Annotated in this window: 45 protein-coding genes (2 of these 45 cut by a window edge); 26 read left to right on the top strand and 19 right to left on the bottom strand. The window is 68.8% G+C overall.

Annotated elements, in window-relative coordinates; genetic code table 11:
• The 3 genes in view from G1H10_RS24090 to G1H10_RS24080 are tightly spaced (at most 42 nt apart) and all read left to right on the top strand, a layout consistent with a single transcriptional unit that may run on beyond the window.
• Positions 1-1691, top strand: partial view of an alpha-mannosidase gene (locus tag G1H10_RS24090; protein WP_376778656.1) — the 3' portion only. Its footprint begins 1426 nt before the window's first position; the window shows 1691 of its 3117 coding nt (coding positions 1427-3117); the start codon falls outside the window, past its left edge; its stop codon occupies positions 1689-1691.
• The gene (locus G1H10_RS24085) at positions 1688-3373 is read left to right on the top strand and encodes a hypothetical protein (RefSeq protein ID WP_163742741.1); all 1686 of its coding nucleotides are present in this window, start codon (positions 1688-1690) and stop codon (positions 3371-3373) included. The genes G1H10_RS24090 and G1H10_RS24085 overlap by 4 nt, the downstream gene beginning before the upstream one ends.
• Before the next feature lie 42 nt (positions 3374-3415).
• Positions 3416-3691, top strand: coding sequence for a hypothetical protein (locus tag G1H10_RS24080; protein ID WP_163742739.1), 276 nt, complete (start codon positions 3416-3418; stop codon positions 3689-3691).
• Positions 3692-3740: 49 nt separating this feature from the next.
• Here G1H10_RS24080 and G1H10_RS24075 read toward each other — a convergent pair whose 3' ends face one another.
• The 3 genes from G1H10_RS24075 to G1H10_RS24065 all read right to left on the bottom strand — a co-directional run bounded on the left by G1H10_RS24075 (position 3741) and on the right by G1H10_RS24065 (position 6452).
• A complete protein-coding gene (locus G1H10_RS24075) occupies positions 3741-4472 on the bottom strand; it encodes an ABC transporter permease (RefSeq protein WP_163742737.1) in 732 nt (243 codons plus the stop codon).
• Positions 4469-5392, bottom strand: coding sequence for an ABC transporter ATP-binding protein (locus G1H10_RS24070; protein WP_163742736.1), 924 nt, complete (start codon positions 5390-5392; stop codon positions 4469-4471). Before G1H10_RS24070 ends, G1H10_RS24075 begins: the two co-directional genes overlap by 4 nt.
• A gap of 85 nt (positions 5393-5477) precedes the next feature.
• A complete protein-coding gene (locus G1H10_RS24065; protein WP_163742734.1) occupies positions 5478-6452 on the bottom strand; it encodes a GlxA family transcriptional regulator in 975 nt (324 codons plus the stop codon).
• Between the two features lie 116 nt (positions 6453-6568).
• On the opposite strand from G1H10_RS24065, the gene G1H10_RS24060 reads away from it, so the two are divergent.
• Complete coding sequence (locus G1H10_RS24060; protein WP_163742732.1) at positions 6569-7333, top strand: helix-turn-helix transcriptional regulator; 765 nt, start codon at positions 6569-6571, stop codon at positions 7331-7333.
• A gap of 12 nt (positions 7334-7345) precedes the next feature.
• Here the strand turns inward: G1H10_RS24060 and helR are convergent, their stop codons facing one another.
• The 9 genes from helR to G1H10_RS24020 all read right to left on the bottom strand — a co-directional run bounded on the left by helR (position 7346) and on the right by G1H10_RS24020 (position 19819).
• Positions 7346-9505 carry an RNA polymerase recycling motor ATPase HelR gene (gene helR / locus G1H10_RS24055; protein WP_163742731.1) on the bottom strand — a complete coding sequence of 720 codons (2160 nt, stop codon included), beginning with the start codon at positions 9503-9505 and terminating at the stop codon, positions 7346-7348.
• A 1376-nt stretch (positions 9506-10881) separates the two neighbouring features.
• Positions 10882-11010 (bottom strand): hypothetical protein, encoded by a 129-nt coding sequence (locus tag G1H10_RS34115; RefSeq protein WP_281354369.1) that lies wholly within the window; start codon positions 11008-11010, stop codon positions 10882-10884.
• 23 nt (positions 11011-11033) lie between these two features.
• Positions 11034-11459 (bottom strand): dihydrofolate reductase family protein, encoded by a 426-nt coding sequence (locus G1H10_RS24050; RefSeq protein ID WP_216853609.1) that lies wholly within the window; start codon positions 11457-11459, stop codon positions 11034-11036.
• 83 nt (positions 11460-11542) lie between these two features.
• The gene (locus tag G1H10_RS24045) at positions 11543-12463 is read right to left on the bottom strand and encodes a MurR/RpiR family transcriptional regulator (protein ID WP_163742728.1); all 921 of its coding nucleotides are present in this window, start codon (positions 12461-12463) and stop codon (positions 11543-11545) included.
• 45 nt (positions 12464-12508) lie between these two features.
• Positions 12509-14323, bottom strand: a complete 1815-nt coding sequence (locus G1H10_RS24040) for a serine hydrolase domain-containing protein (RefSeq protein WP_163742726.1) — start codon at positions 14321-14323, stop codon at positions 12509-12511.
• Positions 14323-15666 carry an exo-beta-N-acetylmuramidase NamZ family protein gene (locus G1H10_RS24035; protein ID WP_163742724.1) on the bottom strand — a complete coding sequence of 448 codons (1344 nt, stop codon included), beginning with the start codon at positions 15664-15666 and terminating at the stop codon, positions 14323-14325. Before G1H10_RS24035 ends, G1H10_RS24040 begins: the two co-directional genes overlap by 1 nt.
• Positions 15667-15684: 18 nt before the next feature.
• Positions 15685-17553, bottom strand: a complete 1869-nt coding sequence (locus G1H10_RS24030) for a glycoside hydrolase family 3 protein (RefSeq protein ID WP_216853608.1) — start codon at positions 17551-17553, stop codon at positions 15685-15687.
• Positions 17554-17775: 222 nt separating this feature from the next.
• A complete protein-coding gene (locus tag G1H10_RS24025) occupies positions 17776-18657 on the bottom strand; it encodes a hypothetical protein (protein WP_163742722.1) in 882 nt (293 codons plus the stop codon).
• 121 nt (positions 18658-18778) lie between these two features.
• Entirely contained in the window at positions 18779-19819 is a 1041-nt protein-coding gene (locus G1H10_RS24020) for a PHP domain-containing protein (protein ID WP_163742720.1), read from the bottom strand.
• A gap of 86 nt (positions 19820-19905) precedes the next feature.
• On the opposite strand from G1H10_RS24020, the gene G1H10_RS24015 reads away from it, so the two are divergent.
• The 4 genes from G1H10_RS24015 (at position 19906) to G1H10_RS24000 (ending at position 25163) form a co-directional block, all read left to right on the top strand.
• Positions 19906-22293, top strand: coding sequence for a lysylphosphatidylglycerol synthase transmembrane domain-containing protein (locus G1H10_RS24015; RefSeq protein WP_163742719.1), 2388 nt, complete (start codon positions 19906-19908; stop codon positions 22291-22293).
• A 457-nt stretch (positions 22294-22750) separates the two neighbouring features.
• Positions 22751-23173 (top strand): hypothetical protein, encoded by a 423-nt coding sequence (locus tag G1H10_RS24010; protein WP_163742717.1) that lies wholly within the window; start codon positions 22751-22753, stop codon positions 23171-23173.
• A 146-nt stretch (positions 23174-23319) separates the two neighbouring features.
• The gene (locus tag G1H10_RS24005; RefSeq protein WP_174264612.1) at positions 23320-24060 is read left to right on the top strand and encodes a ThuA domain-containing protein; all 741 of its coding nucleotides are present in this window, start codon (positions 23320-23322) and stop codon (positions 24058-24060) included.
• Positions 24057-25163 carry a Gfo/Idh/MocA family protein gene (locus tag G1H10_RS24000; RefSeq protein ID WP_163742715.1) on the top strand — a complete coding sequence of 369 codons (1107 nt, stop codon included), beginning with the start codon at positions 24057-24059 and terminating at the stop codon, positions 25161-25163. Before G1H10_RS24005 ends, G1H10_RS24000 begins: the two co-directional genes overlap by 4 nt.
• 24 nt (positions 25164-25187) lie before the next feature.
• Here G1H10_RS24000 and G1H10_RS23995 read toward each other — a convergent pair whose 3' ends face one another.
• Complete coding sequence (locus tag G1H10_RS23995; RefSeq protein ID WP_163742713.1) at positions 25188-26693, bottom strand: sulfatase family protein; 1506 nt, start codon at positions 26691-26693, stop codon at positions 25188-25190.
• Positions 26694-26893: 200 nt separating this feature from the next.
• Between G1H10_RS23995 and G1H10_RS23990 the strand changes: the two genes are divergently transcribed.
• From G1H10_RS23990 to G1H10_RS23930, 13 genes are all read left to right on the top strand, one after another.
• Positions 26894-27511 carry a TetR/AcrR family transcriptional regulator gene (locus G1H10_RS23990; RefSeq protein ID WP_163742711.1) on the top strand — a complete coding sequence of 206 codons (618 nt, stop codon included), beginning with the start codon at positions 26894-26896 and terminating at the stop codon, positions 27509-27511.
• A complete protein-coding gene (locus tag G1H10_RS23985; RefSeq protein WP_216853607.1) occupies positions 27508-30054 on the top strand; it encodes a beta-glucosidase in 2547 nt (848 codons plus the stop codon). The genes G1H10_RS23990 and G1H10_RS23985 overlap by 4 nt, the downstream gene beginning before the upstream one ends.
• A 16-nt stretch (positions 30055-30070) precedes the next feature.
• Positions 30071-31678 (top strand): ABC transporter substrate-binding protein, encoded by a 1608-nt coding sequence (locus G1H10_RS23980; RefSeq protein ID WP_163742708.1) that lies wholly within the window; start codon positions 30071-30073, stop codon positions 31676-31678.
• Between the two features lie 42 nt (positions 31679-31720).
• Complete coding sequence (locus tag G1H10_RS23975) at positions 31721-32668, top strand: ABC transporter permease (RefSeq protein WP_163742705.1); 948 nt, start codon at positions 31721-31723, stop codon at positions 32666-32668.
• 2 nt (positions 32669-32670) lie between these two features.
• Positions 32671-33591, top strand: a complete 921-nt coding sequence (locus G1H10_RS23970; RefSeq protein WP_216853606.1) for an ABC transporter permease — start codon at positions 32671-32673, stop codon at positions 33589-33591.
• Complete coding sequence (locus tag G1H10_RS23965; protein WP_163742701.1) at positions 33588-35891, top strand: dipeptide ABC transporter ATP-binding protein; 2304 nt, start codon at positions 33588-33590, stop codon at positions 35889-35891. The genes G1H10_RS23970 and G1H10_RS23965 overlap by 4 nt, the downstream gene beginning before the upstream one ends.
• Positions 35892-35981: 90 nt before the next feature.
• Positions 35982-36677, top strand: a complete 696-nt coding sequence (locus tag G1H10_RS23960) for an alpha/beta fold hydrolase (RefSeq protein ID WP_163742698.1) — start codon at positions 35982-35984, stop codon at positions 36675-36677.
• 11 nt (positions 36678-36688) lie between these two features.
• Entirely contained in the window at positions 36689-38248 is a 1560-nt protein-coding gene (locus tag G1H10_RS23955; protein WP_163742695.1) for a sulfatase family protein, read from the top strand.
• Positions 38249-38262: 14 nt separating this feature from the next.
• Complete coding sequence (locus G1H10_RS23950) at positions 38263-39873, top strand: arylsulfatase (RefSeq protein WP_216853605.1); 1611 nt, start codon at positions 38263-38265, stop codon at positions 39871-39873.
• A gap of 103 nt (positions 39874-39976) precedes the next feature.
• Positions 39977-40423 (top strand): YbhB/YbcL family Raf kinase inhibitor-like protein, encoded by a 447-nt coding sequence (locus G1H10_RS23945; RefSeq protein ID WP_163742689.1) that lies wholly within the window; start codon positions 39977-39979, stop codon positions 40421-40423.
• A 49-nt stretch (positions 40424-40472) separates the two neighbouring features.
• The gene (locus G1H10_RS23940) at positions 40473-40889 is read left to right on the top strand and encodes a DoxX family protein (protein ID WP_163742686.1); all 417 of its coding nucleotides are present in this window, start codon (positions 40473-40475) and stop codon (positions 40887-40889) included.
• 62 nt (positions 40890-40951) lie between these two features.
• The gene (locus G1H10_RS34735; RefSeq protein ID WP_163742683.1) at positions 40952-42664 is read left to right on the top strand and encodes a LuxR C-terminal-related transcriptional regulator; all 1713 of its coding nucleotides are present in this window, start codon (positions 40952-40954) and stop codon (positions 42662-42664) included.
• A 147-nt stretch (positions 42665-42811) separates the two neighbouring features.
• On the top strand, positions 42812-43417 hold the full coding sequence (locus G1H10_RS23930) for a GNAT family N-acetyltransferase (protein ID WP_163742680.1): 606 nt from the start codon (positions 42812-42814) through the stop codon (positions 43415-43417).
• On the opposite strand, the gene G1H10_RS23925 is transcribed toward G1H10_RS23930, so the two are convergent.
• The 5 genes from G1H10_RS23925 to G1H10_RS23905 form a co-directional block, all read right to left on the bottom strand.
• Complete coding sequence (locus G1H10_RS23925) at positions 43408-44469, bottom strand: hypothetical protein (protein ID WP_163742677.1); 1062 nt, start codon at positions 44467-44469, stop codon at positions 43408-43410. The genes G1H10_RS23930 and G1H10_RS23925 overlap by 10 nt on opposite strands.
• 255 nt (positions 44470-44724) lie before the next feature.
• On the bottom strand, positions 44725-45519 hold the full coding sequence (locus G1H10_RS23920) for an acyl-ACP desaturase (protein ID WP_163742673.1): 795 nt from the start codon (positions 45517-45519) through the stop codon (positions 44725-44727).
• 12 nt (positions 45520-45531) lie between these two features.
• A complete protein-coding gene (locus tag G1H10_RS23915; RefSeq protein ID WP_163742670.1) occupies positions 45532-47868 on the bottom strand; it encodes an HAD-IB family hydrolase in 2337 nt (778 codons plus the stop codon).
• Positions 47865-48701: a hypothetical protein gene (locus tag G1H10_RS23910; RefSeq protein ID WP_163742668.1), complete on the bottom strand. Its 837-nt coding sequence runs from the start codon at positions 48699-48701 to the stop codon at positions 47865-47867. Before G1H10_RS23910 ends, G1H10_RS23915 begins: the two co-directional genes overlap by 4 nt.
• Before the next feature lie 165 nt (positions 48702-48866).
• Complete coding sequence (locus G1H10_RS23905) at positions 48867-49463, bottom strand: TetR/AcrR family transcriptional regulator (protein ID WP_163742665.1); 597 nt, start codon at positions 49461-49463, stop codon at positions 48867-48869.
• A 117-nt stretch (positions 49464-49580) separates the two neighbouring features.
• On the opposite strand from G1H10_RS23905, the gene G1H10_RS23900 reads away from it, so the two are divergent.
• Positions 49581-50378 carry an SDR family NAD(P)-dependent oxidoreductase gene (locus tag G1H10_RS23900; RefSeq protein WP_163742662.1) on the top strand — a complete coding sequence of 266 codons (798 nt, stop codon included), beginning with the start codon at positions 49581-49583 and terminating at the stop codon, positions 50376-50378.
• Complete coding sequence (locus G1H10_RS23895) at positions 50375-52780, top strand: FAD-linked oxidase C-terminal domain-containing protein (protein WP_163742660.1); 2406 nt, start codon at positions 50375-50377, stop codon at positions 52778-52780. Before G1H10_RS23900 ends, G1H10_RS23895 begins: the two co-directional genes overlap by 4 nt.
• Positions 52781-52882: 102 nt before the next feature.
• On the opposite strand, the gene G1H10_RS23890 is transcribed toward G1H10_RS23895, so the two are convergent.
• Positions 52883-53503 carry an LOG family protein gene (locus G1H10_RS23890; RefSeq protein ID WP_216853604.1) on the bottom strand — a complete coding sequence of 207 codons (621 nt, stop codon included), beginning with the start codon at positions 53501-53503 and terminating at the stop codon, positions 52883-52885.
• A 182-nt stretch (positions 53504-53685) separates the two neighbouring features.
• Here G1H10_RS23890 and G1H10_RS23885 point away from each other — a divergent pair, with 182 nt between their 5' ends.
• The 3 genes from G1H10_RS23885 to thrS all read left to right on the top strand — a co-directional run.
• Complete coding sequence (locus tag G1H10_RS23885; RefSeq protein ID WP_163742657.1) at positions 53686-54579, top strand: ATP-grasp domain-containing protein; 894 nt, start codon at positions 53686-53688, stop codon at positions 54577-54579.
• Positions 54580-54939: 360 nt separating this feature from the next.
• Complete coding sequence (locus tag G1H10_RS23880) at positions 54940-55974, top strand: LPXTG cell wall anchor domain-containing protein (protein ID WP_163742652.1); 1035 nt, start codon at positions 54940-54942, stop codon at positions 55972-55974.
• A 70-nt stretch (positions 55975-56044) separates the two neighbouring features.
• A protein-coding gene (thrS, locus tag G1H10_RS23875) for a threonine--tRNA ligase (RefSeq protein WP_163742649.1) crosses the window boundary here: on the top strand, positions 56045-57671 show its 5' portion. Its footprint extends 512 nt past the window's final position; 1627 of the gene's 2139 nt are visible here — the first part of the coding sequence; its start codon is at positions 56045-56047; its stop codon lies off the right edge, out of view.

Raw genomic sequence — 57671 nt, 5'->3', positions numbered from 1 at the left:
GGTACGGCGACGGCGGCGGGGGACCGACGCGCGAGATGATGTGCGACGCACGCCTGCAGTCCGATCTGGAGGGCTCGCCGCGGGTGCGGTTCGGCACCGCCGCCGACTTCTTCGGCGAGGTCGAGCGCGAGTACACGACGCCGCCGGTGTGGTCGGGGGAGATGTACCTGGAGTTCCATCGCGGCATCTACACCTCGCAGTCGCGCACGAAGCGGGGCAACCGTCGCAACGAGCAGCTGCTTCTCGAGGCCGAGCTCTGGTCGGCGAGCGCCACCGTGCGTGTGGGCGTGCCGTATCCGTACGACGAGCTGGACCAGCTGTGGCAGGAGGTGCTTCTGCTGCAGTTCCACGACATCCTGCCCGGCAGCGCGATCGCGTGGGTACACCGTGAGGCCGAGGCCTCGCATCAGCGCATCACCGAGCGACTGGAACGCCTGATCGACGACGCGCTGCGAGCGCTGGTCGGTGCGGGAACGCGTCGCCTCGCGGTCAATGCGGCACCGTTCCGGGCCGCGGGCGTTCCCGCGTTCGGCGGCGTACCCGCGGACGTCTCGGTCGAGCGGGATGTGACCGATGCGGCGGCCAGCGGTGTCGCCGGCGCAGCGGATATCGCAGCTCGCACGCTGCCGGACGGCAGCATCGAGCTGACCTCGTCCGCGCTGCGGGTCGAGATCACCGCGAACGGGCTCATCGCGCACGTCGTCGACCTCCTCTCTGGGCGCGATCTCATCCCAGCCGGCACGGCCGCGAACCTGCCGCAGCTGCATGTGGACGCACCGGCCAAGTGGGACGCGTGGGACCTCGACCGCTCGTACCGCGCGAACGCCGTGGACCTGGTGGACGGCACCTCGACGTTGCGCGATGACGGTAGCGTGCGGGTCGAGCGCGCGTTCGGCGATAGCCGGCTCACGCAGATCATCACGATCGTCGACGACGCCGTGCACATCCGCACCGAGATCGACTGGCACGAGCGGCGGCGCATGCTCAAGCTCGCCTTCCCCTTCGACATCCACGCGCACGACGCGGCGTACGAGTCGCAATACGGGCACGTGCGCCGCCCGGTACACGCCAACACCGCGTGGGACGCCGCACGGTACGAGGTGTGTGCGCACCGGTGGGTACACGTCGGGGAACCGGGCTTCGGTGTGGCTGTGGTCAACGACGGTGTGTACGGGCACGACGTCACCCGGAACAGCGCCGACGGCCGGGTGGTGACGACCGTGCGGCAGTCGCTGCTGCGCGCGCCGACGTTCCCGGACCCCGGGGCAGACCAAGGGCGGCACACCTTCACGACCGTGCTGGTGCCGGCCCCGACCACGGACGAGGCGCTGCGTGCCGGTGCCAGGCTCGCGACGCCGCTGCGCCGGATCACGGGTGCGGCGGCGCCGGTGCCGCTCGTCGCCGTCTCGGGTGTTCAGGGCGGCTCGACCTCCGCGGTGATGTCGGCGGTCAAGCTCGCCGACGACCGGTCCGGCGACGTGATCGTCCGCGTCTACGAGAGCCGCGGAGCACGTACGCGCGCGACGCTGCACGCCGACTTCGCCGTCGCCGAAGCGCGTGAGTGCGACCTGGTCGAGACGGTGCTCGCCGACGGGACGGGCGCGGTGGCGGCCGGACCCGGCGACGGCATCGCGATCGAGCTGCGTCCGTTCGAGGTGCTGACGGTGCGGCTACGGAGAGAACTCGCATGAGGGACGTGGACGAGGCTTTTCGCCGCGCGGTGATCGCGGCGGTGGATGCAGCGGTCGAGGAGGTGCTCGCCGCGTCACCGGCCGACCTGGATACAGCGCCGCTCGGCCCGTACCGCGCGGCGATGCGGCGGATCAAGCTGCTCGTGAGCGCGTATGTCGCGGACGACGGCGCCTACGCCGGGCGGGAGCGGCTGCTCTCGCACGCCGTAGCCCACGCTGCCGCCCTGGGGCGGATGCAGGCGGCATCCGGCCTCTTCATCGGCGGCGACAACATCGAGTCGCCGCCGGATTCCGCGTTCGCCGTCAACGACGCGTGCGACACCCTCGAGCTGATCCGCCGCGTCGCCGACCCGTCGCTGACGCCACTCGGGCAGATGCTCGACGCCATCGCCGACGCGGCGATGCCCGCCATGATCGCCGGCGGTGTGCACACGCCCAACCACCGGTGGGAGCTCACCGCGGCGCTGGCCCGGCTGTACCGGCGCCGTCCCGACGTCGCCGTGCACGCGCGGGCCGAACAATGGCTGGCCGAGGGCATCGACCAGCAGACCGACGGGATGTACTCCGAGCGCAGCGCGAACTATGCGGCGTACGTGTCGAACCCGTCGCTGGTGGTGATCGGCGATGTGTTCGACCGTCCGGATCTGCACGACGTCGTCGTGCGCAATCTCGACGCCACACTGGGGCTGATCCACCCGGACGGTTCGGTCGAGACGACCCAGTCCCGGCGCCAGGACCAGCGCGGCGAGCCGTTTCCGTTGGCGCCGTACCTGCTGGCGTACCGGCGCTTCGCGATTGAGCGGGGCCGCGGCGATTTCGCGTGGGCGGCGGAACACGCCGCGGCGCAGGGCATCGCCGAACCGCATACGGTCCTCACCGAGCTGCTGCTCGACCCGTGGCTGGCCCGGCCGCTCCCGGAGCCCGAACCGCCGGCGGCGAGGCGCCGGGAGGCGTGGAGTGCGTCCGGGCTCGTCGTCGATGCGAATCCGGCACGGACACTCGTGCTCTACGGCGGCTCCGATTACCCGCGACAGCGGCGGATCCGCTCGGGGCTGGCGAGCAACCCCACGTTTCTCCGCATGTTCGCGGGCGAGGTGGTTCTCGACTCGGTCCGCCTGTCCCGCGACTTCTTCGGACTCGGCCCGTTCCGGGCCGCCGAGATGGCCGTCGACGGCGACGCGATCATCCTCACCGAGCAGCTGGAGGGGCATTATTACCAGCCGCTGGAGCGCGGCGAGCGGCACGCTGACGGAGCGTACGACTTGGCCGACGAGGGGCGGTTCGCCGCGGCGATGGCGTTCTCCGACCGGCAGTCCGACGCCGTCGCGCTCCGCACCCGGGTCGCGGCACGACCGACCGATGACGGCGTCGAGCTGGAGATCATGACCGACGGACCGGCCCTGCCCTGGGCGTTGGAGCTCTCGTTCCGCGAAGGCGGAGCGTTCTCGGGTGCGGCCGAGGCGTCCGACGGCTCGGTGCGGCTGGATTCCGGTACCGCCCGCTACCGTGTGGGCGGCAGCGCCGTCGAGTTCGGACCGGGCACGGGTGAGGCAGGCCCCGCCCGGTATCACCCCGGCGAGGACTACACCTACCTCGGAGCCACCGATGCGGTGGACGGCCGGCGGGCATACATCGTCGGGCGCACTCCGGGTGTGGCGCGAGTCCGTATCCGCGCGATCTGACCGATTCGTTTCCGGCGCATCGATCCGGGTACTGCCGCGTGGATGACAGAGAACAACGCTGACGTCGGCGCTCCGCGCCGCACCACGCAGGAAGAACGCGACCGGGCCGCGGCGGTCAACTCGATCGGTGATGAGACCCGGGTGCATGCCGAGGCGGACGAGACCGAACAGGTGCAAGGTCCGGGCGGCGAGTTGCGCCGGCCGCACGGTGAGGATCTGAGCGACGGCGTGCGGGACCGCGCCGACCGCGTCGATGAGACAGCTGATGAGAGCGATGGGCCTGCTCGAGGGGGAGCGGACGAGTCCGCATCCGGTTGACCCGCGGTCGGGTAGCCGGGTCACGCGTCCGGTCGTCGTCCCTGCGATGTCAGGTTCGTCGCAGCCGGCGTGTGGCGAGGGCGAAGCCGACGGTGGCGATGGCGACGAGCACGGCCATGGCCGGGCCATCCAGTGCGCCGTCGGCCCACGGAGCACGGATCGCGTCGATCAGCAGGCCGATGGGCGTCCAGGCGGCGATGTCGTTGACCACGCCCGGCAGAACTCCGGGTGGAGGCCCGCCACCGACAAGAAGGAACGTCCCGAGAAACAGCAGCAGGCCCAGGCCTTGCGCGGCCCGGGCGCTCGGCATCACCGAACCGAGGAAGGTGCCGATGCCGGCGAAGGCGAGGACGCCGGCGGCGAAGGCGGCGACGACGCCACCGATGGAGGCCGGCGCCGCGAGGTTGAATCCGGCGTAGGCCAGCACGATCATGGCAGCCGCGCCGACGACGGCGAGCACCGCCAGCACCGCCGTCTGCGAGACGACGAGCGCCGGGGCGCCGACACCGGCCGCCCGGAAACGGCGCAGAACTCCACTCTCGCGGTAGCCGGCGAGGTGCGTCGGTGTGCCCATGAACCCCATCACGGCGACAGCGGCACCCAGGTATGCGGTGACGTAGAAGACGTCGCCGTCGAGGTCCGCGAAGACGCTGCCGGTGTGATCCCGGAACGCCGTCACCAGGAGCACCATGAGCAGGATCGGGAACATCAGACTCAAGATCAGCACCAGCGGCTCGCGGACCAGCAGCTTCAACTCGGTCCAGGTGAGATGACCGGTCACGTTCGGTTCCTCCCGCTCGGTGGGCGGCCGGTGAGGCTCAGGAAGACATCCTCGAGCGTGGGGTAGCGGGTTCGATAGTCGTCCGGTCGTATGCCCTGCTCGGCCAGCGCGACGGCGACTCCGGCCGCAGCGACGCTCTGACCGGCCACCGTGACCTGGGCGGCGTCGATGGTGACCGAATCCACGCCCGGGACAGCGAGGAGCGTGGTCCGGTCGAGACGGCCGGTGACGTCGAAGGTGATCGTGACCGGCCCGCCCAGGCGAGCGGTCAGGCCACGCGGTGTGTCGCACGCGACGATCTGACCGCCGTCCATCACCGCGACGCGGTCGCAGAGTGATTCGGCCTCGTCCATGAAATGGGTGACCAGCACCACGGTGGTGCCGCCGGCGCGTACCTGCCGGACCACGTCCCATGTCGCGCGTCGCGCGGTGGGGTCGAGACCCGTGGTCAGCTCGTCGAGCACCACGATATCGGGGTCGCCGAGCAGGGCGAGAGCGACGAACAGCCGCTGCCGCTCGCCGCCGGACAGGACACCGAACGGGCGGTCGCGCAACCGATCCAACCCCCAGGCCTCAAGCGTGGCGCCGACGTCGACCCGTGGCGTGTGTAACCGGCCGAACAGCCGGACGGCCTCGGCCACCCGGAGCCGGTCCGGAAGCGCGGAGGCCTGCAACTGTGCCCCGAGCCGACGGCGCAGCCGGTCGGTCTCCCGGTGCGGGTCGAGTCCCAGCACCTCCAGCCGCCCGCCGGTCGGGGCGCGCAAGCCCTGCAGGATCTCGACGGTGGTCGTCTTGCCCGCCCCGTTGGCTCCGAGGATGCCGAAGATCTCACCGTGGTGAACGTTGAAGGAGACATCATCCACCGCGACGACGTCTGCGTAGGTCTTGCGGAGGTGATCCACACTGATGACGGTGTCCATGTGCCGGTCAGGCCTCCGGCCGGCGTCGCGAGTGCTGCACGCCGTCGACCATAGGCCGGTGCAGGTGCTGCTGGGATCAGGGAAATCACTGGTCTGTATGCCGCACCGACTGGGTGCTGCGGAACTGTGACGGTGTGATCCCGAACCGGTTGACGTACGCCTGCCGCATCGTCTCGGCCGAGGAGAAGCCGGCCCGTTTGGCGACCTGCGACATCGACAGCTCGGTCGACGTCAGCAGCCGGGCGACCATCTCGAGCCGGATCCGCTGCACCGCCTTGGCCGGTGGTTCACCGAGATGCTCGCGGAACAGCCGGGTCAGGTGCCGTACGCTCACCCCCGCCCGGGCGGCCAGCGACGACGTGCTGAGGTCATCGGTGATGTTGGCGACGACGTGGTCCAGCACGCTGCGGACGAGGACATGGTCCGGCCGGGGAGCGGTGGTGAAGAGACTCATCTGCGCCTGGTTGCCCGGCCGCTGCAGGTAGGTGACCACGCCCAGTGCGACGTGCCGCGCCAGTTCCGCACCGTGATCCTCCTCGATGAACGCGAGAGTCAGATCGAGCGAGGCCGTGACGCCGCCCGACGTGGCGAGGTCGCCGTCGCGGATGTAGACCGGTCCGGCGTCGACGTTCACCTTCGGGAAGAGGCGCGCCAGGCGGCGCGCGTACCACCAATGGGTGGTGACGGTGCGTCCGTCGAGCAGGCCGGTCGCGGCCAGTACCGTGGCGCCCGTACACACCGAAGCCGTCCGCCGAGCCTGGCCGGCGAGTCTGCGGACGTGGTGAAGGACCTGCGGGTTCTGAGCGGCGGCCTCATGGCCCAGCCCGCCGGAGACGATGATCGTGTCGACGTCCTCGAAGGTCTCCTCCAGACTGCCCTGCGCCTGCAGCTCGAGGCCGGAATCGCACCGCACGCTGCCGCCGCCCGGGCTCACCAGCCGGACGCGGTACGGCGGGGCGGCACCCAGGCGGTTCGCCATGTCGAAGCACGTGGTCACGCATGCGACGTCCACCAATTCGGTGTGCTCGTACGCCACGACGAGGATCTGGCGGGCCTCCACGGCAGCCAAGCCTACGTGCGCACAGGCGGGGCCGGGCGGTCTGATATCCCAGGATCCCGGACATCTGTGAGGTCAGCCGTTGTCCGGGATCCTGGGGTGCGCGCAGAATCACCCGCATGACGACCACGATCATCGCGGCCGAGGAGCACGTGTCTCTGGCCGACGTGTCGATGCATCGGGTGCTCGGGCATACCGAGCTTGCCGCCGGTCGGCCGGCCCTGGCGGCGCGGCATTTCGCGATCGCCATCGCGGCGGCCGGTACCTCGCCGCGGGGACTGCACGTGGTGCCGGACCTGGTGGAGGCCGCAGTACGGGCCGGCACGCCGGAACTCGTGCGTGGCCACGCCGAGCGCTTCGAGGCGTGGGCGGGGGACTCGGCGTCGCCGCTCCTGCTGGCGTTGAGCGCACGTGTGCGGGCGCTGTTGAGCCTGGGCTGCGCGGCCGAGGCCGCCTATGGACGCGCCATGCACTTTCACGCCCGCGCCGACGAGGTGATCGAGCAGGCGCGCACACAGTTGCTGTACGGCGAGTACCTGCGCAGGATCCGTCGTAGGTCGGACGCGTGTGTGTTCCTGGCTGCGGCACTCGACACGTTCCGCCGCGTGGGCGCGTTGACGTGGGCGGATCGGGCCCGCATCGAGTTGCAGGCCGCCACGGATGCGGACCCTGCCGCCATCGGGTGGCGTGGCCTGACCATGCAGCAACGACGCATCGCCGAGGCGGTCAGCCAGGGCGCCAGCAATCGCGAGGTGGCCGCGCGTCTCTTCCTGAGCCCGCGCACGGTCGAGTACCACTTGAGGAACGTGTACATCAAACTCGGCATCGGCTCGCGGTCGGAACTCATCCGCTATGTGCTTACGAGCTCCGGGACCGCGCCATGAGGCGGCAGTCCATCAGGTGCTGGTGAGGATCGCGAGTCGCTGGGTTGCGCGGGTCATCGCGACGTAGCGGTCGACGGCTCCTTCGATGCCGGTGGTGAAGGTCTGCGGGTCCACCAGGATGACCACGTCGAACTCCAGGCCCTTGGCCGTCTCGGGCGTGAGCGAACGGACCCGGTCCATGTCGGCGAACGTAGCATCGCCGATGACGCACGCGGTGCCGTCGGCGTGTTCGGCGAGCAGGGTGTCGAGGATCGCATCCAGTTCGGACACCGATCCGTGCAGCACGGGCAGACCGGTGCTGCGAATGGAGACCGGCACGTTGGCATCCGGGAGCACGCGGCGGATGACCGGTTCGGCTTCGGCCATGACCTCTTCAGGCGTGCGGTAGTTGATGCTCAGCGAGGTCAGGGTGATCCGGTCGAGCCCGATCCGCTCGAGCCGTTCCTGCCAGGAATCGGCGAATCCGTGCCGGGCCTGAGCCCGGTCTCCGACGATGGTGAAGCTGCGAGACGGGCAGCGGCGCAGCAGCATCTGCCACTCTGCGTCGGTCAGTTCCTGGGCCTCGTCCACGATGATGTGCGCGAACGGGCCGGCGAGCAGGTCCGGGTCGGCGCTCGGAAGGGCGGCGTCGTCGACCAGGGTGTGCTGCAGGTCCTCGCCACGCAACATCGACATCACCTGCATATCGGAGTCGTCGGTGGCGATCAGGTGGTCGACGACCCGGTCCATATGTTCGCGTTCCGCGGCGGCGGCCGATTCCTGCCGGCGCTTGCGTCGCGCCGTCTCCGGGTCGCCCAGGCGCTGCCTGGCCGCGTCCAGTAGCGGCAGGTCGGACACCGTCCAGGCCCGGGCGTCCGCGCGTTGCAGCTTGCGAACCTCGTCTGGACTGAGCCCGGGGGCACACATGCGCAGGTAGGCCGGGACCGACCACAGATCCGCGACCAGGTCGGTCGCGTCCAGCAGCGGCCAGGCCCGGTTGAAGGTGCTGATCAGCTCCCGGTTCTGTAGCAGGGACGTGCGGAGCAGATCAGGCGAGACGTCATCGTCGTCGTGTTTGTCGATCAAGATCGTGAGCAGTTCTTCCCAGACGTGGTCTCGGGCCTCGTTGTGCGGCACGCCCGGCTCGGCCGCCTCGAACGCCTCGGCCCAGTCCGCGGCGCTGAGCCAGACGTCGGACCAGTGCGTCTCGACCGTCATCCCCGTGGCTGGCGGCTCCTCGTACAGCCTGACTGCGGGCTCGATCGCCCGCACCATATCGACGGAGGATTTCAGCCGGGCCACGTCCGGGTCGGTCTCCACCGCGGTCGTGTCTCCCTCGGGTACAAGATCCCGCAGGGTGCATGTCTGTACGCCTTCCTCGCCGAGGCTGGGGAGCACGTCGGCGACGTAGGCCAGGTACGGGCGGTGTGGGCCGACGAACAGTACACCACCCCGGCGGTCGTCGAGGCGAGGATCGGAGTACAGCAGATAGGCGGCGCGGTGCAGAGCGACGACCGTTTTCCCGGTGCCGGGGCCGCCGTCGACGACGAGCGACCCGCGCGAACCCGCGCGGATGATGGCGTCCTGATCGGCCTGAATGGTGCCGAGGACGTCGCGCATCCGTGGCGAGCGGCTGCTGCCGAGGCTGGCGATGAACGCGGACTGGTCATCAAGGCTGACGCGCGCGGCTTCGTCGGCGAGCCTGTCCGGGGTGAAGACTTCGTCCCAGTAGTCGGTGATCCGGCCGCGGGTCCAGCGGTACCGGCGTCGGCTGACCAGGCCCATCGGATGGGCGTGGGTCGCTGCAAAGAACGGCTCGGCCGCCGGTGCGCGCCAGTCGACAAGTAACCGACGCCCGTCGTTGTCGGTGAGGCCGAGCCGTCCGATGTACACCGGATCAGGGTCGTCCGCGCTGACCATGCGCCCGAGGCACAGGTCCAGCCCGAAGCGGCGCAACAGCCGCAGGCGAGCGGTCAATCGGTGGATCTCCAGGTCCCGCTCCAGCGCGGCCTGGCCGCGGCCACCGGGAGCCTTGCGCTGGGCGTCAAGGCGGTCGGACAGGTCGGCGATCTGCTGCTCAAGGCTCGCCCCGAGCGCCGCGAAGTGCTGCTCGTCGGCGGCGATCAGCGCCGGGTCGGCCTTGGCGGCGAGGTGGTCGGGCAGTTTGAACGCTGTCGCAGGCAGGGTGGTCACGTCATCAGCTCCGTGGTCGATCTGGGGTCGCGTCGATGGTCAGGCGCAGGACACAGTCAGCCGGGATGTCTCGGTCCGCGGGCATGGGTGTCCGTGCTCCCGGGCATGTGACCGCCTCGGGAGCTGCTCGGTTCGGTTGCTGGGTTCGCTACGTGGGCGGAATCCTCAGCGGTGCCACCTCGCGGCGCGCGCTCTTCGCTCGGTGACGACCACCGTGGTGGGCTCCAGACGGGTTCCCGTGATCTGCTTTGGCCCGCCTGGCATCCGCATCCGACCCCCACGTTCGGCATCTTTGTGCTGCTGAGGCCCCAATTCTGCCCCGCAGGTAGGGCCTTGCCGCAAGGCCCCCATTGAGCTATACATTAAGAAGGGAGAGGAGCCGAGTAGCTCGGCCACGCGCTCTTCGCAACGTGCGGACTTCCAGGGTCCGGCCTTCCAGACATCTTGGGCACTGCAGCTCCGTACCACGTACCTTCTCCGTGTCGCCGGCGTTCAGATCTCTCATCAGAATCTGGCGCGCTCGTACGCACACCACGTCAGTTGTGCCGTGGCGCGGCCCGGTGCGGACGACACCACGGCGTTCCACCCCTGCACGGCAACCGGAACACCGACAGCGCTAGCCAACGGGAACACCGACAGCGCTCGCCACCCGAACATCGCGGGCTCTCGCCGCCGCACTGACGTCATGGTGCGCTGAGTGGGCGTGCATGGTGCGGTGAGTTCACACTGGAATCCGCGGGAAGGCGCATTCCAACGGTCATCCAACGCACCATGTCCGGCCCGCCCGTGGAAGTCGCCGCTCCACGCCTGCAGTCCACCGGCCCGCGGTCACACGACAGACTGCACGGTCTCTTCTATGCGGCCGTTCTGCACACGACAGACCACACGGTCGGCGTCGGGACCGGCTCCTGTACACACGACCAGATGCACGACCGTGTCGTGTTGGCGGTCGTGCGGACTCTGGCCGCTCCGGGCGTCGTCGTGAGTCTTGTCGTGTGAAGTTGGGCGGCTGCTGCGCCGGATTAGCCAGTAGTGTGCGGCGCCGTGTGCATCTTGACCGCCATATGCAGCTCGAATCCGCACGACGCCACGCACAAGGCCACGGTGCCGCCCGAACTCACACGACGCGTCCCACGAGGACGCTGGGCAGGACCACGCTCACGAGTGACGCCGCTTCAAGCCGCGCCGTATAACCGGTTGTGGGTACGGTCGTGCGGCCAGACGCGGACCGGTGCTGACCCGGATGGGCGCGTGGGCCGGGCAGGATGGGCGTGTGGCCCGGGCAGGATGGGCGCATGGCCGGGCAGGATGGGCGCGTGCCCTGGCCGCATGGCCGTGTGTCTGGCCCGGGCGGGGCGCCGGTGGGGCCTGCGGTGTCAGCGAAGGACCCGATAGCTGAGGTGGGTGACCCGACTGCTGGGCCGGATCGTCGGGTTGTCCAGCCGAACCGGCGCCGACGACAGGTTCGCGAAGTACGGCGTTCCTGAGCCGAGCAGGTACGGCACCAGATCGACGGTGACGACATCGATCAGCCCCCCGCGTCGAGCGCCTGTCGCGTGATGCTCGGACTCGCGATCACCACGTCCTTGTCGCCCGCGACGTCCTTTGCCTGGGCGACCGCGCTCGTCACGCCATCGGTGACGAAGGTGAACGGCGCATCCTGGTGCGGCCATTCCTGCGGGGAGGGAACCCGGTGTGTCACGACGAACACCGGCACCCCGGTGGGATGCGCACCGTTCCAGCCGGCGGCCACGTCGAATAGGCGCCGCCCCGTGATCAGTGCGCCGAGGGTCCTGACCGTGTCTTCGAAATACTCGGCGTCCTCGGCGGTCTGGCTCAACGGGATATCCGCGTTGGCCGTCTCGGTCGCGACCGGCCCAGCGGTGTACCACTCGAACAACTCGTCTACGCGGCCGTCGGCGTCCTCGATGAAACCGTCCAGCGCCATCGACATGTTCGACATGCTCCGGCAGGTGGATCTGGAGCGCCTGGCCACGCCGCAGCGATCGGCTCTCTCCCTCCCGCCCGCCCGGGGAATCACCTTCCCGGCCGCCGATGCGACACATCGAGAGCTCGCCCCGGCTGCACCCGGCGGCTGCTCACCGCGTTGTAGGTGGCGGCGAGCCCGGCCAGCGTCTCGTCGTACGTGCGCTGGGCTACCCCCACGAACACGCAGTCGACGACGGTGAGCTGCGCGAGGCGGCTGGCCGTCGCCCCCGACCGGAACGTGGTCTCGCGCGCCGCCGTCGTGAGCACCAGGTCGGCGACGGCGCAGATCGCGGATCGCGGGAAGTTGGTGAGAGCCACAGTCGTGGCTCCACGGCTGCGCGCTTCGGCCAGGGCGTCGATGGTGTCCTGGGTGGTTCCCGAGTGTGAGACGCCGACGGCCACGTCCCGGTCGGTGAGCAGCGCGGCCGAGGTCAGGGCGGCGTGCGTGTCCGACCAGGCATACGCCACCCGTCCGACGCGGTGCAGCTTCTGCTGGAAGTCCAATGCGACGAAGGCGCTGGCTCCGACACCGTAGATGTCGACCCGGCGCGCGTCGACGACGGCGTCGATGACTCGTCCGAGCACGGCCGTGTCGAGTTGGGACGCGGTGTCCTCGACGGCGCGGGCATCGGCGAAGGCGATCTTCTCGACGACGTCGGTCAAGGCGTCGTCAGGGTTGATATCGCCGCTCACCGGTCGCTCGCGATCGACGCGCTCGGCCCGGCCGGCCTCGGTGGCGAGCCTGAGTCGCAGCTCCGGATATCCGGAGAAGCCGAGGGCGCGGCAGAACCGGGTGACGGTCGTGCGCGACGTGCCGCACGCGTGTGCCAGCTCGGCGATGGTGAAGACGGACACGCCGACCGGATCGTCGATGACGCGCCGGGCCACCCGCTGCTCCGCCGGGGGCAACGACGGCAGCAGCGCGCGGGCCCGCACCACGGTGTTTCCGGCCTCGTCTGCCTTCGGCATAGCGAGAAATCTACTCGGCGCCGGTGTGCTCCGGGTTTCGCGGCGTCAGTCCGATGCCTGGGTCCAGCCGTCGGCGACGAAGCGCTGGGCGTCGGCGGGCCGCTCACCGTTGAACCGCACGCCGCTCCGGTCGACCACCCGTACGCCGTCCACGTAGACGCCCCGCCCCTGGTAGATCGAGTCCGACGCGTAGCTCCACCGCACGTGTGTCGTCCCGTCGGGCAGCGTGGCATGCGCGGTCAGCCACTGTCGCCCGGCGAAGCCGGAGAAGGTGCCGTCGCTGCTCCATCGGTGATCCTGTGTCCGCAGCTCCATCGGCACGGGTTCCCAGCTCGCGCCGTCGTCGGTGGAAGCCAGCAGGCGCCCGACGTCCGTGGCCTCGGTGTCATACCACAGGTGGAAGGTCAGTCGCCCGCCGTGCGCCGCGGACGTCAGGGGAGCGGTCAGGGTGACGGTCGCGGCGTCCTGCTGACCCGAGAACCAGGCATCCCGGCCGACGGCCGGGTCGACCGGAACCGCCCGGGCCAGCTCACGCGCCGGCGCGCGCCGGTAGCTGCTGACGGTTCCCCAGTTGCGCGTCGGGTGCACCCGGTTCGTGTGCAGCACCAGCACCGAGTCGGACAACGGGTCGACGACGAGCGAGGTGCCCGTGTACCCGGTGTGGCCGGTGGTGACCGGCGAGGTCATGGCGTCCATGTACCAGCGCTGGTCGAGCTGCCACCCCAGCCCGCGCGCCGCCGAGCCGCCGAGTCCGGCGTTGAGATTGGTCAGCATCGCCCGGACGGAGTCCTCGCTGAGGATGCGGGCGTCCCCGTAACGGCCGCCGTTCAGGATCATCTGCCCGAAGACGGCAAGGTCGGAGACGGTGGAGAAGATGCCCGCGTGCCCGGCGACGCCGCCGAACGACCACGCGTTCTCATCGTGCACCGTGCCGCGGATCAGCCCGCGGTCGGTCCACGGCTGGTACTCGGTGGCCGCGATCCGGTGAAGCAGCGATTCCGGCGGGTTGAACATGGTGTCGGTCATGCCGAGCGGCTCGGTGATCCGCTCCGCGACCGCCTCATCCAGCGGGTCGTCGGTGATGCGCTCGACGACCTTGCCGAGCGTGATGAGGTTGAGGTCGGAGTACTCGTACCCGCTGCCCGGTGTGCGCCGCAACGGCTCGGAGTAGATGGCCTGCATGCGTGCCTCGTCGTCCGGCAGGCTGTAGAGGTTGAGCCAGGCGGTCATGCCGGAGGTGTGGGTGAGCAGCTGCTGGACGACGATGTCGGCCTTGTCCGGATCGGTATGGGCGAACTCCGGCAGATACTCGGCGACCGGTGCGTCGAGCTGGAGCTCGCCACGTTCGGCCATCTGAACCACGACGACGGAGGTGAACAACTTGGTGATCGACGCCATGTCGAAGATCGTGTCCCGCTGCATCGGCACCCATTGGTCCTGAGGCAGCTCGACGGCGGTGCCGTTCTCGTCGTCCCAGCTCGCGTACCGCACCGCATAACCCTGGGCGTCGTCCGCCACGACCACGCCGTCGCGGGCGGCGAGCAGGGCGAATCCGGGGTAGGACGGGTTCTCCCCGCTGGGCCCGCCGGGCTCCATGTAGGCGGCGGCAGCCGGGACGATGCGGTCGACGAACTCCTCGACCAGGCCGGCCTCGCGGGCGGTGCCCGGGCGCAGCGTCGTGGATGGATCGGTGAACCTCAGATCAGCTCCCGTGACCGTCGGGGGACCGCCCGCGGACGACGGCGCATCGGCGGAGGCCGCCGCGCCTGCCGGCGATAGGCCCGACGCCGCCGCGGGTGTGCCGAGCGCCGTGGCCGTCAGCAGCAACCCGGACAGCGTAACCAAGCCGGCGCGGCGCATCAGTCCCGCTCCTCTCTGCGCCGCATCTGATGGTAGATGAGGTGCTTCTCCCGCACTGAGCGGAACTCGCTCAGCTCGTCGTGCCAGCCGTCGACCACCTCGTCGGCGCCCAAGCCGTCGTTGATCGCCTGCCGTACCCAGGTGGAGCCGGTCAGCTTGTCGATCCAGTTGTCGGTGCGCCAGAACGTGGTCCCATCGGGCTGCAGCTTCCGTGCCTCGATCAGCATGGCGATCGCGGTGTGGATCGGGTCGAAGTCGTCGCGGTCGGTGACGAAGAGTTCGACCCCGCCGCAGACCCGCCCTTGATACTTGGAGAAGGTGGGGTTGAAGTACGCCTCCCGGAATCCCACACCCGGCAGATCCAGGGCGTCGAGCGCTTCTTCCCACGCGTGGTCCAGATGCGGCGCCCCGATGAGCTGGAACGGCTTCGTGGTGCCCCGTCCCTCGGCGAGCCCTTCGCTCGGATGACCGGCTTCGAACAGGCAGGTACCCGGGTAGACCGTCGCGGTATCCACCGTCGGCATGTTCGGCGACGGCGCCACCCAGGGCAGGCCGGTCTCCTCGTACCACATGTCCCGGAACCAGCCGCGCATGGGGACGACGGTGAGATCGACCTGTGTGCCGGCCTCGTCGGGTAGGAACTCGGCGTTGAACAGCTGCGCGAGCTCGCCGACCGTCATGCCGTGCTGCTGGCTGATCGGGCGCTCTCCGACGAAGGTGGCGAACTCCGGATAGTGCAGCACCGGTCCTGCGGCCCGCCGGCCGGTGATCGGGTTCGGCCGGTCGAGAACGACGAAGCGTTTGTCCCGGCGCGCGGCGGCCACCATGGCCCAGTACATCGTCCAGATGTAGGTGTAGAAGCGGGCACCGACGTCCTGGATGTCGAAGACCACGGTGTCGACGCCGGCCTCGTCGTAGAGTTCACCGATCCGTTCCGGGTCCCGGTACGCGTTGTAGACCGGAAGCCCGGTCTTGGCGTCGATGAAGAACTCCTCGCCCTCACCGGCCTGGGAGGTCCCCCGGAAGCCGTGCTCGGGACCGAACACCGCCACCAGGTCGACCTGACCGCTGCGGACGATCTCGTCCACCTCGTGCGTGAGGTCCGGCAGCACGCCGGTCGGATTGGAGATCATGCCGACCCGCTGACCCGCCAGCACGTCGTAGTCGCGAGCCGCCAGCTCCTCGATCCCGCTGCGTACCCGTCGACGACGGCGGCCACGGCCATGCCCGCCGTGGCGCCCGGCACTATCGGCGGCGGAGACACCGGCGGCGGCTGCCGTACCGCTCAGCATCGGCGCCCCCACGAGTCCGGTGAAGCCGGCGATGAAGTTCCTACGTCGCATCGTTCCTCCTGGGGTCGGTCAGTCCGTGCTGGTGTAGGTCAGTCCGTGGCCGTACGGGTACAGGACGGTGCCGGGGTTGTCCGCGACCGGGATGGTGACGGGGAGTCTGCCCTCCGGGGCGGCCTCACCGAAGATCACCTTGGCTACCGCCTCCAACGCGCCCGGCGTGTAAGAGTAGGTCGCCAGGTACGTCTCGGCCTCGGGGTAGTAGGCGATGTCGTACGGGTCTCGCACGGCGACGGCGACCACCGGGGTGCCGGTGGCGAGGAGAGCCTTGACGAGGCGCTGCTGGCCGTCCGAGCCGCGGGCGTTCATCGTGGCCACGACCACCAGATCGGCCGTCTCCGCGCGGGCCACCGCGTCGTCGATCGTGGCCTGCTCGGGATTGCCGCCGGTCCAGAACGTCTCGGTAGCGGGTCCGCGTCGCCCGATCGCTTCCGCCAGGGTCTCGGTGGTGGACACGCCCCAGCCGGTGACGAGGACCTCGCCGGCATCGTCGTCGGCGGCCAGCGGGAGGAGACCGGCGTCGTTGGTGATCAACGTCGTCGTCGCGTCGGTGATCCGCTGTGCCTCGGCGCGGTGCTCGGGCGTGCCGACGACGTCGTCGATGCTGCGGGCGTCGACGAAGGGCTCGCGGAAGATGCCGCGCTGGAACTTCAACCTCAGGATCCGGTAGACGGACTCGTCGATCCGCCGCTCGCTGATCTCCCCGCTGCGGACGGCGTCGAGGACGGCGTTGTAGGCGAGGTCGATGTCGGGCGGCATGAGCAACATGTCCACCCCGGCCTTCAGCGCCAGCACCGGCACCTGGTCGTCACCGTAGGTGTCGCGGACACCTTGCATGGTGAGTGCGTCGGTGATGACCACACCGTCGTAGCCGAGCTCGTCGCGGAGGATGCCGGTCATGATGGGGTGGGAGAGTGTGGCCGGGTCGCCTGCCGGGTCGAGTGCCGGCACGACGATGTGTGCCGTCATGATCGCGTCGATCCCGGCGCCCACGGCAGCCTGAAACGGCGGTGCGTCGAGCTCCCACCACTCGTCGACGCTGTGGTTGATGATCGGGACGCCGATGTGGCTGTCGACGTCCGTGTCGCCGTGTCCGGGGAAGTGCTTGGCGGTGGCGGCGACCCCGTCGCGTTCCTGATACCCGGCCACCTGTGCCGCCGTCAGATCGGCCGTGAGCTGTGGGTTCTCGCCGAATGAGCGGACGCCGATCACCGGGTTCTCCGGGTTGACATTGACGTCCGCGACCGGTGCGAAGTTCTGGTTGATACCGAGCGCGCGCAGCTCCGCTCCGGAGATGCGCGCCGCCGTGCGGGCATCGTCGGTACTGCGGCCGGCTCCGAGCGCCATGTTGCCGGGGAACAGTGTGGCCGGAGCGCCGACCCGGGTGACGATTCCGTGTTCCTGATCGGTAGAGATCAGCAACGGGATATGCATCCGCTGTTCCACCGCCACCTGCTGCAGTCCATTGGAGAGGTTCGCGATCTGCTGCGGATCGTGGAGGTTGTCGGACCAGGCGAAATATATGACTCCGCCGAGCTTGTACCGGTCGATGAGTTCGGCCGCGGTGTCGACCCCGTGGGCGCTCTGATTGCGCGGGTCGACGGTATCGGCCGTCGCGCCGTAGGCGTAGGTCACGAACAGCTGGCCGACCTTCTCCTCCAGGGTCATGCGGTTGATCCTGTTGGTGATCCAGCCATGCGGGATGCGGTCCGCGGCAACGGACGACCCGTTCTTCGGCGTGTCCGTAGCCTGGGTGCCGGACATGGCCGTCGAGCCGGGAGCGGCGGCAGCGGCGACGCTGCCGAGAAGGCCAAGGACCAGAAGAATGGCAAGTCCGAGACCGAGAAGACGAGGCGGACGCTGGGATGGACGGCGGGGCATGCTGTACCTCCCCTGGGTGGGTGGCGAGGTGGAGCGTCCCCCGTGAATTTGTCACGCGACCGTTCGATTGATGGAAACTTAATCACGAACGGGGCCATCGGTCAATGGTCCGGCTTCCGCACCGCACGCGACGGTGGCCGTTCAATGCGGCGCCGTCGATGGGGGCCTTTACCGCGGTCCTGGCCGTTTCGGCGGACGCGCGAGCACGAGAGCGCTGAGGTTCTACCCGAATAGATCCTCGACGCTGGTCGCGGTGGCGGCACGGCGGATCCACGTTCGCAGTAGCTCGTGATCCGTGCAATCGGTGATCCGCGCCCGGGTGTCCTCAGAGACATCGACGCCGCGCGCGTTCAGGATCTCCAGGACCGCTCCAGCCTGACCTTCGGCTCGGCCTTCTTCGCGACCCTCTTCGCGGCCCTGGAGGCGCAGCTGGGAGGGATAGTGGTAAGTCAGCGTCGACATGAGATTCCTCCAGATGTCGCGTGCGGCCGTGTTTCCCAAGCCTATCTCGGTGAACTCCGCCCAGTAGCCGGCAATGCCCGGGTCGTCGACGGTGTTCAGCGCCTCTGCGAGTGCGACCAGGATGTCGTCTGCTTTGTCGCCCAGGCGGTGGGTGAGCGCGGAGAACACGGCCCAGACGATGTCTTCGGCTGCCTGTTCGGTGTCGGTGATGGGTGGAACATTGTCGGGCCCGAGTACCCACGGACGTGTGATCTGTGACGGGTAGCCAGGCAGTCCTATTCGGATCGGCGCACGAGCCCAGGTGGCGGTGGCTGCATCTGGGCAGACGACGAGCAGCGTCACCGGTACCTTGTGCGTCGTGTAGAGGTAGGACACGTAGTGCGGCCAGCTGTACCGCTTGGAGTCGCTCTCCTTGGTCTGCGACTCGATGACAAGAAGGTGGTTCTGCTCGTCGGTCTCGATGAGCAGAACGGTATCCGCGTGGCGAGCGACCGGCTTGATGTCGGTGAGGTCGGGCGTGAAGACCGATACCGCACGTGGGGTGGGGAAGTCGACCCCGAGCGCATTGCGCAGGGCTCGGCTGAACAGCAGGTTGTCATCCTGGAAGATCCTGTGCAGCGCCTCGTGCGCGGTGGTGATCACGCTATGACTCTAGACATCGCATGGAGCGAAAGCAAGGCAAATAAAAGTAAACGCAAGCAAATGATGTCCGGCAGTACGCGTCCTGCCGGCAGGGCCATGCCGGGGCCGCGGTCCGCCCGGCTCACTGCCGGGTGGATGTGCGGCCGGTCCACGCGAGCAGGTCGTCGACCGACCAGGTATTGACGATGCGGTCGATCGGCACGCCGCAGGCGGCCGCGCGCTCGCACCCGTAGGGGTGCCAGTCCAGCTGGCCGGGAGCGTGCGCGTCGGTGTCGATGGCGAACAGGCAGCCCGCCTCCACGGCCAGCCGCAGCAACCGCTTCGGCGGATCGAGACGCTCTGGGCGGGCATTGATCTCAACCGCCACACCGAACCGGGCACACGCCGCGAACACGAGCTCCGGATCGAAATCCGACTCCGGCCTTGTACCCCGCGCTCCCGTGATCAGCCGGCCGGTGCAGTGACCGAGCACATCCGTGTGCGGGTCGGCGATCGCGGTGACCATCCGGCGGGTCATCTCGTCACCCGGCATACGCAACTTCGAGTGGACGCTCGCGACCACGACGTCCAGCCGTTCCAGCAGGTCGTCGGACTGGTCCAGGGTGCCGTCCTCGTTGATGTCCACCTCGATGCCGGTGAGCACCCGAATCCCATCCGTCCGGTCGTTCAGCTCCGCGACCACGCTGAGTTGCTTCTCCAGCCGCTCGGCGGACAATCCGTTCGCCACACTCAACCGGGGTGAGTGATCGGTGAGCGCAACGTACTCGTGTCCGAGGGCCGCGGCCGCCTCGGCCATCTCCGCGATCGGGCTGCCGCCGTCCGACCAATCAGAATGAGTGTGCAGGTCGCCGCGGATCGCCGCGCGCACCTCGGCCCCGCCTTCGGCCACCGGCGTCCCACCCGTCGCTTCCAGTCGCCGCAGGTACACCGGCGTCTCTCCGGCCAGTGCCTCAGCCACGGCCAGCGCGGTGACCTTCCCGATGCCGCGCAGCTCGGTCAACGTACCGGCCTCGACACGCGCGGCCAGCTCATCTTCATCGAGTGCTTCCACCGTGGCCGCCGCGCCTCGGAAGGCACGTACCCGGTACGTCGGTTCGCGCGCGCGTTCCAGCAGGTACGCGATCCGGCGGAGGGCCTGGACGGCCTGGCGTTGCGTGGTCATGTCACCAGTGTCGCGGACATCGCCCGGCACCGCCGCGGTGGACGTCGTCGCATGAGGAGTCCCAGCCGTGGCACTATCAGACACCGATGACCAGACCCATGGACCTGCCTCGTCGCGCCGGCGACTCCGTCGTGATCGACGAGCCGCCACTCCCTGCCCGCACGAGGCGTCCGATCGACGCGTTGTGGCTGTTGCTGGTCACGGCGGCTATGACGACGCTCGTCGTGCTGTCGATCGTCGCCGAACGCACCCTCACCGCGGCCACGGCCGATCTGGCCGATTTCAACGATCGCCTCCCCGACGGTCCGGTCGAGATCGTCGCGTTCGCCGCCAACCTCGCCGGATTCGTCCTGCCGCCGGTGCTCATCGTGGTGCTGATGCTGCGCGGCCGGGCTCGGATCGTCGTCGAACTCGTGATCGCCGGGGCCGCCGCCGCGGTCTGCACCGTCCTGGTCTCGGCCTGGTTGACCGGCCCGGCACCGGCGCGGCTGCACGACAGCCTGGTTCCCATCGTCGACGGGGCCGAAGGCACGCCGGTGCCGACCTACCAGGCACTGCTGGTCACGCTCGTGACGGTGGTATCCCGCCTGGACGTCAGGCGTTTCCGGCAGGTGGCGATCTTCGCCATCGCCGGTGATCTGGCGGTCTCCCTGCTACGGGGGCATGCGACCGTGGGCGGATTGCTGATCGCGATCGGCATCGGGGCCGCCGCCGGGTTGGTCGCCCGGTTGGTCGGCGGGCAACCGTCGGTCGCGCCGAGCGGCCAGAAGATCGCTGCGGTGCTGGCGGCTCACGGCTATGACATCATCGCCCTGCTGCACCGCCCGGAGGACGAACAACGACGCTTCACGGCTCAGACGCCCGACGACACGTTCACGGTCCTCGTGCTCGACCGGGACAATGAAGGTGCTGGGACTGTCGCCCGGGCGTTCGGGCGGCTTCGCACGCATCAGGAGGTCCTTCCGCGGCAGTCGGTGACGATGCGTGATGCGATCAACCGCCTCACGCTTCAGTCCCTGGCGGTCGCCCGGGCTGGCGCGCGCACGCCCGAGATCCGTTCAGTCCTGCGTATCGATCGTGAGTCCGCGGCGATCGTGTACGACTACGTCGCCGGTACCTATCTCGCCGATCTGGCCGCCGACGACGTGAGCGACGCGCTTCTGGAGGACCTCTGGCTCCAGGTGGCACAGCTGCAGCGCAACCACGTAGCGCACCGTCGCCTGTCCGGGCGGACCATCATGATCTCCGACGCCGGCGAGCCCTGGCTGCTCGACCCGTCCGGCGGCGAGGTGGCGGCGACCGACGTGGCGCTGCGCGCGGACATCGTCCAGGTGCTCGTGGCCGTGGCCGACGTCGTCGGTCCCGTGCGAGCCGTCGATTCCGCGATCGACACGCTGGGTGCGGCCATCGTCGGCGAGACCGTGCCGTTCATTCAGCCGGCGGCGCTGCCGAGGGCAACCCGGCACGAACTCAAACAAGACCGCAACATCCTGCGTGACCTGCGGGACCACCTGGTCGAGCGGCTGGGCACCGCGGCGGCGCCGGTACAGCTGCGGCGGTTCCGGCCGTTGTCGATGTTGACCGGAGTGGGCACCGTCGTCGCGGTGTATCTGGTCGGCACCCAGCTCACGGATGTGTCGTTCGGCGATCTGTGGGCGGAGACCGACCTGCGCTGGCTGGTCGTGGCCGTCGCGATGATGCTCGGGAACTACGTGGGCATGGCGCTCGGCATTCTCGGATTCGTGCCGGAACGGATTCCGTTCCGGCACGCGTTCGGCGCCCAGGTGGCGCTGGGGTTCGTCCGGCTGCTCGCACCCGCGGCGGTCAGCAACATGGCGGTCAACATCCGATTGCTCACCAGGGCCGAGCTCGCCGGGCCGATGGCGACGGCCAGCGTGGCGGCGCACCAGGCCGGGCAGTGGGCCGTGGTGTTCCCGCTGTTCGCGATCCTGGCCGTCATCTCCGGCTCGTCCGCCACCGCTCAGCTGGCTTCGGAGACCACATTGATCATCCTCGTCGGTGCGCTGGCCGCGGGGGTGATCGTCGCGCTCATCCCCAGGGTCCGCCGCTGGGCGCGGACGTTGTGGTCGGACTTCACCGGGCAAGGGTTGCCGCGTCTGCTCGACGTACTGAGCGATCCGCGCAAACTCGCCACCGCCGTCGGTGGCATCCTGCTGCAGTCGTTCAGCATGATCGTGTGCTTCTACGCGTGCCTGAAGGCGGTCGGCGGCAGCGCCCCCATCGCCGGGATGGCGGTCGTCCAGCTGGTCGGCAACACGCTCGGCACCGCGGTCCCCACCCCGGGCGGGCTGGGAGCCGTGGAAGCGGCGCTCTCGGCCGGTGTCGGTACGCTCGGCGTGGAAGCGGCCACCGCGGTGACTGCGGTGCTGCTGTTCCGGCTGGTGACGTTCTGGCTGCCGATCCTGCCCGGCTGGGTGGCGTGGACTCAGATGCAACGACGCGGCCTGCTGTGACGGCGAGGGTGTGACCCGTGGCGGATCAGCCTGACTCATGGCGCGGAGCACTGAAAGGCGAATCGTGCCTGGCTCCGCGCTCGACGATGCCGGGCGCCGCCCCGATGGCGAAGGTGCCGGATCCGCGGTCGTCGTCCAGAACCCCCACCGGTGCAGGCCAAGGACCATGAGGGTTCTGTGCGACAGTGAGTCGTGCGAGAAGGAGTTGCGGCAGACACCTTCGCGAGTATGCTGATCGCCATCGTGCGATAGGGCTCGGGCGTGGGGGAAGGGGAGGTCCATCCGTCGCCAAGGCGGCACGAGAACGTCAGTTCGAGAATTCTCGCCGGGGGGCGAGATTCTGCCGTATCGCTTCGACAGGCCATAAGTCTGTGGCAGGCCGGACTAGTGGCGCAGGGCTGGAATGCCTGTCAAGTCTGTGGCGCCGGAGAGCTAGCGCCTCGATCGAGGGGGTTTCATGAAGCGTCGTCTGATGATCACGATGATGACGATCGTTGCGACGGTTGTGCTCTCGCTGATTCCGGCGAGTGGTGCCACGAGCTGGTACGTCAAGGGTTCGGCCAACTCAAAGGGCGCCGGCTACTGGACCACGAGTTCGATCGTGCAAACAGTGGTCCAGAATCCATATGCGATCCGCATCCGTTTTCGCACGTCGAATGACAAGTCGAACAAGGTCACCTACACCTACAGTGTCTTTTGCGAGAACGGAAGCAAGTCGGCATACGACAAGACGCTGTGGACCAACGCGAACAACTCGTGGAAATACGTCACGCTCTACAGCGGCTCGAATTCGTTGGGTCGTTACTGTGACGTCTACGTGTCATCGGATCTCAATTCGACGGCTCGGCTCAGGACGCAGATCCAGGCCAAACATCGCTGAGTGGGAGCAGCACACGTCGGCCGACGGTGGTGGCGCCCCGGCCGACGACGGCCGGAGTGAATACCGTGGCGCCACCGCGTGCAGTTGATGTGGCGCGCAGGCACTAGGCTCGGATCTGTTTGCGCAGCCTCACAAGGAAGTACCTCATGATCACTCCGGAGACGATGTCCACCATTGCGGGCTTCGACCCGAGCATCCGGCGTCGGGCCCTCGTGGTCCGCGGCGGTTGGGACGGTCACCAGCCCGTCGAGGCGACCGACCTGTTCATTCCGTTCCTGGAGTCGAACGGGTTCGCCGTCGACGTGCACGACTCACCCAAGCCGTACGCCGACCCGGGCTACATGGGCGGCGTCGACCTCATCATGCAGTGCAACACGATGAACACGATCGAGGCGGACGAGGTCAACGGTCTGCGCGCGGCGGTCGAGGCCGGTACCGGCTTGGCCGGATGGCACGGCGGTATCGCCGACTCGTACCGGAACAACTCCGACTACCTGCACCTGATCGGGGGGCAGTTCGCGTGCCACCCCGGTAAACATCCGGATGAGCGGACCGGGGAACAGGCGGACAATTACGTGCCGTACACGGTGAACATGCTGCCGGCCGCGGCGGACCATCCGATCACGTCCGGCATCTCCGACTTCGACCTGGTGAGCGAGCAGTACTGGGTGCTCAGCGACGATTACAACGACGTGCTCGCGACGACAACGCAGAAGGTCCGGCCCTGGGACCCGTGGCACCGGGAGGTCACGTCGCCGGCCGTCTGGACGCGTCGCTGGGGACAGGGCCGGATCTTCGTGGCCACGCCCGGGCACCGCGTCGAGGTGCTGACCGACCCGAATGTGAACGTGCTCATCAAGCGGGGGTTGCTGTGGGCCAGCCGATGAATCGAGTCGCCGGCGTGCTGAACGTCGCATTGGTGGGGTGCGGGCACATCTCCGGGCAGTACCTGGCCAGCATGGAACGGCTGACGAACGTGCGCCTGGTGTCCGTGTCCGACGTGAACGACGCCGCGGCCCAGCGGGTGGCCGGGGAGCAGGGCGTACCGGTGCGGTCGTGGACGCATGTGCTCAAAGACGACGACGTCGATGTAGTGCTGAATCTGACCCCGCCGCAGGAACATGCCCGGCTGACCGTCGAGGCGCTCGAGGCCGGCAAGCACGTCTACCTGGAGAAGCCGTTCGCGGTCTCGCTCGCCGAGGCCGACGAGATGCTCGAGGCCGCCGAGCGTACCGGCCGCCGCATCGGCAGCGCACCGGACACGGTGCTGGGCACCGGCATTCAGACCGCACGCTGGATGATCGATCAGGGGAAGATCGGACAGCCCGTCGCGGCGACGGCGTTCATGATGTCTCCCGGGCACGAGGGATGGCACCCCAACCCGGGCTTCTACTACCTCAACGGCGGTGGACCGCTGCTGGACATGGGCGTCTACTACCTGACCGCCCTGGTCACCATGCTCGGGCCGATCACCCAGGTCATGGGGATGGGATCGCGTGCACGGATGCAACGTGTGGTGCCCGACGGTGCGCCCCGCGCCGGAGAGACCCTGCCCGTCGAGGTCGATACCCACATCACCGCCAACCTGCGGCACGCCTCCGGGGCCCTGAGCACGCTGATCGTCAGCTTCGACACCGTCGCGAGCCGGCTGCCGAAGATCGAGGTGTACGGGACCGAGGCGAGCATGTCCGTGCCCGACCCCAACCGGTTCAGCGGCGTGGTGAGCGTCGCCCGCCGCGATGACTCCGAGTTCGTGCATGTGGGGGAGAAGGCGGGATACCTGGACGCCGGCCGCGGGTTCGGGCTCTCCGACCTGGCACGCGCGATTCTCGACGGGACCGGCCACCGGCAGAGCGCCGCACTCGGCTACCACGTCAACGAGGTGATGATCCGCGTGCTGGAGTCAGCTGACCACCGGCGAGCCGTCCACGTGCAGAGCACCTGTGAGCGACCCGTCGCCGTCCCATTGAGCGAAACCGTGGTGGCCTGACGCACCGAAGCCGCCGGAGGGTGCTCAAGCGGAGGCGCCGGCCCGTCCCGGAACGGGCAGGTCGATGTCCGGAAGCCGGGGTTCGGCCCGCTCCGGGAGCACATCCCCGGTCTCCACGAACCACCGCAGCAGGGCGTCGCGCATCCTCGTCTCCACCTCGGACAGCTCCGGTCGGCCGATCAGGTTGTGCGCCTCGTCCGGGTCGTCCGCCCGGTCGTACAGTTCGGGTTCCTCGTAGAGCCGCCAGACGTACGTCCAGCGCCGGTCCCGGACGGCGACGGCCTTGCCGACATCCCTGGGCCGGTCGTGCTGAAGCGCGGCCTTGCGGTCATACGGGAAGCCGCTCCGCTCGATCTGCTCCTCTTCCTCGCTCCGGAAGCCGCCTTCGCTGAACGCGTACTCGCGGTGCGGCGCCGACGGGTCGTGCAGCAACGGGACAAGACTGCGGCCGAAGTGGTGGTAGCTCGCCTCGACGCCGGCGACCTCGAGCACGGTGGGGAAGACGTCGATGAGCTCCACCATCGCCTCGACCTGTCCCGCCCCCGGCAGTCCACCACCGCTGATGATCACCGGGTCCCGGGTGATGCAGTTCTCCAGTCCGGACGGCCACTTCTCGATCAGGCCGAAGTCGCCAAGATACTCGCCGTGGTCGGAGAAGACGACCACCACCGTGTCGTCGGCCGCACCGGCCTTCCGCACGCCCTCGAGCAAGCGTCCGACGTGCGCGTCGAACCGCGACACCATGCCGAAGTACGTGGCGATGACCTCCCGCCATACGTCCGGCGTCGCCCGGTCGGTTCCGTAGTAGTCGCGGATACCCTGCATGAACGCCGGCTCGGGCCCGGTGCGGACAGCGGGATCGGGCATCGCATCCCGGTCGTGCAGGGAGAACCACGGCTCCGGTGCCTGGAACGGGCAGTGCGGTGCCACCAGGGGCGCGAACAGCACCCACGGCTGTTGTGGCGGGTGGCTGAGCCATTCCTCGGCGGTGCGCACGGCCGCCTCGTCGAAGTCGACGTAGTCCGGATCGGTGACCTTGCCGTAGTAGAAGAGCCGATCCCACAGGTCCGGGTCGACGTGCTGCTCGTGCCCGGACGCGTCGTGCAGCTGGGGAATCTCGGTGCCCGCCCGGACGCCGCCGGCCCATCTGCCGCTGGTCGGCTTGGTACTGAATCCGTACTCGTCGACGCTGGTCTCGGTGGCCCCGACGGCGAAGGTGTCGCCGCGTTCCCCGACCCAGGTGACGTGGTAGCCGCTCTCCCGCATCGTCCGTAGGAAGTTTGGTTCGTCCGCGCGTAGCGGAGTGCCGAACGTCCGGTGGCCGGCGGTGTGCGGATACCAGCCGGAGAGGAACGACGCCCGGCTGGGGGAACAGACCGGATGCTGGGCGTAGGCGTTGGTGAACGCCGTCCCCTCGGCGGCGAGCCGGTCGAGGTTCGGTGTCCGGGCGAGAGTGTTGCCGAACGCTCCCAGCGTGTCGGCGCGGAGCTGGTCGGCGACCACGATCAGGAAGTTCGGCCGATACGTCATCGTTATCTGCTCTCCTCGTGCCTGTAGTGACCTGCTCGTTTGCTGTGGTGCGGGTCCGGACCGCGGTGCGCCGCGCGGAATTGACCCTGCGGAAACTCTAGCGTTACCTACCGAGTACTCGGTAAGGTGACCGCAATCACAATATATGGGCGACATGCGAACGTCTATACGCACAGCGAACGTCGTTAAGGGAGTGGGTCGTGGTCGAATCCTCGTCGGTAAGAAACCGCAAGCCTCCGGGCGTCCGCCGGGAACAGATCCTGACCGTCGCCACGGAGGCGTTCGGCAACAGCGGCTTCCGTGGGGTATCGCTCGCGGACATCGCCGCGACGGTCGGGATCTCGCAGCCGGGCCTGCTCCATCACTTCCGGAGCAAAGAGGAGCTGCTGATCGCCGCGTTGGAACGCCGGGACGAGGACAGCTTCAGCCACATGGCGATCGTGTTCAACGGCGCCAGCACGGTCGATGGGCTGCTGGCCCTGTGCCGGCACAACCAAGAGAACCCGGAGTCGATGCGGCTGTACGCGGTGACCGCCGCGGAGAGCATCGAACCGGCCCACCCGGCACACGGGTACTTCCGGCAACGATATGTCCGGGTCCGGTCATCGGTGGCCGGTCACATCAGGCGTGACCAGGACGCGGGCCTGCTGCTGCCGGAGCTCGACCCAGACGAGACGGCGGCCGAGATCATCGCCGTGATGGACGGCCTGCAGGTTCAGTGGCTGCTCGATCCGTCGGTGGACATGTGCGCGGTCATGGAGACGTATCTGCGGCGGCTCACCCGGCGGGAGTCCGCCGACGGTGAGGTGGTCCGGTGAGTGACATCTCCGCCGAGCACCTTGACGCGCTGATCGGCAAGCTCGACCTCGCACAGAAGGTCCGCCTCCTCACCGGTGGGGCATTCTGGTCGACTCATGCGGAGCCGGCGATCGGACTGGGCGAGATGGCTCTGGCCGACGGGCCGTCCGGCGTGCGCGGCGTGGTGTGGGACGACGGCGATCCGTCGGTGTGCCTGCCGTCGCCGACCGCGATCGCGGCGAGCTGGGACGTCGACATGGCGACCCGGATGGGCGGGATACTCGCGGCCGAGGCGCGCCGCAAGGGCGTACACGTCGTGCTGGCCCCCACGGTGAACCTGCACCGCAGCCCGCTCGGCGGCCGCCACTTCGAGTGCTGGTCGGAGGACCCGCTGCTCACCGCACGTATGGCGGCGGGCGTGGTGCGAAGCCTGCAGGACGACGGCGTGGCGGCGACGGTCAAGCACTACGTCGCCAACGACGCCGAGACCGACCGGCGCCACGTGGACGTGCGAGTGGACGAGCGGACTCTGCGCGAGGTCTACCTGGCGCCGTTCGAGTACCTCGTACGCGACGCCGGGGCATGGATGGTCATGGCCGCCTACAACTCCGTCAACGGCGCCACGATGACCGAGCACGACCTGCTGACCGACCCTTTGCGCAGCGCATGGGGCTTCGACGGCGCCGTCGTCTCCGACTGGCGGGCCGCACGCACGACTGTGGCGGCCGGCCGGGCCGGGCTCGACCTGGCCATGCCCGGGCCGGACGGCCCGTGGGGAGCCGCGCTCGAAGACGCTGTGCGCTCCGGCGAGGTCGACGAAGCGCACGTGGACGCGAAGGTCCGCAACCTGCTGTGCCTTGCCGTGCGGGTCGGTGCGCTTGCGCCACTCGGCGGCGACCCGTTCCCGCGGCAGCCGCTGGCCTCCACGGTCAGCGCGGACGGCGCAGAGGTGCGTGCGGCCGCACGCGACGGGATGGTGCTGGTCCGTAACGACGGGCCGCTGCTACCGGTGGATCCGGCCGCGTTGCGCAAGGTGGCCGTCATCGGCGAACTCGCCGCGGACCCCCGTATCCAGGGCGGCGGGAGCGCACAGGTCCGGCCGGTGTACACGGTCTCGATACTGGACGGCCTGCGCGCCGCGTTGGACGGCGTGGCCGAGGTCAGTCACGTCGATGGCTGCCACCTGGACGACGGTCTGCCGGACATTCCGGCATCTCGCATGGACCACTCCGGTGACGCTGATGGCTGCGGTGACGCTGGTGACGCCGGGCCGGTCCGTCTCCGGTGGCTGCGCGCCGACGGCACGCTGATCCACGAGGAACGCCGGACGTCCGCCCGCCTGACGCGGTGGGCGACCGACGTCCCGCCCGGCGCGTCCGCCGTCGAGATGAGCGCCACCTTCGTGCCGGACCGCAGCGGTAGCTGGCATGTGGGTTTCACCGGCGCGGGCACCTTCGTCTTCACCGTCGACGGGGATGTCGTCCTCGACGGTGCGGTGAATCCGGAGCACGACGACGGCGCGTTGCAGATGCTCGGCCCGCCACACTGGTACACGCCGATGGAACTCGTCGCGGACCGGCCGGCCGAACTGTTTCTCCGGCACCGGGTCGGCGGGCTCGGAGTGGCGATCGGCCTGGGGGTACGACCACCGCGCCGGTCGGCTGAGGAAGAACTCGCGGCCGCTGCCGAGGCGGCCCGCACGGCGGACCTGACCGTCGTCGTCGTCGGTACCAGCGAACAGGTGGAGAGCGAGGGTTACGACCGGCGAGACCTCCGTCTGCCGGGCCGTCAGGACGAGTTGGTGCGTCGCGTCGCAGCGGAGAACCCGCGCACCGTCGTGGTGGTCAACTCGGGATCACCGGTGGAGCTGCCCTGGCGGAACGACGTTCCGTCGATCCTGCTGGGATGGTTCGGCGGGCAGGAGATGGGCCACGCCGTGGCGGATATCGTTCTCGGCGCCGCGGAACCGGGCGGCCGGTTGCCGACGACGTGGCCGGACCGGTTGGACGACGTGCCGGTCTCCGAGACGACGCCCGTGGACGGACGCCTCGAGTACGACGAGGGCCTCCACATCGGCTATCGGGCCTGGTTACGTTCGGGTTCGAGCCCTGCTTACCCGTTCGGGCACGGCCTCGGCTATACGAGCTGGGAGCTCACCGAGCTCGGCGTGGCTCCCGACATCGACGCCGACATCGACGCCGACGCCGACGCCGACGCATACGACGCGGCCGCCGTCGTCACCGTGGGTGTGCGCAACACCGGTGAGCGGCACGGCAAGCAGGTGGTCCAGGTCTACCTGGCGCGGCCGTCGTCGACGGTGGACCGCCCGGTGCGGTGGCTCGCCGGCTTCGCAGTGGTGCGGGCGGAGGCAGGGGAGATGTCGACCGTCGAGGTCACGCTGCCCCGCCGAGCGTTCGCGCACTGGGACGTCGAGCACCATCGATGGACCGTCGAGCCGGGACGCTTCGACGTCCTGGTCGGTTTCTCCGCAACAGACATTCACCGCACGACCGCAATATCCCTGTCGACCGCGCGGGCCGACGTCAGGCCCCGCGACAAGTGAGTGAGGTGGTCCACGGATGTACCCAACAGGACAGGTCAGAGTAACCGGCCGAGTGCGGGGCGATTCGCTCTCGCGGCGCGCCTTTCTCGGCGCGGTCTCGGCGATGGGCTTCGTCGCCGTCTCCGGCTGCCGCTCGGCGGTGGACGAGGCCGAGGAGACGGGCGACGACGCGACCGGCAGTGGCGGCGGCGACCCGGTCAGCGGCGGCACCCTGGTGACGTCCGTGGTGGCGGAACCCGTACCAGGCGCCTACAACACCGGGCGCCCGGGCAACATCTTCTGGTGCCGCAGTGTGCTGGAGACACTGACCCTCGTCGATGACAGCTATGACGTGGTCCCGGTCCTGGCGACCGAGTGGGAGTTCCAGGACGGCAACCAGACGCTTGTGCTGACGCTGCGCGAGGGCGTGACATACCACTCCGGGCGCGACTTCACGTCCGAGGACGTCGTGTTCGCCTTCGACCACGCGAAGGAGGGCGGCGGCCTGTCCGAGATGGCCGGTGTGATCACCGACTGGGAGGTGGAGGCGACCGGTGAGTACGAGGTCGTCATCAGCGCACCGACGCCGCTGCAGGAGATCGCCTTCGACATCCTCGATACGCTGCCGATGATCGACCGGGAGACCTATCAGGGTTTGGAAGACGGATCGGAGGTCGTCGGGACCGGGCCGTTCGTCTGGTCGGAATACACTGCGGGCACCGAGCTCAAGCTCACCCGCAACGACTCGTACTGGGACCCCGAGCTGCCGTACCTGGACGCCGTCGAGATCACGGTCATCGCTGACTCCACGGCACAGCTGTCGGCCCTTCGCTCCGGCCGCACCCAGATGAGCGGCGGTATGACCACCCAGGACATGCAGACCGTCGTCGACGACGAGGATTTCCACCTCATCACGAATCACGGCTTGGTGTACGCGTTCGCCTTCGATGTGACGATGCCACCGTTCGACGATGTCCGGGTCCGGCAGGCCGTCGCGTACGCCATCGACCGGGAGCGGATCGCCGAGCAGGTCATGGGCGGGGTTGCGCAGACGACGAGCCTGCCGTGGGTGGACAGTGCCACCGGCTACCCGGCGGATCTGGTCGACACGTACACCTATGACCCGGACCGGGCGCGGCAGATGATCGAGGAGGCCGGCGCGGCCGGGGCGGCGGTGAAGATCGCCATCCATGCCCAGCCGGCGCCGCGCAGCAACTACGAGATCGTAGCCCGCGATCTCGAGGCGGCGGGCCTCAAGGTCTCGGTCGAGGAGCTGTCCATCCCGGATTTCGCGCCACGCCGGGCCGCCAACGATCTCGGACAGATGTTCCACATCTGGAGTGCGACGGCGGGCCAGGCGCCCGCCCTGATGGTCAACTCTCTGCCCGAACTGCGGGCGGAGGGAAACACCGGGCGGTACGAGGACGACGAGTACAAGGAACTGGTCGAGGATCTGATCAACAGCCCCGACGACGAGACCACGACCGCGGCGCTGCGGGCGCTGTCGGAGCATCTGCTGGAGGCGGCGTTCGTGCTCCCGTTCGTCATCACGCCGGCCACGAGCGTGCGCGCCGACGCCCTGAAAGACCAGCTGATCGGCAAGTACGGCCGGTCGTTCCGGGCTGCCTACCTCGAGGACGCCTGATGGACCCGAGATTCGTCAGGCACCCCATAGGCAGGTGAGGTCATGATCCGATTCTTGCTGCGCCGTGTGCCGTCGATCCTGCTGGTGATCGTGGCGACGAGCGTGATCGCGTTCCTGTTGCCGCGGCTGGCGCCCGGCGATGCGGCGGCCGCGGCGGCGGGGCCCGAGGCGACGACGGAGCAGATCGAGGCGATCCGGGTCGAGATGGGGCTGGACCGGCCGCTGGTGGAGCAGTACGTCGGCTGGGTCGGCGGACTGCTGACCGGCGACCTGGGCCAGTCGCTGCAGTTCAACCGGCCGGTATCGGAGCTGATCGGAGACCGGATCGGGAGCACACTGGAGTTGACGATCGCGGCGATGCTGATCCTCACGGTGGTCGGCATCGGCGTGGGGATCTTCGGTGGCTCGGCCCGCTCCCGGCTGTCCCGGCTCACCTCGGACGCGACCAACACGCTGCTGCTGGCCACGCCGCCGTTCCTGGCGGGCTTGCTGCTGATCATCGTGCTCGGCGTCGCCTTCCCGGTGCTGCCGATCAGCGGCGAGGTGGCGGTGCTGGATGATCCGATGATCGGGCTGCAGTATCTGCTGCTGCCGGCGGTGGCGCTGGCGGTTCCGATGTCCGCCGGTGTGGCCCGGTTGGTGCAGTCGTCGATGCACAACGTATGGCAGCAGGATTTCGTGGACCTGGCGGTGGCTAAGGGGGTGCCACGGCGGCGGATCAACATCCGGCACGTGGTGCGCAACAGTCTCGGGCCGGCCGTGGTGGCGCTCGGCATGCGATTCGGTGACATGCTGGCCGGCGCCGTCGTCATCGAGATGATCTTCGCCCGGAACGGCATCGGGCAGCTGGCCGTGACCGGCGTGCAGAACGCGGACTACAACCTGGTGCAGGTGATCATCGTCGGCGCCGTCCTGATCGCGGTGCTGATGCAGCTGATGACCGAGATCGCCCTTGCCGGCCTGGACCCCCGAGTGCGGTTGGGAGCATGACCATGGCAACGAACACCACCACCGTGAGCGGGCCGGGGAACGGCGCGGACACCACGGGCCCCACGGGCACCGTCCCGGGACCGCCTGCCCGCCAGTCCGGCGCCGGCGCGTGGCACCGTTATGCCTCGGCGCTGCGACGTCCGCGCGGTGCTGCCGGGGCCGGCTTGCTCGCGCTGCTCATCCTGGCCGCCGTGCTGGCGCCCATCCTTTTCCCGAACGGCTATGACGACCAGAGCAGCGGTGCCCTGGCCGGACCCTCGGCCGGCCATTGGCTCGGGACCGACGAGCTGGGGCGCGACATCCTGGCGCGGACCGTGTTCGGCCTGCGCACGGATATCAGCCTGCTGCTGACGGCGGTGCCGCTGAGCGCGGCGATCGGTACGCTCATGGGCTTGGCCGGGGTGATCACGCGCTGGCTGGGCACCGGGATGCAGCGGCTGCTCGACATCATCCTCGGCTTTCCAGGGCTCATCCTGGGGATGACGATCGTTCTGGTGGTCGGCACGGGGTGGCTGGCGTTGTTCCTGTCCATCCTCGTGGTCGGGTTGCCGATGTTCGGGCGGCAGGCGCGGGCCGGGCTGCTGGTCGAGCAGGAACGAGAGTACGTGCTGGCCGCTCGGGTGTTGGGCGTGCGCAAGCGGACCGTCATGGTCCGCCACGTGCTGCCGAACATCGTGGACCCGATCGTGGTGAACGCGTCGGTGTTCATGGTGGTCGCGATCTTCATCGAAGCCGGGCTGAGCATCGTGGGTCTCGGCATCGAGCCGCCGGTGCCGTCGTTGGGTGCGATGCTCAACACCGGCGCGCGTTATGTCGAGGTCCATCCGGCCTACATCATCGGGCCCGGCCTCGTACTGCTCCTGCTCGCCCTGGGCTTCACCCTGCTGTCCGACGCGTTGAACAAGGCGGTGCTGAAACGATGAGGCTGACGGGGAAGAGCCCGGCCCTGGCCGCCGCGGCGGCCACGCGGCGGACGGAGCGGGACTGGAGCGCCGACGCGCCGCTGCTTCAGGTACGCGGGCTGCGCACCGAGTTCGCCACCGACGCAGGCACGGTGCGGGCGGTGAACGATGTCGACCTGGCCGTCCAGTCCGGCACGGTGCTGGGCGTCGTCGGCGAGTCCGGTTCCGGTAAGTCGGTGACCGCCCGCTCGATCATGCGCATGGTGCACGCGCCCGGGCGCATCGTCGCGGGGGAGATCCTGTTCGACGGGCGTGATCTGCGGAGGCTCACCGAGGAGCAGATGCGCGAGGTCCGCGGCCGGGAGATCGCGATGGTCTTCCAGGACCCGCAGTCGGCGCTGAACCCGGTGATGACCGTCGGGGACCAGATCGCCGAGGCGCTGATCGTGCACGGCGCGGACAAGCGCACCGCCCGGGCACGGGCGCTGGAGCTGCTGCAGCAGGTCGGCATCCCGGACGCGGAGCGGCGCATCAGCGAGTATCCGCACCAGTTCTCCGGCGGGATGCGCCAGCGCGTGGTGATCGCCATCGCGTTGGCGGGCTCCCCGAAGCTGCTGATCGCCGACGAGCCGACCACAGCCTTGGACGTGACCATCCAGGCGCAGATCCTGCGACTGCTGGCCCGGTTGAAGGACGAGCTGGGGGTCGCGGTGCTGATGATCACGCATGACATGGGTGTGGTCGCCGAGACCTGCGACGACGTCGTGGTGATGTACGGCGGGCGCGTCGTGGAACGCGGCCCCGCCGAGGCGTTGTTCGCCCACCAGGAGCACCCCTACACCGCGGACCTGCTGCGGGCGATGCCGCGTATCGACGAGCACGGAAGCGGGAACGGGAACGGCGGCGGCACGAGCAGGGACAAGGTCAGCCGATCGCAGGGGTTGCCGGCCATCCCCGGCACGCCCCCGGACCCGGCCGACCTCCCGCCTGGGTGCGCGTTCCACCCGCGCTGCCGACTCGCCGAGGACCAGTGCCGCACCGACGTCCCCGAGCTGCTCGCCCGCACCCACAGCACGAATGTCGACGGTGGCGACCGCCGTGGTGGACGCGCCGCGGCGTGCTGGATCACCCAGCGCGGCGATGCCATCCCGCCGCTGCCGCGACTCATCCACGCCGAATCGGCGCCGGCCGGGAACTCGTCGCAACCGGCCGCATCCCGGGTAGCCACCACGGAGGTCGGCGCCGTCGAGCCAGGCACTGTTGAGCCTGGCGCCATTCAGCCGCACGCCGGTGGGGCGGCCCGGCCCGGATCTGGGTCGCCGATGCTGGCGGTCGAGGACCTGCGGGTGAACGTCGCGGCCGACCGGCGCACCCTGTTCGGCCGGCCGGACCCGGTCTACGCCGTGGACGGGGTGAGCCTGTCCGTCGCCGGCGGCGAGACGCTCGGCCTGGTCGGCGAGTCCGGGTGCGGGAAATCGACGCTGGCGCGGACCGTCGTCGGCATCAACCGTCCGTCGTCGGGCACCGTCCGCGTCGGGCCCGGGCAGGTCGACGCCACCACGGCCGGCGGCGTGCAGTCCCTGCGCTCGACCGTGCAGTACGTCTTCCAGGATCCGTACGCCTCGCTCAACCCGCGTCGTAGCGTCCGCCAGTCACTCGACGAGGCGCTCGAGATGCGCGGGGTGCCCCGGTCGCAGCGCGCGGGTGAGGCAACGGAGCTGATCCGCCGGGTGGGGCTGAACGAGAACCATCTGGACCGATACCCGCACGCCTTCTCCGGTGGGCAGCGCCAGCGCATCGGCATCGCCCGTGCGCTGGCCGTGCAGCCGCGGGTGCTCATCTGCGACGAGCCGGTCTCCGCACTCGACGTCTCCATCCAGGCGCAGATCATCAACCTGCTCGAGCAGCTGCGCGACGACCTCGGCCTGGGCTATCTGTTCATCGCGCACGACCTGTCCGTGGTCCGGCATCTCTCCGACCGGGTCGCCGTCATGTACCTGGGCAAGATCGTCGAGACCGGGCCGGTGGACGCTGTCTACTCAGCACCGCAGCACCCGTACACCGTGGCCTTGATGTCCTCCTCGCCGGTGCCGGACACGACCGCCCGCGACCGGGAACGCATCGTCCTGACCGGCGACCTGCCCAGCCCGAAGAACCCACCGAGCGGATGCCGGTTCCGCACGAGATGCCCGATCGGTCCGCTGGCACATCCGGAGCGGCAGATCTGCGTCGAGCAGGAGCCGGCCCTGTCCGTCACCGCGGATGGGCAACGGGCCGCGTGCCATTTCGCCGGCGAGATGCGGCCCGCCCACGGTTCTTGAGCGTGAGTTGCGTTCTCGGGCTCGAAATCCACGCCGGTGCGGAACTGACACTCAACAAGCCAGGCGTACCGCGACGGGATGGGAGATCAGATGCGATTGCACACGCGTACCTGGGGTGAGGGGGACCGGACCGCCGTCCTGATCCACGGCATCATGTCCGATTCGCGCACATGGCAGGTTGTCGGGCCGAGGATCGCCGAACGCGGGTACCGGGTGACCGGCGTCGATCTTCGCGGGCACGGCCATAGCGGGCGTGGTCGCTATTCTCCGCAGGACTGGGCCGACGACCTGGTGGAGACGCTGCCGGGGGAACCGGACATCGCGATCGGCCATTCCCTCGGTGCGGTCGCACTCGCACTGGCGGCCGCCCGGTTGCGGCCACGACGGGCCGTCTACAGCGATCCGGCCTGGTTCGTCTCTCATCGCGACGGTGACGCGGGTCCGAGCCGATTCCGGGAGTTCAAGCACGCCACCCGGGACGAGGTGGTGGCGGCTCATCCGCGATGGAGTCAGGACGACATCGACATCGAGATGGCGACGCTGCGCACGTGGGATCCGGACACGGTGGACGGGGCGTCGATGATCACGGGCACCGATCTGGCGCCGCTGCGGCCGGCCGCGCCGTCGCTCGTGCTGCTCGCCCGGGAGAGTGTCTTCTACTCCGAGGCGGCGGTCACCGAGATGGAACAGCGCGGCCTGGAGGTGCTCGTCGTCCCCGGGGTCGGTCACACGATCCACCGAGACGACCCGACCGTGTTCCTCGCTGCACTCGACGGATGGATCTGACAGGGAGACCGATGCGCATCATCTACGTGGACGTGGACACGCTCCGCGCCGACCACACCCAGCCGTACGGATATCAGCGGCCGACCACGCCGAACCTGCAGGCGCTGGCGGAGCGGAGCGTGGTCTTCGACCGCTACTACTGCTCCGACTCGCCATGTGCTCCATCGCGTACCGCGCTGACCAGCGGCCAGTTCGGCATCACCAACGGCGTGATCGGGCACTTCGGCGAGGCGGGCCGGTTCCGGCTCGATCCGGGGCACGGTCCGGATCCACACCGCCCACTACTGGGCCAGCAGCTTCAGCGGCACGGGATGTACACCGCGGCTGTCTCCATGTTCGCCGAGCGGCATCGGGCGTTCCATTTCTACGGAAACTTCCGGGAGTCCATCCGCGCCACCGGCGAGATCAACGACGAGCAGGCGCACGACGTCAACCGGGTGGCACTGGACTGGATCCGTCGGCACGCGGATGAGGACGACTGGTACCTGCACCTGACCTACTGGGAGCCGCACACCGCGTACCCGACCGGCGCGGAGTGGGCGGCGCGCGCCGCCGCCTCGGGGCCGCCGCCTGCGTGGCCCGATCAGACGGCCATCGACGCGCACGCCGAGGTGTACGGCCCACGCAGCGCGCTTGACCTGCACTATTTCGTGGTGCCTCGGACGTCGGACGTGCCGCACAACATGCCGGATGCGGTCCGCACCCGGGCCGACTACGAGCATCTGATCAACGGCTTCGACGGCACGATCATGTACTGGGATCACTACTTCGGGCAGTTGCTGGCGGCGCTGGAGGAGATGGGCATCGCCGACGAGACCGCGATCATCGTCAGCGCCGACCACGGAGAGTCGTTCGGCGAGAACGGCTCGTACGGTGAACATGGATTGGCCAATGAGCCCACCCACCGGCTGCCGCTGGTGGTCTACTGGCCGGGCGTCACCGACCAGTTGCCCGACGACGCCCGTCGCTGCGACAGCCTGCTGTACAACATCGACCTCGCGCCCACTCTGTGCGAGATGCTCGGCTTCCCGGTGCCGGACGGGTGGCAGGGCGAGTCGTTCGCGGCGGCGATCCGCGGGGAGCAGATCGGTTCGCGGGAGTACCTGGTCTTCGGGCACGGCGCGCACACGTACCAGCGCGCCGTACGCACCCGTGACCATCTGTACATCCGCACCTACCATCCCGGGGCGTTCCGCGCGGAGTGGGAGCAGCTGTTCGACGTGACGTCCGACCCGCACCTGACGGTGGATCTGCTGCAGAAGGAGCCTGCGCTGGCAGACCGGATGCGTGGTCATCTCAGTGAGTGGTGGAACCATTACGCCGGCCGGCCGGGTGCGCTGCCGGACCCGATGCTGACCACGCTCCAGACTGGTCCGACGTACTACAACGATCCGGTCCGCTACGCCGAGCACCTGCGCCGTACCGGCCGCGCGCACCTGGCCGCGGATCTCGAGGAACGGCTGGCTGTGGTCACGCCGACGACGCCGATCTCCTGGCACGTATCCGACGCGGCGTGGCCGCCGGGTAAGTACGAACGCTTAGCCCGCGTATTCGGCCAGAACCCGAGATGAGCAAGGAGAGCTTGATGAGCGACGACAGGCCGAATGTGGTGCTGGTGCTCGCCGACGACCTGGGGTATTCGGACCTCGGGTGCTACGGCAGCGAGATCGAGACTCCGCATCTCGACGCGCTGGCCGAGGGCGGGATCCGGATGCGGCACTTCACGACGACGGCCCGGTGCAGCCCGTCGCGGGCGTCGCTGCTGACCGGGCTGCATCCGCACCAGACCGGGATCGGCGTGCTCACCGCCGACGACGGACCGGGCGGGTACCCGGGCAATCTGAACGACCGCTGTGTGACGATCGCGGAGGTGCTCGCCGCGGCCGGGTACGCCACCTACATGAGTGGCAAATGGCACGTCGCCCACGAGAAGGACGAACCATCGCCGGCGTGGCCGACCCGCCGCGGGTTCCAACGCTTCTTCGGCACGCTGGACGGTGGTGGCAACTACTTCGCCCCGCGTGGCCTCCGCCGGGGAGAGGACGATATCTCCGCGGAGGCGCGCGAGGATCCCGACTTCTACTACACCGACGCCATCACCGACAACGCCGTCGCGTTCATCCGCGAGCATGCGGAAACCGGCGATCGGCGGCCGTTCTTCTGTTATGTGGCGTACACCGCGCCGCATTTTCCGCTGCACGCGCGGGACGCGGACATCGCCCGGTACGCGGGGCGCTACGCCGAGGGATGGGACGTGGTGCGGGAGCGTCGCTTCGCGCGGATGCGGGAGCTCGGCGTCGTCGGTGAGGAGGCGGAGTTGAGCCCGCGCGACCCGCGAGTGCCGGCGTGGGATGACGCCGAGGACCGCGAGTGGGAGCAACGGCGGATGGAGGTCTATGCGGCCATGGTGGAGGTCATGGATCGCGGCATCGGACGCATCGTCGAGCAGCTGCACGCAGCCGACCAGCTGGAGAACACGGTCTTCGTGTTCCTCTCCGACAACGGCGGCTGCGCCGAGGAGATACCTCCCCGGCTCGGCAGCGACGACGGGCCCGGACCGGCCATCATCCCGACCGCGACGACGGACGGCGGCGAGGTGTATGTCGGACGGCACCCGGAGCGCACACCGGGCGGCGAGGACACCTTCATGTTCTGCGGACCGCCGTGGGCGAACGTCTCCAACACGCCGTTCCGGCACCATAAGCGGTGGACACATGAGGGCGGGATCGCCTCGCCGTTCATCGTGCACTGGCCGCGCGGCCTCGAGGACCGGGCCGGGACGATCTGCGACGCCACGCACTACCTGCCGGACGTGATGCCGACGCTGCTGGAGATCACCGGTGTCCGGTATCCCGTCCAGCCGCCGGGGCGGGACCCGCTGCCGCTGGAGGGTGTCGGCATGGTGCGATCATGGCGCGGCGCACCGCGCGACGACGCACGCTGTCAGTTCTACGAACACCTGGGCAACGGCGCGGTGCGCCGCGGGCGATGGAAGCTGGTGCGCGAGTACCCGGCGGATTGGGAGCTCTACGACATGGACGCGGATCCGGTGGAGCTGCACGACGTCGCCGGGGACCACCCGGACCTGGTCCGTGAGCTGGCCTATGAGTGGGCGGCGTGGTCCGCTCGGTGCGGCGTCGTGCCCCGTGAGCGGATCCTGGAGCTCAGCCGCTGGGGCCTGACCACGGGAAGCTGAGGGAGAGCCGGAGCGGCTGCGGGCCGCTGGGTGCATATCGCGGTGAGCCCACCGGACGCGGCGCGAGGTGTGATCCGGACGCGTCGGGGTACGAGGCGGGACGATGGCAGGAATAGCTCTTCGTAGTCCCAGCTTCTCCGACCACACGTTCATCCCGGGTCGGCACTCATGGCACGATGCCAACGAGCCTCCGGAGTTGGAGTGGGAGGGCGTACCGGACGGCGCCGCCGAGCTGTTGCTGCTTTGCGAGGATCCCGACGCGCCCGGACAGCCGTTCCTGCACTGGCTGGTGACCGGGCTCGATCCGGGTGTCACCCGGCTTCCCGACGGGGAGCACAACGGCGTCGAATGGCGGAACGGCTTCGGCGAGACCGGCTGGGGCGGGCCGGCTCCGCCGGTCGGTGACGAGGCACACCGGTACTTCTTCCGGGTCTTCGCGTTGTCTGGGTCGCCGGGACTGCCGGCGGAGCCCGCCGTGGCGGATGTCCACCGTGCGGCCGACGGGATCACCGTGGCGAGCGGAACGCTTGTCGGCCTGTTCCAACGCTGACACAGTGGAATCAGCGCCGGAATCGGCGCGGGTGGTCCGGAGGTGAGCCATGGACGTCGTCGTCTTGATCGGCCGCATTCTTTTCGTGATCCTCTTTCTGGGTTCAGGCATGAGTCACCTGACCAGCACACAGGGCATGGCGGGGTACGCACAGTCGCGCGGCGTTCCGCAGGCGCGGCTCGCTGTACTCGTCTCCGGCGTGTTGATCGTCGTCGGCGCGCTGATGGTCTTGCTGGGTATCTGGGCAGATCTCGGGGCGTTGCTGCTGGTGGCGTTCCTGGCGCCGACCGCGCTGCTGATGCACGCATTCTGGAAGGAGGAGGACGCGCAGACCCGGCAGACGGAGATGGTCCAGTTCATGAAGGACATGGCGCTGGCCGGCGCCGCACTGATGCTCTTCGCGTTCTTCGCGCACGTCGACGATCTCGGTCTGACCATCACCGGGCCGCTGTTCTCGCTGGACTGATCCTTCGGGAAGTAGTTGTGTGGACAATCTCGTCCGGCGTGACGAGGCGCATCATATGAGATGTGACAACTTCGGAGTCATCGACGACCGCATCGAGCGCATCGACGGCGTCGATCGCATCGAGCGCACCGGCGCCGCCCGAGGGCGAGGACGTAGTGGCGCGCGGCCGGGCCGCGTTGGCCGAAGGCGACTGGTCGGCGGCACGGCGGTGGTTCGCCGCCGAACTGGAGCGTGGTGAGTCGGCCGAGGCGCTGGAAGGGCTGAGCTGGGCGGCTTGGTGGCTGTCCGATGCCTCGACCCTTTTCGACGCGCGCGAACGCGCGTACCGGGCCTACCGCGCCCAGGGCCGGACTCAAGACGCCGGTCGGATGGCCACCTGGCTCGGTACCGACTCGGTCGACTTCCGGGGAGAGATCGCCGTCGCGCAAGGGTGGCTCGCTCGTGCGCGGAGCCTGTTGTCGGCGCTGGCACCGAGCCCGGACTTGGGGTGGTTGTACGTCCACGAGGCTGAGAAGGCGCTGTACGCGGGGCAGGCCGACCGGGCACGGCAACTGGGCGTGCAGGCAGGGGAGCTCGGGCGCCGGTTCGGAATCGTCGACTTGGAGATGATGGGCGCGGCCACCGAAGGGCTCGCCCTGGTGTACCGCGGGGAGAGCGCCGAAGGCATCGAGCGTCTCGGAGAAGTGGCCGCCGTCGCATGGGCCGACGAATTCACCGAGCTGTGGTCGGCCGGGTGGTGCTACTGCTACCTGCTCTACGCCTGTGAACAGGCGAGGGACTACGACCGGGCCGCGCAATGGTGCCGCAAGATCGAGGAGTGGTCGCAACGGCGACACACCGGTTTCCTGAACCGCACGTGCCGGGCACACTACGCGGGTGTGCTGATCTGGCGCGGCACCTGGGACGAGGCCGAATCCGAACTGGCCGAGTCGGCCGCCGTGCTGGCCGATCTGCGTCCGCCGCTGGCGGTGGAGGCGCAGGTGCGGATGGGCGAACTCCGTCGTCGTCAGGGACGATTCGACGAGGCCGCGGAGATCTTCGAAGGCGTGGCGGACCATCCGCTGGCCATGCTCGGTCTGGGCGAGCTCTACCTGGATGTGGGGGATGCGCCGAGCGCGCGCGACCGCGCCGAGGAGTACCTGCGTCAGGCGGAGGCCGATGCACCGACACCCAGAATCGCCGGGCTGGACCTGTTGGCGCGGGCCGCGGTGAGGCTCGGGGATCTGGCCGCTGCGACGGAGTCGGCCGGAGAACTCGCGGCGCACGCCGAGCGAACGCCCAACGATGCGGTACGAGGGTGCGTCGCCTACGTGCGGGGAGTGGTCGCGGCGGCGACCGGGGAGCGCGATCGGGCGCGGATCGCCTTCGAGGATGCGATCCGGCACTATCACCGTGCCCACGCGCCGTTCGAGGAAGCGTCGGCCCGGATCGCGCTGGCCGAGGAGCTCGGCCGGGCCGGCCGGCGCGGCGACGGGCTACGGCACGCACGAAGCGCGGCGCGGCTGTGGGACGGCATCGGCGCCGTTCACGCCGCCAAGAACGCCGCCGTCGTGGTGGACGAGCTCAGCCGGGTGCGCCGGCACTCTGCGCTGACCAGACGCGAGTCCGAAGTTCTGCGCCTGGTGGCAGCGGGGCAGACGAGCCGGATGATCGCCACGGAGCTGGTGCTCAGCGAGCACACGGTCAACCGGCATATCAGCAACATCTTGACCAAGCTCGGGACCGCCAGCCGGTCCGCTGCCGTCGCCGAAGGGCTCCGCCGCGGCCTGCTCTGACCCGGCTGGCGAATTCTCGCCATGCGGCGCGGGGAGGGGGTGGTATTGACTACGTCGCGCACCGGCGAAGTTGGTGTCTCCGGGGGAAGCCGGAGCATGCCGCGGCCGGTGATGCTGGGGCTGCTCGACACTCACCGAGGAGGAGCCATGAGCAGTTCGACCATCACCACAGCCACGGTGCGGAAGGCCGGTGCCGCCGACACACCCCGGGTGGGCGACACGCTGGCCGCCGCGTTCTACGAGGACCCCGTGATGAGCTGGTGCTATCCGGATCGGGGCCGGCGGGCCGAGATCCTGCCCGCCGTATTCCGCGCAACGCTGGAGGCGACCCACCACGGCGGCGGCATCGACACCGTCACGGACGAGGTAGCCGCCGCGATCTGGGTTCCGCCCGGTACTCAGATCGACGACGAGAAGCTGGCCGACGAGATGGCGCACGCCTCCGCGGAGTACACCGAACGGATGTTCGTGCTCATGCAGCTGCTCGATGCCCACCATCCGCATGACCTGGAGCACCACTACCTGCTCGCGCTCGGAACCCGGCCGGAGCACCAATCCCGTGGCCTGGGATCGATGCTCCTCCGGGCGGTCCTGGCCGGCTGTGACCAGGACGGGGTTCCGGCCTATCTCGAAGCGACCAGCGAGAGCAGCCGGCGCCTGTACGAGCGGCATGACTTCGCCGTCAAGGAGACCGTGACGCTCCCGGACGGTCCACCGCTGTGGTGCATGTGGCGGCCGCCTCGTCAGCCGTAGATGCTGAAGACCCCGATGTCGTCGGCGTAGGCGCCCTGATCGGGAACCGTCTCGTTCAGCGACGCCTCGACGCCGACCCAGCCGTGGAAGTCACCGCCGTCGTCGATGATCTGCATCATCGGTTTGACGTGCGAGTTGCCGGTGTAGCAGTACTCGCCTCGTCCGTCGGCGTTGGCGATCCGCCAGCTCCACATGGTGTCCCGGCGGTGACCGATCGGGCTGCGCGCGGGGGAGACGTAGTAGTCGGTGCCGGCCGTGCCGCCGGAGGTCCGGGCCCCTAGGCAGCTGCCGCCGCTGCACACCGACCAGTTGGTGACCCAGAACGGCGAGCCGTCGCCGCTGTCGATGAACGGACTGGGGTTGCTGCTCGTGGTCTTCCACAACCGATAGGAGTGCTCGAACTGGGTGTGATCGGCGGACGCGATGGAGCTCATCGACGCCCGAGCGTCCCATGCGGCATTGCTGCCGTATCCGTAGCCATGCGTAGAGGTGTAGTTGGAACCGAGGTACTCCAGGGTGGCGAGCTCGCCGTCGGCCGCCGAGGCGAGCTCCCACTCCTCCCACAAACCGGAGTCCCAGGTGACACGCAGCGTGTTCCCGCTGACGGTATAGGTGCCCTGGAGGGTCTGTGAGGCGCCGGTCGATTGGTAGCCCCCGGCGGTCTGGATGTTGCATTCCCGGGTCGGGCAATTCCGGGCGACGAACCCGGTGTAGACCCGGTCGACCCTGACCCGCTGGGTCCAGTGCCAGTGCCGTTCGGTGACGGTGCCGTCGGTGTGGAAGTCGTATTGGCCGAGCCGCACCCAGTTCTGGGTGGATGAGGCGCGCAGCCCGCCGATGGCGACGACGAATCGCTGCTTGCCCAGCGGAAGCGCCGCGGCCTGGGCGGAGGCTGACGTGTCCGAGGCGTCCGAGGCGGCGCCGTGGCCGGCCACGGCGGAGGTGCCGAGCACGGTGGTGGCGAGGATCGTGACGCCGAGCGTGGCGAGCACGCGGAACGCCTTGGCGGGGAGCGCGGAGAGCGGAGCGAGGATACGAGCGAGCACGGACACAGAAACCCCCTTGATTCGGGCGAGTCCGGATATGGGATTTACGCTGACCCAAATCTAACGGACCGTGGCGATCTTGAGAAGGGGTGCACAGCGATCTCGAACCGGGCCTCGCGCCGCGTCTGGGGTGGCGGTATCCGACTCGTCCCGGTACACACGTCCGACGCGCCCGCGCAGCGGGGCGTCCCGGGTGCGCGAGCGCGTCGTCGGTCTTCGGTTCGGTGACGGTTCCGATTCCGTCAGGCGGTGCCGTATGGGTCAGGCGGCGATGCCTCGGCTGCGCATCGCGTCCTCGACGATGGTCAGACCACCGAGGCCGGGCATGCGGCCGATATGTGTGTCGATCTTGCGGATCTCTTCCATCCCGCCCGGGCCGCCGAACAGGTGCGACATGACGTGTACGACCTCGTCCTCGGGCAGCACGCCGGAACCCACCGGCGCCCACGCCTTGCGCAGCGCGAATCGGGCGAGCATGCGAGCCTTCTTGCTGCGTTCCAGCCGGTTACGCGCCTGTGTGGCATAGAACGCGACGTGCCGGCTCTCCTGCTTGGCGATCCGGCGGAGCAGTTCCGCCAGCGCCGGCCGTCCCTCGAGTTCGGCCAGCCTCGTGTACGCCGCGGTGGCCGACCATTCGTTGACCGCACCCCAGATCATGTGCACCGCGATGAAGTCGGTGCCGACGATGTTCCCGAGCAGCGACTGCTTCACCGGGTCGAGCCGGTCCTTCCAGCCGACCTTCAGCCGCCGGGCCTTGAGCTGGTCGAAGTCGACCGTGATGCCGTGCAGTCCCAGCACGTGGGCCAGGGCCTCGCCGTGCCAGAACTCCTCGCGGTTCCACATCGTCATGAACGCGGCCACATCGTGCTCCTTGTGCGACGGTGTGACGAGCAGGTCGCGCAGGTAACAGACCGTGTGGTACTCGACGTCGCACATGTAGCGCAGGCTGCGCAACGTCTGCGGAGGGAGCGGATCGTCGCGGAAATCCTCGAAGGACAGATCCTGCCACTGGACGCTCTGCGAGGTCCGGGTGAACCGGTCGATGTCGAAGGCCATGCGAAGTCCCCGTCACTCGGCCCGGCGCAGGGATGCGCCGCGGCGCGCGTTCAGCCGGCCGAAGCCGGACGTGCCACCATGCGTCTGGTCCTCTTCGGCCGACGGCGACCGTCCCCAGTCGGCCACCGTCCACCCCTGCTTGCGGGCGTGCCGGTACAGCTTGCTGTCCGGATTGACGGCGGTGGGATGGCCGACCAGCTGGAGCCAGGCGACGTCGGCGTGGCTGTCGCCGTAGCCGTAGGAGTGGTGCAGGTCCATCCCGTGCCGGTCGGCGTACTGCACGAGCCACGCTGCCCGGGCCTCGTCCACCAGCGGGGGAGCATCCAGGTAACCGGTGAGCACGCCGCCATCGCTTTCGTGCATCCGGCCGGCGACGACGTCGTCGAACAGGTGCGCGATCGGTTCGACGAGCATGTCGATGGAACCGGTGACCAGCACCGTGTGATGGCCGGCCGCCCGGTGTGCGGCTGCCCGTGCGATGGCGTCCGGGAGCATCCGCTGCCGGATGGCCCGGCCGAATGCGGTGTTCGCCTGTCGCCGGATCTCGTCCGCCGGCAATCCGGCGTAGCGGCGGGTGAAGGCCCGGATGAACTCGCCGCGGTCACGCAGTTCGCAGCGGAGATAGCCGGGCAGGGACATGGTCAGGCTGCCGATCTCACGCGGCCATCGCGCCACCGGTGTGATCGCCCGGTAGAGCCAGAGGTACTGCTCGATCAGGTTCCAGTCGAGCACAGTGCCTTCGAGGTCGAACACGGCCAGCGCGTCGGAACGCACGGACAGCATCCGCGCCGGACGCGATGTCGCGGTCGGTCGTTTGGCGTAGGCCCGGCTGAGTTCGGTGATGGCAGGGAAGTGGATGTCCTGCAGATACGTCCGCCAGTCGATCTCGTCGACGTCGAACCCACGGTCGGCCCGGTCGTCTTCGGGGATGGTCTGGTGCAGTTCGCGGGCCCGCGCGTCGTCGAAGACGATCTCCGTCTGCACGTACGGGCGGTACAGGTCCGTCAGCTTCCGCAACGACTGCAGGTCACGTTGCAGTGAGTGCACCTGGTCCGCCCAGGATCTGGAGCGCGCCGTCAGCGGCAGCCGGGAGAGCAGCCAGTCCGCCGACGTGACCATGGCCTCCCGCTGGCGCATGGAACGGTCCAGGCGCCGGTCGCCGGGGAGCCGCCAGGCCGGGACCTGGATGTGACCGTCCTCCTTGGGCAGGGGCGTGCGCAGGAAGAATTCGCGCACGTTCCGGTACATCTGGTGGAAGGCCAGCGGGTTGCTGGCACCGGAACCGATGTGGAAGTAGCGCGCGGTGCGTTCGTCACCGGCGGGGGGTGTCGCTGCCGCGGCGAGGATCGCGTTCACGACGAAGTCGACCGGGATGATGTCCAGGACACTGTCCGGAAGCGCCGGAAAGTCCGGAAGCTGGCCGCGTCCGTAGGCCAGGATCAGCGGATCCGCGACCTTGAACCCATCGATCCAGCCCGGGAACGGATGGCGCAGCGCGCTCTCGATGATGGTCGGTCGCAGGATGGACAGGCGCTGTCCCTGCCGGAACCAGAGGTCTTCGGCGGCGCGCTCGGCCAGCGCCTTGGTGAAGGTGTACGAATCGGTCCAGCCCAGGCTCTGCGCCCGCAGCCGGCCCTGTTCGACGAGCCGCTCGTTGACCCAGTCGCGCCGCGCGACCTCGGCGGCGTCGGTGACGGCCTGCGGGCCGACCTTGCCGTGCTCGGCGCGGGCGGCGTCGAGGAGCTTGCGCAGGACCTCCGGCTGGCGGGAGGTGAAATCGATCCGGGCGCGGGCGGTTCGCGCCGCCTCCGCCTCGGCGCGCCAGTCGACGTTGTGGTTCAGCGACCGTTCCGGTGTGATGCCCTTGCGAAGGCCGCCCACGTATGCGGTCGAGACGTGGATGACGTGCGGGGTCGCGCCGGCGGCGTGCAGGGCCCCGTACAGTCCCAAGGCGCCCCCGACATTGGTGTCGAACGCCTCGTCGATGGCGGAGTCGAACTTGACGGTGGAGGCACCGTGGATCACGGTGTCCAGGTCCGACGGCAGTTCGCCGAGCGCGCCGAGATCACCGGAGATGACGTTGACCCGTTCGCTGACCAGCCGATCCGCCTCGGCCGCGCCGACGGTCCGTCGCCAGTTCCGGAACACCGGCTTGCGGAGGAGCTTGGTCAGCCGATCCGCCGCCGACAGGCTGCCCTTCGGGCGGATGATCACCGAGATCCGGCAGTCCGGATGGGCGGACAGCAGCCGTTCCAGGACGGCCTGGCCGACGAAGCCGGTGGCTCCCGTCAGCAGGACGTGGGTTCCGGACAGGCTGGCCCAGTGTCCGGTGCGGTCACTCCGTGTCATATATGTCTCCTCGCTGCCACTGTGGCACGGATGAGCGTAAGTCCTTCCAGCCCGGGCAACGCCCGGACGCGCCGGTCGATCTCATCGACCAACGCAGGTGCCGCGGCGAACACCCGGTCGAAGAAGAACGACTCCTCCTCGATCGGTTCGTCCGCGACGCTCAACGGCCACAGAGATCGTTGTAACCGGGCTCGGGTCAGCCGCCGGGCGAGCCGCGACCGGCGCAGGCGAGTCCGGGCCTGGGCGATGAAGAACGCCAGGTGTTGCGACTTGATGTCGAGCACGCGTTCCAGCGTCCGAGTCAGCTCCTTGTGCTCGGCCGACTCGGCGATTCGCTCGTACGATGCGCGCGTCATCCACTCGTCGATGGTGCCAGTCGCCATGTGGAACGCGATCACCGCCTCGCCGATCGTGTTGTCGATGAGTGAGCGACCGATGGGGGAGAAGCGCTCTTGTGCACGTCGCAGAAGCGCGGCCCGGGTGACCGGCCGACGCGGTGCCGGGGGCTGGACGTACTCGTGCTGTTCGAGTACGGCGTCGAGCGCGTCCGCGATCCAGTACTTCTCGTACGCCCAGGTGGTGAGGAACGCCGTGATGTGGGCGTCCTTGTGCGTCGGGGTGACCAGCACCGTGCGCAGATGCCGCATCGTGGCCCGCTCCACGTCCCGGACGTACCGCAGGCACCGGAGCGTCTCCCAGGTCAGCGGCCGGGCGTCGTACTCGGCCAGCCGCAAGTCGTCGCGGTGCGAGCCCGTGGCACGCCGGGCGAACTCACGCACGTCGAACGGGAAGGCCGGATCTGTCTCCGCCGGTTCCCCAGGCCTCACGGGCACGAATGACCTCCGGGGATCATGATGACCAGCCCTGCACAGCCGTAGTCTACGACTGGATCATCGGCCAATTCGTGGTCACCCCCATCATGATGAATAAGAAAACGAAGCTTCGTTCGCTTAACTTGCCACAGGTTGTGGTCCGTGCGCAACGTGCGGCCCGCATGCTCAGTTCTGCCTGGTGACCGCGGCGAGCCCGGAGGCGTATGCGGCCGGAGCCACGTTCCCGACGAGCACTCGCTGCAGCAGGTACCCCATGTAGATGCTGACGATGATCTTGGCGACCTCGGCGGGATCGCCGTCGCGTGCCACCCTGCCCACCGCTTGTTCGGCCTCGACGAGCTGCGCGATCAGCGCGTACAAATCGCGATAACGGGCCTGGATGACCTCTGCCAATGACGGATCGCGGACGGCCTCGGCCCAGACCTGTGGCGCCAGATAGGCGAATCCGTCCGGGCCGAAGGCGATGTCGTCGATCGCCTCGAGTCCCGCTTGCACCGCTTCGTCCAAGCGGGGTGTCGGCTCACGTGCGAAGGTGGGCTCCACCGCCTGCGCGACCTGCAGGATGACGTCTTCGGCGATCGCGGCGATGATCTCGTTCTTGCTCCTGAAGTGGCCGTAGACGGCCCCGGCCGAGAGGTTCGCCTCGGCGAAGATGTCGGCCATCGACGTCTGGTGGAAGCCTTCCCGGACGAAACACCTGCGTGCCGCGGCGAGGATCTGTTCGCGGCGCCGGTCGCGGTACTGCTGGGTGACCCGGGGCATGGACCCATGCTAAAACGAACGTTCGCTCACACCCAAGTCCAGCGCCCACCGGTGCGCACCGCTCAGGAATGGGCCGCGCCGGTGAGGGCGGTCGGGACGGTGTCGTATGGTGCTGCGATGGCCACGGCTCTGATCACGGGGGGTACGTCCGGCATCGGTCTTGCGTTTGCGCGACTGCTCGCCGGGCGGGGTTACGATATTGTTCTCGTCGCACGTGACGCCCAGCGACTCGAAGAGACGGCGGACAAGATCGCGTCGGCGTCCGGCAGGCGGGTGGAGACACTGCCCGCCGATCTGTCCGACCGGGGTGGGGTCGCACGGGTCGCCGAGCGGCTCGCGGCCGACGAGCAACCGATCGACCTGCTCGTGAACAACGCCGGGTTCGGCATCCATGAACCGCTCGCATCCAGCGACAGCGCAGCCCACGAGCGCGCGATCGAGGTGATGTGCCGTGCTGTTCTGGTACTCGGCGGAACCGCCGCGGAGAAGATGGCGTCCAGGGAGCGGGGAATGATCATCAACGTCTCGAGCACCGCCGGGTTCCTCGCACTCGGCGGATACTCGGCGGTCAAGGCGTGGGTGACCTCCTACAGTGAGAGTCTCGCCGTGGAGCTGCGGGGTACTGGGGTTCGGGTGACCGCACTGTGTCCGGGATGGGTCCGCACGGAGTTCCACCAGCGTGCCGGGTTGAGCACCTCGTCGATTCCGTCCTGGCTGTGGACGGACAGCGAGCACGTCGTGGCGACAGCTCTGAAGGACGCCGCCCGGGGCAAGGTAATCTCGATCCCCACCATGAGATATCGCGGACTGATGTGGTGTGTGCGCCACTTGCCCCGGGGCACGGTCCGGGCGATCTCCGGGAAGATCACCTCGAGGCGGAGAACTCCGCGACCCGAGGGCGAGGAGGCCCGATGAGCATGAAGGTGGCCCCGCGCCTGAAGTCCCGGCCCAAACGCTACCGGCGCTTCACATCGCGCACACTGGCGATCCCGCGCTTCGTCGTGCAGCGGATGATGCTCAAGCCGTTGGTATGGTCGCTGACCCGGGTGGATGTGCGTACGGAGGCTGATCTACGCCGGCTACGCGGAGCCTTCCTTGTGGTGGCCAACCACGCCAGCCACCTGGACACACCGCTCGTGCTGGGATCGTTGCCGCGACGGCTGAGCCGGTACCTGGCCGCGGGCGCGGCGGCGGACTACTTCTTCGAGGTGCGCTGGCGTAAATGGTTGACCTCCCTGGTGTTCAACACCTTTCCGGTGGATCGCACCGGAGCGCGGGCCCATTCCGGCGTGTCCAAACGGCTGCTGGCCCGCGGTGTGCCGCTGCTGATCTTCCCGGAGGGCGGCCGCTCCGCGTCCGGGCGCATCGGCGCCTTCAAACCGGGTGCGGCGGCGCTGGCGATCGCATGCGACGTGCCGTGCGTACCGGTGGCGATCTGCGGTGCACACGAGGCGATGCCGCGGGGACAGTGGTGGCCGGTGCGCGGTCGTCCGCCGGTGACGGTACGGATCGGTGCACCCATCTGGCCGAGACCGGGGGAGTCCGCGACCGCGTTCACCGAGCGGCTGGCTACTGAGGTGCGCAGGTTGCATGCTATGAACGACTCAGACGAGCCGGCAGATCGCCCCCGCTCGTCGAAGGGAGACGGCATGACCGAGGTCCGGCACATGAAATGGTGGGGCTGGGGCAACGAAGGGGTCGCCTTCGAGTACCGCGACAAGCCTGACTTCGCACCGTTCGTGCAGCAGGCCATCGGGCTGGACGTCACCGCACCCGGGGTCTCGGTGCCGGAGTTCGACAGCCTAGAGGTGCCCGAATCCCGGCTGGACGACGAGTTCCGCACCGAGCTCGAACAGATCGTCGGTGCCGACCACGTGCAGGTCGACGCGATGAGCCGCGTCGTGCACACCTTCGGCAAGAGCATCCGCGATCTGCTGCGGGTGCGCTCCGGTTCGCTCGAGCGCACCCCCGATGTCGTCGTCTACCCGGGCGACGAGGACCAGGTGCAGCGGCTGGTGCACGCCGCCGTGGCCGCGGACTGTGTCGTCATTCCGTTCGGCGGCGGCAGCAATATCGCCGGCAGCCTGGAACCCGCACCGGATGAGGAGCGGGTCGTGATCTCGCTCGACATGGGGCGGATGAACCGGGTGCTGGAGATCGACGAGGAATCCGGGCTGGCGCGGATCGAAGCCGGCGCTCTCGGCCCCGACCTGGAGCGCGAGCTCGGCAAGCGGGGATGGACCATGGGCCACTTCCCGGACAGCTTCACCCATTCCACCCTCGGCGGCTGGATCGCCACCCGGTCGTCGGGGATGCAGTCGGACAAGTACGGGGACATCGCCGACATCGTGCGCGGCGTGCGGGTCGCGCGCCCGGGCGGCGTGGTGGAGATCCGCGCGATCCCCAGCGCATCGACGGGCCCCAGCGTGCGGGAGATGATCGTCGGCAGCGAGGGCCGGCTCGGGGTGATCACCGAGGCGACGATGCACGTGCACCGGGTTCCGGAGGTCCGGGAGATCCTGGGCTACTTCTTCCCGAACTGGAAGGCGGGGCTCGCGGCGATGCGTGAGATCGCGGAGAGCGACGCCAGCCCGACGGTGACCCGGGTGTCGGACGCGCCGGAGAGTGCGTTCTCGTTCGCCACCCGAAAGGAGAGCAAGGGGATCGAGGCGGCCGGAGCCAACGCGCTGATGCGGGTGTTGAAGGCGCGCGGATGGGATCTCGATCAGATCTGCCTGTCGTTCATCGGGTACGAGGGCAGCGCGTCGCATGTGCGCTACGAGAAGAAGCTGGTGAGGAAGATCGTGCGCCGGCACGGCGGGTTCAGCGTCGGCAAGAGCCCTGGCCGGCTGTACGACCAGAAGAAGTTCGACACGCCGTACATCCGGGACTTCCTGCTGGACCGTGGCGCTGCGGGCGACGTCTCTGAGACCGCCGCGCCGTGGTCGAAGCTGGAGCATCTCTACGAGCACACGATCGCGTCGGCCCGCAAAGCCTATGACGATATCGGCGTCCAGGGGTGGATCATGTGCCACCTGTCGCACTCGTACCACGCCGGTGCGTGTCTGTACTTCACCTTCGCCTTCATGCACGGCGACGAGCCCTTGAAACAGTACGACCACGTCAAGTCGGCGATCCAGCAGGCCTTCATCGACGCGGGCGGCACGCTCTCGCACCACCACGCGGTCGGTGTCGAGCATGCGCCATGGCTGAGCCAGGACATCTCGCCGGAGGGGGTTGCGCTGATGCAGGGTCTGTTCGACAGCGCCGACCCGAAGCGCAACTTCAACCCGGACAAGATCATCCCGCGCTCGTAACGTCGGAACGTTTTCGTCGTTCACGCCGGAGACTTGTGGTGGTGGGGGCAGCAAGAACTCTCCGGCGTCACGTGTCTCACGCTCTGCCGTCGCGTGCCACCCTCACGTCTGCTCGGGGCGGAGCCAGATGTTCGCGGGCTGCTCCTCGACCGGCCGGCGGAGCTGCGTCATCGCGTCGTCGATGGTGCCGGCGCTGCGGACCAGGGCACGCGCGCCCGGCCTGAGGAATCCCTCGTCGACGGCATGATCGAGCATGGCCAGCAACGGATCGAAGTAACCGGACCGGTCGAGCAGGACGATCGGCTTACGGTGCAGGCCGAGGTGTCCCCAGGTGGCCACCTCGAACAGCTCCTCGAACGTGCCGAGCCCGCCGGCCAACACGACGAACGCGTCCGACAGGTCGTTCATCATGGCCTTGCGCTCGTGCATGGAGCCGACGACGTGCAGTTCGGTGAGGTCGCGGCGGGCCACCTCGCGATCGACCAGCACCCGCGGGATGACGCCGATCACCTCGCCGCCCTTGGCGAGCGCGGCATCGGAGACGGCGCCCATCGTGCCGACGCGCGCACCGCCGTAGACCACGGTGAGCCCGTCCGCGGCCAGCCGGGCTCCGAGTTCTTCGGCGAGCGTTCGATACTCGGGTCTCGCACCGGCGTTGGAGCCACAGAAGACGCAGACACGAGAGAGGGTGGACTGCACGGGGGACAGCTGTTGATCGCTCACATCCCGGAGTCTAAAGACTCCGGTGCGCCTGCATGCTGCCCGGCCACGTGAGCGGAAGGCATTGTGGCGCGTGCGAGTAGCGGGAAGGCCATGGTGCCGTTCGGCGGATCGCCTGTCGGCGGGGCGTGTCGTATGGTCGTGCGTGGCGATGACGAAGACCACACAGGGGGAGGTGCACGGCTGTGCCACGGATCGCGCTGGTCACGTGCTCGGAACTGGCGGAGCTGGATGACGACGATCGGCTCCTCCTTCGGCCGCTCGCGGATCGCGGCATCGATGCCGTTCCGGCGGTCTGGGACGATCCGGCCGTGGACTGGTCCTCGTTCGACCTGGCCGTACTGCGCTCGACGTGGGACTACACATCCCGCCGGGACGCCTTCGTGAGCTGGGCGTCGTCAGTGCCGAGGCTGCTCAATCCGGCCGAGGTCGTGCGGTGGAACACGGACAAGCGGTATCTGCGCGAGCTGGAGGACGCCGGCGTTCCGGTGGTGTCGACGTGGTGGTTGACGCCGGGGGATCGGGTGATACTGCCGGGCGAGAAGACCGCCCCGTCGGATGCCCTGGCCATCGCCGACGAGTACGTCGTCAAGCCGGCGGTGAGCGCCGGTTCACTGGGTGCCGGTCGTTACCGGGCCGATGAGCCGTCGCACCGGGATCTGGCCCGGGCTCATGTCACCCGGCTGTTAGACCGCGGCGCGACCGTCATGATCCAGCCGTACCTGTCCGCCGTGGACGCGTTCGGCGAGACCGCGATGCTCTTCCTCGCGGGGGAGTTCAGCCACGCCATCCGCAAGGGGCCGATGCTCAGCGGTCCCGACGACGGCGAGGTCCGGCTGTACCGGCCGGAACAGATCACCCGGCGCTCCGCCTCGGACGTCGAACGAAAGACCGCGGACGCTGTCCTGGCTGCGGTGCCCGGCTCGGACGACCTGCTGTACGCCCGGGTCGATCTCATTCCGGGCCCGGACGGCACTCCGGTGGTGCTGGAGCTGGAGCTGAGCGAGCCCAGCCTGTTCCTCGGTCACGACGCCGCGGCCCCACAGCGGTTCGCGGACGCCATCGCCTCCCGCTGCTGAACACTCAAGGGCGTGTCCGGCACCAAGCGACGGACTGGCGGTGTGCCGGGCGGAATACCGCAGCGTCGTCACGCGCGTTGACGCACATCCATGAGACGCCCGATTCCAGCACGGCTCACGCCACGTAAACGTAGCCATCTGGATATAACGACGACGCGGTATCGGCTGTTCCGTCGTTGTGCCGAACTCCGTGCGTACAGGGGTTCTCAACACTGCTCTTTGTCGGTATTGTGCGCTGGCGTTGAGGGGTTCATCGCGCACATAGATGATGTGGTGCGCAATACACGCGAGTGGGGGAACACACACGTGCGAAGGATGATTGCTGCGTCTGTTGGAGCGGCTGCACTCGTAATCGCCGGCGTGAGCGCAGCTCAGGCGTCGGAAGCGACGCAGCCGCCCGAAGATGCGGCTGGCCAGGTCGAGCTCAGCGGTCCAGCGGACTGTGTCCCGGAAGGTACCGAGGAAGTGACGATCTCGGCGACCAATCCGGGATCGGGCCAGGTTCAGTTTGTATTGACAAGCGCCAACGAATTCTCCACGGTGGTCCAGCTTCTTTCGCCGGGGGACAATATCGAACTTGTCGTTCCGTACGAGCCTGGTGCACAGGTCGTGGCGCAGAACTCGGGCTGGGCGTTTAGCGAGTTGACTCTGCCGGAGTGGTGTCGGGCCGCGGAGAACGACACCGAGCAGGACACTGAGACCGAGAACGACGCGAACCAGGACGCGGAGCAGAAGTCCGGCTCCGGCGACTGTGAGGCGTACAAGAACTCGTCGGCGTGGTGCGACGACAACGTAGCCGACTATAACTGTCCGGACATTGACGACTCGCACAAGCCGATTGAGCTCGTCGACCCCGAGAACGATCCGTTCCGGTTGGACGCTGACGCCGACGGTGAGGGCTGCGAGGCCGACGTGGACGGCGGCGGCAACGACGCTGGCGACGAAAGCGGTGGTGATGGCGGCTCGGGCGCCGAGGGAGGCACCGAGGAGACCCCCGACGACGGTTCCGGAGACGACCCCAACGCGGCAGGTTCCGGTGATTGCGACGCGTACGTCGATTCGAGCGAGTGGTGTGAAGCGCAGGTCGCGGATTACGACTGCGATGAGATCGATGACGGCTACAAGCCGATCGAGCTGCGGGATGCGGACAACGATCCCTTCCGGTTGGACGCCGATGCCGACGGTGCGGGCTGCGAAGGCGACGTCGACGATGACGACGGCGCGAACGGCGATGGCGACACGTCCGGAAGCGACGAGTCGGGATCCGGCGATGATGCGGAGGGCTCCCTGCCCGACACAGGTACGGGCGTCCTGCCCATGGCGCTGGCAGCGCTTGCGCTCCTCAGCGGTGGCGTGGTCCTGAGGAGCCGCCGGGCCGCCTCAGCCGGGATCTGATCAGTCTTCGGCGCATCCCACCGGTCCGGCTCTTGACCCCATCAGCGGTGTTGAGGGCCGGGCCGTAGCCATGCGCGGAATCAAAGTGCGGGCTCTTGGCGGCCGCCCAGGGGATTCGTCGACTCGCGGGCTGCCCGTTACGACGGACGGTGGACGCGCAGGTACCATCGAGCGGGTTCACCCATCCGGTTCAGAGCAGAGGGAGCACGTCGTGTCCGATCAGATCCGTATCGTCGTCGCCGGAGCCGAGCGACAGGTCGATGCGGGCGCGACGGCCGCCGACCTGTTCGCCGACGACCCCACGGTGATCGCGGCGCGCATCGGCGGCGATCTGGTGGACCTGGCCCGCGCGCTGCGCGACGGCGACAAGGTCGAACCGGTCGAGATCTCTTCCGACGACGGACGGGCCATTCTGCGGCATTCCACGGCCCACGTGCTGGCCCAGGCCGTGCAGGAGCTGTTCGGCGACGCGAAGCTCGGCATCGGGCCGCCGGTGGAGAACGGCTTCTACTACGACTTCGATGTCGCCGAGCCGTTCACGCCCGAGGATCTGAAGCATCTGGAGAAACAGATGCAGCGGATCATCAAGGAGCGTCAGCAGTTCGTCCGCCGCCCGGTCTCGGACGACGAGGCCAGGGCCGAACTGGCGGACGAGCCGTACAAGCTGGAGTTGATCGGACTCAAAGGCGGCGCCGGCGACGCTGAGGGCGCGTCCGTGGAGGTCGGCGCCGGCGAGCTCACCATCTACGACAATGTGCGACGCGGCGGTGAAGTGGCCTGGAAGGACCTGTGCCGCGGCCCGCACCTGCCGACCACCAAGAACATCCCGGCGTTCAAACTGATGCGCGTCGCCGGCGCCTACTGGCGCGGCAGCGAGAAGAACCCGCAGCTGCAGCGGATCTACGGCACTGCCTGGGAGAGCAAGGAAGCTCAGCAGGAATACCTGGACCGGCTCGCCGAGGCGGAGCGCCGCGATCATCGCAAGCTCGGCACCGAGCTGGACCTGTTCAGCTTCCCGGAGGAGATCGGCTCGGGCCTGGCGGTCTTCCACCCCAAGGGCGGTGTGCTCCGCAAGGAGATGGAGGATTACTCGCGGCGCCGGCATGAGGATGCCGGATACGAGTTCGTCTATACGCCGCACATCACCAAGGCGAACCTGTTCGAGATCTCCGGGCACCTCGATTGGTACGCCGAGGGCATGTATCCGCCGATGCACATGGATGAGGAGCGGGACGCCGACGGCAACGTCCGCAAGGCGGGGCAGGACTATTACCTGAAGCCGATGAACTGCCCCTTCCACATCCTCATCTATCGCTCCCGGGGGCGTTCCTATCGCGAGCTGCCGCTGCGGATGTTCGAGTTCGGTTCGGTCTACCGGTACGAGAAGTCCGGTGTGGTGCACGGCCTCACCCGTGTCCGCGGCATGACCCAGGACGACGCGCACATCTTCACCACCGCCGAGCGGATGCGCGAGGAACTCGCGGATCTGCTGATCTTCGTCCTCGATCTGCTCAAGGATTACGGCCTGGACGACTTCTACTTGGAGTTGTCCACCAAGAACCCGGACAAGTACGTCGGTGAGGACGAGGTGTGGGACCGCGCCACCGACACGTTGCGTGAGGTCGCGACCGCGTCCGGGCTGGAACTCGTCCCGGATCCGGGCGGGGCGGCGTTCTACGGTCCGAAGATCTCGGTGC

The sequence above is a fragment of the Phytoactinopolyspora halotolerans genome, from assembly GCF_010550675.1.
GTDB classification, from domain to species: Bacteria; Actinomycetota; Actinomycetes; order Jiangellales; family Jiangellaceae; genus Phytoactinopolyspora; species Phytoactinopolyspora halotolerans.
The sequence above is the reverse complement of the archived record's forward strand: the minus strand, read 5'-3'. Positions and strand labels throughout refer to the sequence as shown.

Bases quoted from the DNA above. Each gene is read 5' to 3' on its own strand.
- G1H10_RS24085 (WP_163742741.1), top strand. From the start codon at position 1,688: ATGAGGGACGTGGACGAGGCTTTTCGCCGCGCGGTGATCGCGGCGGTG.
- G1H10_RS24080 (WP_163742739.1), top strand. From the start codon at position 3,416: ATGACAGAGAACAACGCTGACGTCGGCGCTCCGCGCCGCACCACGCAG.
- G1H10_RS24070 (WP_163742736.1), bottom strand. From the start codon at position 5,392: ATGGACACCGTCATCAGTGTGGATCACCTCCGCAAGACCTACGCAGAC.
- G1H10_RS24060 (WP_163742732.1), top strand. From the start codon at position 6,569: ATGACGACCACGATCATCGCGGCCGAGGAGCACGTGTCTCTGGCCGAC.
- G1H10_RS24050 (WP_216853609.1), bottom strand. From the start codon at position 11,459: ATGTCGATGGCGCTGGACGGTTTCATCGAGGACGCCGACGGCCGCGTA.
- G1H10_RS24045 (WP_163742728.1), bottom strand. From the start codon at position 12,463: ATGCCGAAGGCAGACGAGGCCGGAAACACCGTGGTGCGGGCCCGCGCG.
- G1H10_RS24040 (WP_163742726.1), bottom strand. From the start codon at position 14,323: ATGCGCCGCGCCGGCTTGGTTACGCTGTCCGGGTTGCTGCTGACGGCC.
- G1H10_RS24035 (WP_163742724.1), bottom strand. From the start codon at position 15,666: ATGCGACGTAGGAACTTCATCGCCGGCTTCACCGGACTCGTGGGGGCG.
- G1H10_RS24030 (WP_216853608.1), bottom strand. From the start codon at position 17,553: ATGCCCCGCCGTCCATCCCAGCGTCCGCCTCGTCTTCTCGGTCTCGGA.
- G1H10_RS24020 (WP_163742720.1), bottom strand. From the start codon at position 19,819: ATGACCACGCAACGCCAGGCCGTCCAGGCCCTCCGCCGGATCGCGTAC.
- G1H10_RS24015 (WP_163742719.1), top strand. From the start codon at position 19,906: ATGACCAGACCCATGGACCTGCCTCGTCGCGCCGGCGACTCCGTCGTG.
- G1H10_RS24010 (WP_163742717.1), top strand. From the start codon at position 22,751: ATGAAGCGTCGTCTGATGATCACGATGATGACGATCGTTGCGACGGTT.
- G1H10_RS24005 (WP_174264612.1), top strand. From the start codon at position 23,320: ATGATCACTCCGGAGACGATGTCCACCATTGCGGGCTTCGACCCGAGC.
- G1H10_RS24000 (WP_163742715.1), top strand. From the start codon at position 24,057: ATGAATCGAGTCGCCGGCGTGCTGAACGTCGCATTGGTGGGGTGCGGG.
- G1H10_RS23995 (WP_163742713.1), bottom strand. From the start codon at position 26,693: ATGACGTATCGGCCGAACTTCCTGATCGTGGTCGCCGACCAGCTCCGC.
- G1H10_RS23980 (WP_163742708.1), top strand. From the start codon at position 30,071: ATGTACCCAACAGGACAGGTCAGAGTAACCGGCCGAGTGCGGGGCGAT.
- G1H10_RS23975 (WP_163742705.1), top strand. From the start codon at position 31,721: ATGATCCGATTCTTGCTGCGCCGTGTGCCGTCGATCCTGCTGGTGATC.
- G1H10_RS23970 (WP_216853606.1), top strand. From the start codon at position 32,671: ATGGCAACGAACACCACCACCGTGAGCGGGCCGGGGAACGGCGCGGAC.
- G1H10_RS23965 (WP_163742701.1), top strand. From the start codon at position 33,588: ATGAGGCTGACGGGGAAGAGCCCGGCCCTGGCCGCCGCGGCGGCCACG.
- G1H10_RS23960 (WP_163742698.1), top strand. From the start codon at position 35,982: ATGCGATTGCACACGCGTACCTGGGGTGAGGGGGACCGGACCGCCGTC.
- G1H10_RS23955 (WP_163742695.1), top strand. From the start codon at position 36,689: ATGCGCATCATCTACGTGGACGTGGACACGCTCCGCGCCGACCACACC.
- G1H10_RS23950 (WP_216853605.1), top strand. From the start codon at position 38,263: ATGAGCGACGACAGGCCGAATGTGGTGCTGGTGCTCGCCGACGACCTG.
- G1H10_RS23945 (WP_163742689.1), top strand. From the start codon at position 39,977: ATGGCAGGAATAGCTCTTCGTAGTCCCAGCTTCTCCGACCACACGTTC.
- G1H10_RS23940 (WP_163742686.1), top strand. From the start codon at position 40,473: ATGGACGTCGTCGTCTTGATCGGCCGCATTCTTTTCGTGATCCTCTTT.
- G1H10_RS23930 (WP_163742680.1), top strand. From the start codon at position 42,812: ATGAGCAGTTCGACCATCACCACAGCCACGGTGCGGAAGGCCGGTGCC.
- G1H10_RS23920 (WP_163742673.1), bottom strand. From the start codon at position 45,519: ATGGCCTTCGACATCGACCGGTTCACCCGGACCTCGCAGAGCGTCCAG.
- G1H10_RS23915 (WP_163742670.1), bottom strand. From the start codon at position 47,868: ATGACACGGAGTGACCGCACCGGACACTGGGCCAGCCTGTCCGGAACC.
- G1H10_RS23905 (WP_163742665.1), bottom strand. From the start codon at position 49,463: ATGCCCCGGGTCACCCAGCAGTACCGCGACCGGCGCCGCGAACAGATC.
- G1H10_RS23900 (WP_163742662.1), top strand. From the start codon at position 49,581: ATGGCCACGGCTCTGATCACGGGGGGTACGTCCGGCATCGGTCTTGCG.
- G1H10_RS23895 (WP_163742660.1), top strand. From the start codon at position 50,375: ATGAGCATGAAGGTGGCCCCGCGCCTGAAGTCCCGGCCCAAACGCTAC.